Annotated in this window: 48 protein-coding genes, 1 pseudogene and 1 riboswitch (1 of these 50 running past the window's edge); of the genes and pseudogenes, 20 read left to right on the top strand and 29 right to left on the bottom strand. The window is 42.9% G+C overall.

What is annotated here, in order from left to right:
- From csy1 to cas6f, 4 genes and pseudogenes are all read left to right on the top strand, one after another.
- Nucleotides 1–37 (top strand): annotated as a pseudogene (gene csy1 / locus ACO5E4_RS06990) (type I-F CRISPR-associated protein Csy1) (it extends 1304 nt beyond the left edge of the window).
- A gap of 9 nt (nucleotides 38–46) precedes the next feature.
- Nucleotides 47–1006, top strand: a complete 960-nt coding sequence (gene csy2, locus ACO5E4_RS06985; protein WP_485862533.1) for a type I-F CRISPR-associated protein Csy2 — start codon at nucleotides 47–49, stop codon at nucleotides 1004–1006.
- Nucleotides 1006–2022: a type I-F CRISPR-associated protein Csy3 gene (gene csy3, locus ACO5E4_RS06980; protein WP_485862532.1), complete on the top strand. Its 1017-nt coding sequence runs from the start codon at nucleotides 1006–1008 to the stop codon at nucleotides 2020–2022. Before csy2 ends, csy3 begins: the two co-directional genes overlap by 1 nt.
- A 2-nt stretch (nucleotides 2023–2024) precedes the next feature.
- Nucleotides 2025–2585 carry a type I-F CRISPR-associated endoribonuclease Cas6/Csy4 gene (cas6f, locus tag ACO5E4_RS06975; protein WP_314954148.1) on the top strand — a complete coding sequence of 187 codons (561 nt, stop codon included), beginning with the start codon at nucleotides 2025–2027 and terminating at the stop codon, nucleotides 2583–2585.
- A 46-nt stretch (nucleotides 2586–2631) separates the two neighbouring features.
- Here the strand turns inward: cas6f and cas3f are convergent, their stop codons facing one another.
- Nucleotides 2632–5925, bottom strand: a complete 3294-nt coding sequence (gene cas3f, locus ACO5E4_RS06970; protein WP_485862531.1) for a type I-F CRISPR-associated helicase Cas3f — start codon at nucleotides 5923–5925, stop codon at nucleotides 2632–2634.
- A complete protein-coding gene (gene cas1f, locus ACO5E4_RS06965) occupies nucleotides 5922–6887 on the bottom strand; it encodes a type I-F CRISPR-associated endonuclease Cas1f (RefSeq protein ID WP_485862530.1) in 966 nt (321 codons plus the stop codon). The genes cas3f and cas1f overlap by 4 nt, the downstream gene beginning before the upstream one ends.
- A 372-nt stretch (nucleotides 6888–7259) precedes the next feature.
- Here cas1f and ACO5E4_RS06960 point away from each other — a divergent pair, with 372 nt between their 5' ends.
- The 3 genes from ACO5E4_RS06960 (at nucleotide 7260) to rnb (ending at nucleotide 10998) form a co-directional block, all read left to right on the top strand.
- Nucleotides 7260–8015 (top strand): Nif3-like dinuclear metal center hexameric protein, encoded by a 756-nt coding sequence (locus ACO5E4_RS06960; protein WP_485862529.1) that lies wholly within the window; start codon nucleotides 7260–7262, stop codon nucleotides 8013–8015.
- Nucleotides 8016–8105: 90 nt separating this feature from the next.
- Nucleotides 8106–8894, top strand: coding sequence for an enoyl-ACP reductase FabI (locus ACO5E4_RS06955; RefSeq protein WP_485862528.1), 789 nt, complete (start codon nucleotides 8106–8108; stop codon nucleotides 8892–8894).
- 124 nt (nucleotides 8895–9018) lie between these two features.
- Nucleotides 9019–10998, top strand: coding sequence for an exoribonuclease II (rnb, locus tag ACO5E4_RS06950; protein WP_485862527.1), 1980 nt, complete (start codon nucleotides 9019–9021; stop codon nucleotides 10996–10998).
- A gap of 120 nt (nucleotides 10999–11118) precedes the next feature.
- Here rnb and ACO5E4_RS06945 read toward each other — a convergent pair whose 3' ends face one another.
- Nucleotides 11119–11601, bottom strand: a complete 483-nt coding sequence (locus tag ACO5E4_RS06945; RefSeq protein ID WP_314401225.1) for a ferritin-like domain-containing protein — start codon at nucleotides 11599–11601, stop codon at nucleotides 11119–11121.
- A 190-nt stretch (nucleotides 11602–11791) separates the two neighbouring features.
- Here ACO5E4_RS06945 and ACO5E4_RS06940 point away from each other — a divergent pair, with 190 nt between their 5' ends.
- The 5 genes from ACO5E4_RS06940 (at nucleotide 11792) to ACO5E4_RS06920 (ending at nucleotide 17500) form a co-directional block, all read left to right on the top strand.
- Nucleotides 11792–12952 carry an EmrA/EmrK family multidrug efflux transporter periplasmic adaptor subunit gene (locus ACO5E4_RS06940; RefSeq protein WP_485862526.1) on the top strand — a complete coding sequence of 387 codons (1161 nt, stop codon included), beginning with the start codon at nucleotides 11792–11794 and terminating at the stop codon, nucleotides 12950–12952.
- A 12-nt stretch (nucleotides 12953–12964) separates the two neighbouring features.
- Complete coding sequence (locus tag ACO5E4_RS06935; RefSeq protein ID WP_485862525.1) at nucleotides 12965–14479, top strand: DHA2 family efflux MFS transporter permease subunit; 1515 nt, start codon at nucleotides 12965–12967, stop codon at nucleotides 14477–14479.
- Between the two features lie 67 nt (nucleotides 14480–14546).
- Nucleotides 14547–14649: riboswitch (TPP riboswitch) on the top strand.
- A gap of 83 nt (nucleotides 14650–14732) precedes the next feature.
- Complete coding sequence (locus tag ACO5E4_RS06930; protein WP_485862524.1) at nucleotides 14733–15788, top strand: ABC transporter substrate-binding protein; 1056 nt, start codon at nucleotides 14733–14735, stop codon at nucleotides 15786–15788.
- 153 nt (nucleotides 15789–15941) lie between these two features.
- On the top strand, nucleotides 15942–16220 hold the full coding sequence (locus tag ACO5E4_RS06925) for a helix-turn-helix domain-containing protein (RefSeq protein ID WP_485862523.1): 279 nt from the start codon (nucleotides 15942–15944) through the stop codon (nucleotides 16218–16220).
- Entirely contained in the window at nucleotides 16220–17500 is a 1281-nt protein-coding gene (locus ACO5E4_RS06920; RefSeq protein ID WP_485862522.1) for a type II toxin-antitoxin system HipA family toxin, read from the top strand. The genes ACO5E4_RS06925 and ACO5E4_RS06920 overlap by 1 nt, the downstream gene beginning before the upstream one ends.
- Before the next feature lie 84 nt (nucleotides 17501–17584).
- Here ACO5E4_RS06920 and ACO5E4_RS06915 read toward each other — a convergent pair whose 3' ends face one another.
- The 4 genes from ACO5E4_RS06915 to ACO5E4_RS06900 form a co-directional block, all read right to left on the bottom strand.
- Nucleotides 17585–20449, bottom strand: a complete 2865-nt coding sequence (locus ACO5E4_RS06915; RefSeq protein ID WP_485862521.1) for a valine--tRNA ligase — start codon at nucleotides 20447–20449, stop codon at nucleotides 17585–17587.
- 56 nt (nucleotides 20450–20505) lie between these two features.
- Nucleotides 20506–21423: a restriction endonuclease gene (locus ACO5E4_RS06910; protein WP_006718876.1), complete on the bottom strand. Its 918-nt coding sequence runs from the start codon at nucleotides 21421–21423 to the stop codon at nucleotides 20506–20508.
- Nucleotides 21407–21736, bottom strand: a complete 330-nt coding sequence (yqfB, locus tag ACO5E4_RS06905) for a N(4)-acetylcytidine aminohydrolase (RefSeq protein ID WP_485862520.1) — start codon at nucleotides 21734–21736, stop codon at nucleotides 21407–21409. Before yqfB ends, ACO5E4_RS06910 begins: the two co-directional genes overlap by 17 nt.
- 77 nt (nucleotides 21737–21813) lie before the next feature.
- Nucleotides 21814–22260 (bottom strand): DNA polymerase III subunit chi, encoded by a 447-nt coding sequence (locus ACO5E4_RS06900; protein WP_485862519.1) that lies wholly within the window; start codon nucleotides 22258–22260, stop codon nucleotides 21814–21816.
- A gap of 221 nt (nucleotides 22261–22481) precedes the next feature.
- Here ACO5E4_RS06900 and fumC point away from each other — a divergent pair, with 221 nt between their 5' ends.
- Together fumC and ACO5E4_RS06890 are read left to right on the top strand one after the other, a co-directional pair.
- Nucleotides 22482–23876, top strand: a complete 1395-nt coding sequence (gene fumC / locus ACO5E4_RS06895; protein ID WP_109128058.1) for a class II fumarate hydratase — start codon at nucleotides 22482–22484, stop codon at nucleotides 23874–23876.
- Between the two features lie 98 nt (nucleotides 23877–23974).
- A complete protein-coding gene (locus ACO5E4_RS06890) occupies nucleotides 23975–24580 on the top strand; it encodes a hypothetical protein (protein WP_485862518.1) in 606 nt (201 codons plus the stop codon).
- A 53-nt stretch (nucleotides 24581–24633) separates the two neighbouring features.
- On the opposite strand, the gene ycfP is transcribed toward ACO5E4_RS06890, so the two are convergent.
- The 3 genes from ycfP to nfsA are packed head-to-tail and all read right to left on the bottom strand — an operon-like array spanning nucleotide 24634 to nucleotide 26828.
- Entirely contained in the window at nucleotides 24634–25173 is a 540-nt protein-coding gene (gene ycfP, locus ACO5E4_RS06885; RefSeq protein ID WP_006718888.1) for an alpha/beta hydrolase YcfP, read from the bottom strand.
- Complete coding sequence (locus tag ACO5E4_RS06880; RefSeq protein WP_006718891.1) at nucleotides 25170–26087, bottom strand: ATP-grasp domain-containing protein; 918 nt, start codon at nucleotides 26085–26087, stop codon at nucleotides 25170–25172. The genes ycfP and ACO5E4_RS06880 overlap by 4 nt, the downstream gene beginning before the upstream one ends.
- A gap of 6 nt (nucleotides 26088–26093) precedes the next feature.
- Entirely contained in the window at nucleotides 26094–26828 is a 735-nt protein-coding gene (gene nfsA, locus ACO5E4_RS06875) for an oxygen-insensitive NADPH nitroreductase (RefSeq protein WP_485862517.1), read from the bottom strand.
- A gap of 135 nt (nucleotides 26829–26963) precedes the next feature.
- Here nfsA and ACO5E4_RS06870 point away from each other — a divergent pair, with 135 nt between their 5' ends.
- Complete coding sequence (locus tag ACO5E4_RS06870) at nucleotides 26964–27224, top strand: GrxA family glutaredoxin (protein WP_485862516.1); 261 nt, start codon at nucleotides 26964–26966, stop codon at nucleotides 27222–27224.
- Nucleotides 27225–27300: 76 nt separating this feature from the next.
- Here ACO5E4_RS06870 and ACO5E4_RS06865 read toward each other — a convergent pair whose 3' ends face one another.
- The 17 genes from ACO5E4_RS06865 to ACO5E4_RS06785 all read right to left on the bottom strand — a co-directional run bounded on the left by ACO5E4_RS06865 (nucleotide 27301) and on the right by ACO5E4_RS06785 (nucleotide 49766).
- The gene (locus ACO5E4_RS06865; RefSeq protein ID WP_485862515.1) at nucleotides 27301–27732 is read right to left on the bottom strand and encodes a hypothetical protein; all 432 of its coding nucleotides are present in this window, start codon (nucleotides 27730–27732) and stop codon (nucleotides 27301–27303) included.
- Nucleotides 27717–28283: a hypothetical protein gene (locus tag ACO5E4_RS06860; protein WP_485862514.1), complete on the bottom strand. Its 567-nt coding sequence runs from the start codon at nucleotides 28281–28283 to the stop codon at nucleotides 27717–27719. Before ACO5E4_RS06860 ends, ACO5E4_RS06865 begins: the two co-directional genes overlap by 16 nt.
- A 33-nt stretch (nucleotides 28284–28316) precedes the next feature.
- Entirely contained in the window at nucleotides 28317–28526 is a 210-nt protein-coding gene (locus ACO5E4_RS06855) for a hypothetical protein (RefSeq protein ID WP_485862513.1), read from the bottom strand.
- Nucleotides 28527–28576: 50 nt separating this feature from the next.
- Nucleotides 28577–30058, bottom strand: a complete 1482-nt coding sequence (locus tag ACO5E4_RS06850) for a vWA domain-containing protein (RefSeq protein ID WP_485862512.1) — start codon at nucleotides 30056–30058, stop codon at nucleotides 28577–28579.
- 50 nt (nucleotides 30059–30108) lie between these two features.
- Nucleotides 30109–31587 carry a VWA domain-containing protein gene (locus ACO5E4_RS06845; RefSeq protein ID WP_485862511.1) on the bottom strand — a complete coding sequence of 493 codons (1479 nt, stop codon included), beginning with the start codon at nucleotides 31585–31587 and terminating at the stop codon, nucleotides 30109–30111.
- 42 nt (nucleotides 31588–31629) lie between these two features.
- Nucleotides 31630–33141 carry a vWA domain-containing protein gene (locus ACO5E4_RS06840; RefSeq protein ID WP_485862510.1) on the bottom strand — a complete coding sequence of 504 codons (1512 nt, stop codon included), beginning with the start codon at nucleotides 33139–33141 and terminating at the stop codon, nucleotides 31630–31632.
- Nucleotides 33142–33183: 42 nt separating this feature from the next.
- A complete protein-coding gene (locus ACO5E4_RS06835) occupies nucleotides 33184–34467 on the bottom strand; it encodes a vWA domain-containing protein (protein WP_485862509.1) in 1284 nt (427 codons plus the stop codon).
- A gap of 99 nt (nucleotides 34468–34566) precedes the next feature.
- Complete coding sequence (locus tag ACO5E4_RS06830; protein ID WP_314954091.1) at nucleotides 34567–35055, bottom strand: hypothetical protein; 489 nt, start codon at nucleotides 35053–35055, stop codon at nucleotides 34567–34569.
- Between the two features lie 9 nt (nucleotides 35056–35064).
- The gene (locus ACO5E4_RS06825; protein ID WP_314954089.1) at nucleotides 35065–35778 is read right to left on the bottom strand and encodes a hypothetical protein; all 714 of its coding nucleotides are present in this window, start codon (nucleotides 35776–35778) and stop codon (nucleotides 35065–35067) included.
- Between the two features lie 33 nt (nucleotides 35779–35811).
- Nucleotides 35812–37422, bottom strand: coding sequence for an SUMF1/EgtB/PvdO family nonheme iron enzyme (locus tag ACO5E4_RS06820; protein ID WP_454905159.1), 1611 nt, complete (start codon nucleotides 37420–37422; stop codon nucleotides 35812–35814).
- The gene (locus tag ACO5E4_RS06815; RefSeq protein WP_485862508.1) at nucleotides 37415–38641 is read right to left on the bottom strand and encodes an ABC transporter permease; all 1227 of its coding nucleotides are present in this window, start codon (nucleotides 38639–38641) and stop codon (nucleotides 37415–37417) included. Before ACO5E4_RS06815 ends, ACO5E4_RS06820 begins: the two co-directional genes overlap by 8 nt.
- Nucleotides 38628–39353, bottom strand: coding sequence for an ABC transporter ATP-binding protein (locus ACO5E4_RS06810; protein ID WP_006718907.1), 726 nt, complete (start codon nucleotides 39351–39353; stop codon nucleotides 38628–38630). Before ACO5E4_RS06810 ends, ACO5E4_RS06815 begins: the two co-directional genes overlap by 14 nt.
- Nucleotides 39354–39383: 30 nt before the next feature.
- A complete protein-coding gene (locus ACO5E4_RS06805; RefSeq protein WP_375712769.1) occupies nucleotides 39384–41318 on the bottom strand; it encodes a vWA domain-containing protein in 1935 nt (644 codons plus the stop codon).
- A 35-nt stretch (nucleotides 41319–41353) separates the two neighbouring features.
- Nucleotides 41354–42346: a hypothetical protein gene (locus ACO5E4_RS06800; protein ID WP_006718909.1), complete on the bottom strand. Its 993-nt coding sequence runs from the start codon at nucleotides 42344–42346 to the stop codon at nucleotides 41354–41356.
- A 15-nt stretch (nucleotides 42347–42361) separates the two neighbouring features.
- The gene (locus tag ACO5E4_RS06795; protein WP_485862507.1) at nucleotides 42362–45043 is read right to left on the bottom strand and encodes a putative virulence factor; all 2682 of its coding nucleotides are present in this window, start codon (nucleotides 45041–45043) and stop codon (nucleotides 42362–42364) included.
- Complete coding sequence (locus ACO5E4_RS06790) at nucleotides 45040–48087, bottom strand: virulence factor SrfB (protein ID WP_485862506.1); 3048 nt, start codon at nucleotides 48085–48087, stop codon at nucleotides 45040–45042. The genes ACO5E4_RS06795 and ACO5E4_RS06790 overlap by 4 nt, the downstream gene beginning before the upstream one ends.
- Nucleotides 48088–48116: 29 nt before the next feature.
- Nucleotides 48117–49766, bottom strand: a complete 1650-nt coding sequence (locus tag ACO5E4_RS06785; protein WP_485862505.1) for an SrfA family protein — start codon at nucleotides 49764–49766, stop codon at nucleotides 48117–48119.
- A gap of 894 nt (nucleotides 49767–50660) precedes the next feature.
- Here ACO5E4_RS06785 and ACO5E4_RS06780 point away from each other — a divergent pair.
- Nucleotides 50661–51875 (top strand): aromatic amino acid transporter, encoded by a 1215-nt coding sequence (locus ACO5E4_RS06780; RefSeq protein WP_485862504.1) that lies wholly within the window; start codon nucleotides 50661–50663, stop codon nucleotides 51873–51875.
- 130 nt (nucleotides 51876–52005) lie between these two features.
- Here ACO5E4_RS06780 and ACO5E4_RS06775 read toward each other — a convergent pair whose 3' ends face one another.
- Nucleotides 52006–52341 (bottom strand): DUF496 family protein, encoded by a 336-nt coding sequence (locus tag ACO5E4_RS06775; protein WP_314954076.1) that lies wholly within the window; start codon nucleotides 52339–52341, stop codon nucleotides 52006–52008.
- Between the two features lie 210 nt (nucleotides 52342–52551).
- Here ACO5E4_RS06775 and serC point away from each other — a divergent pair, with 210 nt between their 5' ends.
- The 3 genes from serC (at nucleotide 52552) to aroA (ending at nucleotide 56132) form a co-directional block, all read left to right on the top strand.
- A complete protein-coding gene (gene serC, locus ACO5E4_RS06770; protein WP_485862503.1) occupies nucleotides 52552–53634 on the top strand; it encodes a 3-phosphoserine/phosphohydroxythreonine transaminase in 1083 nt (360 codons plus the stop codon).
- Nucleotides 53635–53713: 79 nt separating this feature from the next.
- Nucleotides 53714–54811 carry a histidinol-phosphate transaminase gene (gene hisC, locus ACO5E4_RS06765; protein WP_485862502.1) on the top strand — a complete coding sequence of 366 codons (1098 nt, stop codon included), beginning with the start codon at nucleotides 53714–53716 and terminating at the stop codon, nucleotides 54809–54811.
- Nucleotides 54812–54821: 10 nt separating this feature from the next.
- The gene (gene aroA, locus ACO5E4_RS06760) at nucleotides 54822–56132 is read left to right on the top strand and encodes a 3-phosphoshikimate 1-carboxyvinyltransferase (RefSeq protein ID WP_485862501.1); all 1311 of its coding nucleotides are present in this window, start codon (nucleotides 54822–54824) and stop codon (nucleotides 56130–56132) included.
- A 96-nt stretch (nucleotides 56133–56228) separates the two neighbouring features.
- Here the strand turns inward: aroA and rnhA are convergent, their stop codons facing one another.
- A complete protein-coding gene (gene rnhA, locus ACO5E4_RS06755; protein ID WP_485862500.1) occupies nucleotides 56229–56696 on the bottom strand; it encodes a ribonuclease HI in 468 nt (155 codons plus the stop codon).
- Nucleotides 56697–56763: 67 nt separating this feature from the next.
- Between rnhA and dnaQ the strand changes: the two genes are divergently transcribed.
- Nucleotides 56764–57525 (top strand): DNA polymerase III subunit epsilon, encoded by a 762-nt coding sequence (gene dnaQ, locus ACO5E4_RS06750; protein ID WP_311352379.1) that lies wholly within the window; start codon nucleotides 56764–56766, stop codon nucleotides 57523–57525.
- Nucleotides 57526–57671 lie beyond the last annotated feature (146 nt).

Raw genomic sequence — 57671 nt, 5'->3', positions numbered from 1 at the left:
AAAAGCCATTGCCGCACAAGCCCGCTTAAATAAATAAGGATCCAATATGAACGCTGATTTTTATCTGGTTTTTAAACACATTAAAATTCAAGCAGCCAATGCGATTTCCGGTCCTTTAAGTTACGGTTTTCCGGCTATTAGCGGCTTTGTCGGTGCAATACATGCTTTGAGCCGAAAACTAAATGGCCAAGCAACATTAAATGGCGTCATGATTGCCTGCCACAATTATGAACTACAGGCTTATCAATCCACGCTATTTTCCGACCGCACTTTTGTCCAAACACGCAATCCCTTAAAGAAAAATGGCAAAACGGCTCCGATTATTGAAGAAGGAAAAGTGCATTTAGAGGTTTCTTTGGTCGTTGAATTACAGATTTCCGATAGAGTACTTTCCCGTTGGATTAAAAATGATTCGGATTGTGATGAAGCCAAAGATTTCTTATCAAAGTGCAAAACACAGCTTATGCAACAACGGATTGCCGGCGGTTCCGTTTTCAGTATTGAAGACGTTCAGTTACGTCATATTGAAGAAGAATGGATAATCAAAAGTCAATTACTGCCGGGATTTGTGTTGATGGATGCGCAGGCCGAACTCATTAAAATTACAAAAGAATTGCAACAAGGCTTGAAACAAGGAGATTTTGTCATTTTAGAGAAGAAGCCCGACAGCACCGCATTGGACGCCTTAATCGAAACGGCGGCGTTACACCATATTCCCAACCACCCTAATGCCAAAGCGAATGAATGGCAAAGTTACAGCATTAAACAAGGCAGAGGATGGCTTGTGCCGATTCCGGTGGGCTATCAAGCGATTTCCCCAATGTTTGATGCAGGACAGCTACAACATTGCCGCACACAGGATTACCCGAGCCAATATGTGGAAACCTTATATAGCTTAGGCAAATGGGTTTTCCCACTTAATTTACCGCAAGATTTATCCCGCTGTTTTTGGCGCTATACCGAACCTAAAAACGGCTTATACCTCATTTCACAAGGAGACCAATAATGAGCAAATCAAAACAGAACTCAAACGCCACCCCAAGCGTACTCGCATTTGAACGCAATTTAGATATTTCCGATGCGTTTTTTACGCAATGTAACAGCCAAGATAAAAATCCGGTTGAAGAAGCCGTTAAAATTCGTGAAAAATCTGTTCGCGGCACAATGTCTCACCGATTATCAAAAATTAAAGGAAATGATCCTACTAAGCTAGATGTAAATATTGAAGATGCCAACCCACAAACTATCGATGTTGCTACATTAAATGACAAAAATGATACTTTAGTTGCTCGTTTTACCTGTAAAGTGTTGCCGTTTAATGGTAAACCTTGTGTATGTAACAATCTAAATTATCAAGATAAAGTCATCAAAACCGTAGAAAATTATGTACAGAACAAAGGTTTCTCCGAATTAGCCAAACGCTATGCCGCCAATATTGCCAATGCCCGTTGGTTGTGGCGTAATCGAATGAATGCGGAAAGCATTAAAATTAAGGTAGAATTTAATGACAAAACGCTCACTTTCGATAACGCTAAGGCCCTTTCATTAAATCACTTTGATGATGAATCCATCGAACTCAAAGCACTTGCCGATTTCATCGAGTCAGGATTAAGCGGCAAACAATTTGTAATTTTAAATGTCACGGCTTATGCCAAAATGGGTTATGGACAAGAAGTTTATCCCTCACAAGAGCTTATTCTTGACTCCAACAGTCGCAAAAGTAAAACACTCTACAAAGTTGAAAATGAAAAAGCGGCCATGCACTCGCAAAAAGTTGGCAATGCTATCCGCACTATTGATACATGGTACAAATCCGATGCCGAATTCCCAATTCCGGTGGAACCTTATGGTGCAGTCACCAATTTAGGCACGGCGTTCCGTCAACCCAAAGAAAAATTAGATTTTTATACTTTATTCGATAATTGGATCCTCAATGATAAAACGCCTGAGGTTAAACAACAGCATTATGTCATTAGCGTACTTATCCGTGGCGGTGTATTTGGTGCAAGCGGTAAGGAATAAGCATGACACAAACCCACTACATTGAAATCAAAGCGATTCCGCAAGTGGATATGTTGCAAACAGAAGTTATCAGCTTCTGTTTGCAAAAACTCCACCAAATTCTACCGCACTTTGAAGGCAGAATCGGTCTTGCGTTTCCCGCTTATGGCAACGATAAGACCCTCGGCGGCATTATTCGCATCTTCGGATCAGAGAATGATTGCGGTTTTATTTATTTTAAATTGCAAGAACTGCGCGACTATGCACTGATTAGTGAAAGCATGCAGATTCCGGAAAAAGTCAGAAGCTACCGTGTTTATCAACGTGTTCAGTCGAAAGGACAAAGTGCCCTTCGGCGGGCGGAAAAACGTTTAAAGGCACAAGGTAAATGGACTGAAGATGTGCGACAAAATATGCTGCAAAAACAAGCGACTCAACGTGTCTATCCACACGCACATTTGAAAAGTAGTAGCACAAAACAGCAATTTATTTTAGCCATAAAATCTGTCTATAAAGCAAAATCCGTCGAAGGATCTTTTAGTGCCTACGGCCTAAGCCAAACGGCCACTGTGCCACATTTCTAAAAATATATCCTGTTTAAATTCGTTTTAAACAGGCTATAAACTTACTTTAATCCTCCCGCCAGAATCCCAAGGTTTCATTAAAACACCATTGTCCCGCGCTTTCGTCTAAGGTGACTGTAGCGTATTTTAATGCAGTAAAGAGTAAACTTTCCTCTCTCAAATTCTCAGCCAACTCACTTAATGCAAGCGGCAAAGGCATATCTAACCAGGTTTTAACAAAATCATTTTTCACGTTTAATGCCTGATAACGGAATTCCGGTAAAGCATCTTGCGGGTTATCCGGCGTATCCCATGCGCGTTCTTGCTCTCGAAAATACGGAATTCCCTCTTCATCCAATAAACAGACAATATTTCGTTGTGTGCGTGATTTTCGAAAACGGGTCATCAGAGGCAAATTCGCCGTGAATCGATTACTCAAATCCTTATGCCAATAGGCATTTACACAATTAATTTCAGTATTGTTGAGTAAATCTGCCGTAGCTTGATGTTCCAAATCCGCCAAACAAAAGTGCGGTCGAAAATCTTCGCGTTTTATAAGTCGGGGAATGGAGTCAATCCGTTCAAGCTGTTCAGCAGAAATTAACTCTTCAGTGCAGTGCGTTTCCAAAAGATGTTGTTTATCTTCAAATCCTGGCTTATTAAAAATCGCACCGGTTTGTCCGGCTAACCCGCGCCAATTGGTCGGCAATAATGCAATATTCGGTTGTTCTGCAATTTTATCCGGTCTATGCCGCCATACCCTACCGGCAAGTTGAATAATAGAACGCATTGAAGACGGATCTACAATCGCCCAATCGTAGTCATGATCCCGCCCCACTTCGGTAACCGGGCTACCCAATATAATAAATAATTGATGTTTCGCTTGAGACTTCACCATTGCCGTCATCACTTCCGGCTGACAAAATGCATTTTTGCTGTCCGTACGATTTAAAATACGATCCAGTTTTTCTTCTAATTTTGAGCGCAGAAGCAATAACTGCCTAGAATGATAACAACATAAATGAATTTGATAGTCCTGCCATTCGGGTCTACTTTCCAGTTGGAAAAGCTGTTTGGCGAGAGGAATCATCGGCTTAATATTGGAAAAACGAATTAAGCCGAAGCTGATTTGTTTTTGTGTCATGGGATCGTATTCGCTATGCGCATCATGTAAGGCGATCGCCTGCTGCACTAAATACTCGGCTAAAGTTGCCACATCAAGCAATTGGTTTTCAATTTTCTTTAACAACGGCAGTAGCATAATTTGTGCTTTTCGGCGCACTGAGACTTTACGCAAGGTTTCTGCCCGCCGTTGCACAAACTGTTGATGTGCCGATTCAAACTCCTCAAATGTGGTACAAGTGACGGATTTTTGTTTAAATTCATCAAACCAAGCACAACAAATTGCCTTTTGATTAAGTCCTTGTTGACGATTATAAATTTCCCGCCCTGATTGATATGCGCGGAATAAACCGGAAATAAAATCAGGCGTCATCGTTGCTGAAGACAGCAAAATGCGTGAACCAAACAAACCGGCAAGATGTACCAAACGAGAAAGTGCCGGTAAATCATCTTGGTTAAAATCATCCGGTTCATCCAAAATTAAATCTGACGTCAGTAAACGCAACATCGGCACAATATATTTGCCGCCGCGTGCCGTTTCGCTCGCCCCCATTAAATGATCGACAGTACAAGTGACAATTGGTGCATAAAATAATTTTCGTGCTTTCTGCTCCTGCAAAATCGCGGCAAATTTTTCATCTTCAATTGCAGATTCAATAAAGTCGGCACCATAAACTTCATTTTCTTCAAACCAATATTGTACCGATTCGCTACCGTTATTTTCTTTAGTTTGCTGCAATTCATACAATTTTTTGACCGCACTTCCACCGACCAAAACAGCTAATGCCTCCTCGGTCAAACTTAATTTCTGTTGTAATGCCAGCCCTGTTTGTAACGTTAAAACCCGCAAACCTAATGCCGCGGTAAAACGTGCTCCCTTTTGCGGATCAGCCAGCGCATACATAATGCGTGCATTCCCCAAGGTTTTACCGCAACCGGTGCTGGCTAAATTCACGGAAAACAGACCGCACTTTTCCGTTTCTTTGCGAATAGATTTTGCCAAATCAAATGCCGTATTTTGCCATTGAAAACGCCGAATCGAGGTGCGTTGGACAAAAGGTTTATGCTGTTTCACGGCAGGCAGCTCCGCCTTCAATTTCGGTAATAAACGGGAAAAATAAACGGCCGTTTTACAAACGCCAAGCAGATGCTCATCCAATGCCTGTTTCGCCTGGTGATTTTTATCCGTATTCGCAATGAGTTTGTAGTTAAAATCTTTGTCACCTAACGTTATATCCGCCGGTAAAGAAGAGTAATGATGGTCCCCCACCATCAAACATAAACGAGTCACCAGTAAGAAAAAAGGATCTGAAAAATCCGAGGTCAATAATGCAGGATGATTTAACGCTTTTCTCGCCCAGCGCCCCATCATTCTTTGCCAAGACCGACTATCCGTCGCCAAAAAGTCGAATTGCCAAAATTGCTTTTTATTGGGATGGGTACTTTTCTCGTTTTTTACCCATTGATCGGTGGGATAGAGTTGACGTTGATAAAAATTTTCCCATTTAGCGTCATCCAGATAAACGCTTTTTTGGTTTCTTACGTTTAATTCCCTATTTACATCACTAAAAAATGGCAAACGATGGTGCGAGGTGATTAACCAAATCAATGTTCTTGCCAAAGGCGGTAAATGACTAAAATCCGCCTTATTCACGATTTTAGGTTCATCAATATTGAGTACATTCAACCAATTTTCTTTATATTCCGACCAGTTTGCCAAACGCCCCAGCCATTCTTGATCTGTTTGACAACCGGAAATCATCGCTTCAAATAAACGGGCTGAAATCCATTCATGACGAAAAGCATCCGCATGAAAAGGCACGTTGGGTTTAAGTTTTAATTGAAAGGCTTTACTTGCTTTACCTAAATCATGCAATAACGCAGCAAGTGCGGTCACAATTTGGATTGAATACGCATGTAACCAACCACCTTCATCCTCCGTTCGTAAAATATTGCGTTTGGTTCGGTTTGTCGGTACACGACCTTCCGCATTAAATTGTGATTTATCGCCAACAATCCAAAGTAATTCCGTTAAATTTTTACCATGAGTCCAATAACACGCAACCGCCGTATTCTTACGAGCTGTTTGTCGTAGCATTTTATGCAATGTATCTAACCCTGCTTGTGTAATAGGCGTTTGCCATACACGATCACCGCAACGTTCGGCAAATTGATCTAAAATGCGACGGGTTTCCGTCAATGCATTTTTCTGACATTGGCTAACCAGCAAAATGTTCATTTCGCGACTCCCTGAGCAGCCAGTTGTTTCAACCCATCAATGATCAAATCTAACGCTTCAAAACGGGCAAAATTTTCAATGCAGATTTGGCGAAATTCTTTTTCTGTATCGCCATTTTGTGAAGAAATAAAGGCTTGTGGCAAAATCATAGCGTCCTTAATCATATCTGCCGCGTCAAATACCAAACCGCCACGGCGTGTTTTTCCGTGCAACACAGCCAAACCGTGTGGTAAACCGAGCACCCAACAGGCTGTTGCGCCCAGTCCATATGCTAAATAATTACCGTGATCTAACAATTGATTGGTTAAATCAATGCTGTTGCCTCGCTCACTACGCACAAAATTCGGATCGCAAAGCGTAAAATAATTGGCTAACTTATATACTTCTTTGGTAAAACGTCCTTCTGCGGCAAGCAACGCCTGGCTATTCACTGCCTGTTGAAATTCAACTTGAAATTTCTGAATTACAGCATCCAGTATGTCCAAATCAAACTCCCAATCTAACTTTTCCCAACTTCTTCGCAAAATTTGCAATCTGATATGTTGCAATGATTTGGCAATTAACAAACGTTTTGTGTCATCAAACCAAAAAGCGCACCATTGCTGCAAATACTCCACTGGTCGATACTCACTTTGTGGGCTAAAGAAATCACAACCGATTTCAGCCTCAGTCCCATTAAATAATGGGGTGCCACCGCCACTACAAAAACCTACCATCACTCCTGCTTTAGCAAGCTCGCGCATCGCTGCTTGTGTAATAGAAGTTCCACTTCCTAGCAATAAGCACGTGGTATTGGCAATAGGAATGTTCCAATACAAGGATTCATGACCTTGATCAGTCACATATTCCACTCGTCCACCATTGAGTAAAACCCGGCAATGTTCTAAATAATACAAGTTAGCGCGTTTAGAATGCAGAATTGTTTTAAGATCGGAAGAAGGAATATAAGGCATTCTAGGCATGAAATTGGTCCTTACATAAGATGAAATTTGTCAAAAATGCTACTGCTGATATATCACTATGATCAAGGTATTTCTTCTTTAAGAAAGAAATTTTCTTTTATTTTCATTATGTTCTCACTATATACATCAAGCTAGACAACATGAGATAAAGTTTTTTTACCTAAATCTTTAAATTTTTCTTGATCGCTATATAATAATTTGTATAATGAACTCGTTTTTATTTAAGATAGTCGTCATTCTTAAACACATTGGCCGGTGCAAAAACTCCCCCACGTCTTTACCAAAGATATTCGCACCGGCCATTTTTTTCTTCTTATTCCCCGCTAAAGTCATTATTATTACGCCATTCTTTTCTTTATTCAGAGAATGTTTATGCACAATTTAGCCCTAGAAAATCTACTTAATCAAAAGCTCAATAGCGATGTCATAAGTGATTACGCACCAAATGGCTTACAAGTGGAAGGCAAAGCCGAGGTCAAAAAAATTATCACCGGTGTCACCGCCAGCCAAGCCCTAATTGATTATGCCGTTAAACAAAAAGCCGATGCATTGCTCGTTCATCACGGTTATTTTTGGAAGAGCGAAAACCCTTGTATCCGCGGCATGAAAGGCAAGCGAATTAAAACATTATTGGTTAATGACATCAATTTATACGGTTATCATTTGCCTTTGGATGTTCACCCCGAAATCGGCAACAACGCTCAACTTGCTCAATTACTTGGTGTCAAAAACCTTCAACCGTTAGAAAAAAACACAGTCAGCATTCCGGTGTGGGGTACATTAAAAGAACCGTTAACTGCAGAACAATTTGCAGAACGCATCGAACGCGTGTTAAATCGAACACCATTAATTTGCACAGAAAACGGACCGCACTTTATCCGCAAAATCGGTATCTGCACCGGTGGTGGTCAAGGTTATATTGATCTTGCCGCAGCCCAAGGTTGTGACGCCTTTATCACCGGAGAAGTATCTGAACAAACGATCCATTCTGCGAGGGAGCAAGGAATTCATTTCTTTGCTGCAGGTCACCACGCCACTGAACGTTATGGCGTAAAAGCGTTAGGTGAATGGCTGGCAAACGAACACGGTTTTGACGTAGAATTTAAAGATATCGATAATCCGGCATAACTGGTTAAACCAAAGATCGCTACATTGCTCAAAACAAGCAAAACAAGTATAATCTCGCCAATTTTTTCACTAAAACAAACAGGAATAATTATGGGTTTCTTAACAGGTAAACGTATTTTAGTTACAGGTCTCGCCAGCAATCGTTCTATCGCCTACGGCATTGCAAAAGCGATGAAAGAGCAAGGCGCAGAATTAGCGTTCACTTATTTAAATGAAAAATTACAACCGCGTGTTGAAGAATTTGCCAAAGAATTTGGCGCAGACATCGTTCTTCCGTTAGATGTTGCTACTGATGAAAGCATTCAAAACTGCTTCGCAGAATTAAGCAAACACTGGGATAAATTCGATGGTTTCGTACACGCCATCGCATTCGCACCGGGCGATCAATTAGACGGCGACTATGTGAATGCGGCAACCCGTGAAGGTTATCGCATTGCCCACGACATCAGCGCATACAGTTTTGTAGCAATGGCGCAAGCAGCACGTCCATATTTGAATCCGAATGCGGCATTATTAACCCTTTCTTACTTAGGTGCAGAACGTGCGATTCCAAACTACAATGTGATGTGTTTAGCCAAAGCCTCTCTTGAAGCGGCAACCCGTGTGATGGCAGCAGATTTAGGCAAAGACGGCATTCGCGTGAACGCCATTTCTGCAGGCCCGATTCGTACCTTAGCGGCTTCCGGTATTAAAAACTTCAAGAAAATGTTGGCAACCTTCGAGAAAACCGCTGCATTACGCCGCACCGTGACTATCGAAGATGTAGGCAACTCCGCGGCGTTCTTATGCTCTGATTTAGCCTCCGGGATCACCGGTGAAATCGTCCATGTTGATGCAGGCTTCAGCATCACCGCCATGGGCGAACTAGGCGAAGAATAATTTTTTCTTCCTTTATTTATTGGCAGGTTTTTTAACCTGCCTTTTCTATTTGTAAAGCGGAGTTCACTCCGCCATTTTATGATAATTTCGGCTGCCTCCACGCTGCCCTACGATAAAAATAATTATGTTCCAAGACAACCCATTACTCGCACAACTCAAACAACAAATTCATGACAGCAAAGAACGTGTAGAAGGCACGGTAAAAGGCTCCGATAAAGCCTATGGCTTTTTAGAATGTGATAAAAAAAGTTACTTTATTGCGCCACCTGCCATGAAAAAAGTGATGCACGGCGACAAAATCAGCGCCACTATCGAAAAACAAGGGGATAAAGAACAAGCGGAACCGGAAGCCTTAATCGAGCCGATGCTTACCCGTTTTATCGCGAAAGTGCGGTTCAATAAAGACAAGAAATTGCAGGTGCTTGTTGATCACCCTAACATCAATCAGCCCATTGGCGCCGCACAAAGCAAAGCCGTCAAAGAAGAATTACAGGAAGGCGATTGGGTTGTGGCAACCTTAAAAACCCACCCTTTGCGCGACGATCGTTTTTTCTATGCGCAAATCACTCAATTTATTTGCCACGCCAATGATGAACTAGCACCTTGGTGGGTGACTCTTGCGCGTCACGAACAACCGCGTGAACCGGTGCAAGGACAAGATCACTATGAAATGCAGGATCAAGAAACGCGCGAAAATCTGACCGCACTTCACTTCGTCACCATCGATGCTGAAACCACGCAGGACATGGACGATGCCTTGTATATTGAGCCTATCACCTCAAGCGGTGAACAAACCGGCTGGCAATTAGTGGTGGCTATTGCCGATCCAACGGCTTATATCGCCCCACATTCACAAATCGAAAAAGACGCTAAACAACGTTGTTTCACCAATTATTTGCCCGGTTTCAATATTCCAATGTTGCCACGGGAACTGTCTGACGAGCTATGCTCCCTCAAACCGAACGAAATCCGCCCGGCATTAGTGTGTTATATTCAAACAGATTTAGCCGGCAACATCACCGCGCCTTCACGATTTGTATTGGCAGAAGTGCAATCTAAAGCCAAATTAGCCTATAACAATGTTTCCGATTACTTAGAAGGCAAAGACAATGCTTGGCAACCGGAAAATCCGGAAACAGCACAGCAAATTCACTGGCTGCACCAATTTACCCTAACCAGAACGCAATGGCGTAAAACCCATGCTCTGCTCTTTAAAGAAAAACCGGATTATTCTTTCGTGCTGGCAGAAAACGGCAAAGTGCAAGAAATTAAAGCGGAATACCGTCGTATTGCCAACCAAATCGTGGAAGAAGCCATGATTATTGCCAATATCTGCGCTGCCCAATTTTTACATGAAAACTTGCAATGTGGCATTTTCAACACGCACAGCGGATTCGATAAAAAATTCTTGGAAAATGCCCACCATTTCTTGTTAGCCAATTTAGCCAATGAGGAAAACAAAGCAGAATTACAAATCCGTTATGCACTCGAAAATCTGGCAACCTTAAACGGCTATTGCCAAATGCGCCATGATATTGAACCGATTGAAGGGGATTATTTGGAATTCCGTTTGCGCCGTTTTCTCACTTTCGCAGAATTTAAAGCGGAATTGGCACCGCACTTTGGTCTAGGCTTAAACGGCTATGCCACGTGGACTTCACCAATCCGCAAATATTCGGATATGGTGAACCATCGCTTAATCAAAGCCCATTTAGCGGGCCGAGATTTTGCGAAACCGGAAGAAAGCGTACTCGCCCGTTTACAAGAAGCACGCCGCCAAAATCGCTTGGTGGAACGTGATATTGCCGATTGGTTATATTGTCGCTATTTGGCGGATAAAGTCGCTGAAAAACCCGAATTTGACGCAGAAGTACAAGATGTGACCCGTGGCGGTTTACGTGTGATGTTGCTAGAAAATGGTGCTTCCATGTTTATTCCTGCCTCAACCTTACACGACAATAAAGAAGAGATCGTGATTAATCCTGATGAAATCGCTTTTTATGTGAAAGATCAGCGGTTATACAAAATCGGTGATATCTTGCGTGTACAGTTAACCGAAGTCCGTGAAGACACACGCAGCATTGTCGGCGTAGTGATTAAATAAAAAAGTGCGGTAGGTTTTAGCAATGTTTTATAAAACACCATAAAAAACCACCGCACTTGCTATAAAAAACCTGCTTAAACATTAAGCTTAAGCAGGTTTTTCTTTCATGCAGGCTATATTTTAGTTTGCACAAGTTTGGCAAGCAGCTTGGAACATCCAAACTAATTTTTCTTGTGCTTTAATGTAATCACTCATTTGTGAAACGGTGCCTTCATCACCGGCATCTGCCGCCAAAGCAAGAATTTCACGTTGTTGAGCCAGTAACACTTTAAAGCCTTCTAGTGTGCCTCTTAAGCAAGCAACTGCAGTGCTCACAGCAATATCTTCTTTAATACGAGAATGGCTTAAATATTGGCTAAACGCATTGTTTGGGGTGTAGCCCAAGGTTAAAATACGTTCTGCCACTTCGTCCACTTTTTCCACTAAATCAGTGTAAATTTCTTCAAATTTTGCGTGTAATTCAAAGAAGTTCACGTCTTTAATGTTCCAGTGATAACCACGCACGTTGGTGTAGAAAACTTGATAAGTGGCTAATAATTCATTTAATTTTGCAGCTAATTCTTTAGATTTTGCGGTATCTAAACCAATAAATGTTTTTGACATAATATGTTCTCCTCTACTTTGTTAATTTATAAAAGATGAACGATGTAATGCTTAACCTCGTTCGTTTTTGTTGGCGTAAGTATAGAAAAAAGCACATAATGGCGCTAATTGTTACATTGAATAGAATTGATAGATAATAAAGATGGAATTATTAATAATCATTTCTAAAAACTATCAAAAAGGAACATAAATGACAGACGCAAGCAAATCAATCGCTTCTCCCCAAAAAAATACACGCAAAAAAGCCTTAGGCATTTTCTTTTTTTTGCTTATTCTCATGGCGATCCTCGCCGGATTATATTGGTTCTATTTTATTAAGGATTATCAAACCACTGAAGACGCTTATGTGAGTGGCAACCAAGTGATGATTTCTTCGCAAATTGCCGGAAACGTGCGACAAATTAACGTAGAAAACATGGATTTTGTGCATGCGGGAGATGTGTTACTTGAATTGGATGACACGGATTATCAACTGAGTTTCAGCCAAGCACAAAATACCTTGGCAAGTGCAGTACGCCAAATGTCGCAGCTTGGCTACACCGTGAAACAACTGGAAGCAACGGTTCAAGCCAACCAAACGGCGTTGACGAAAGCACAAGGCGATTTAGTGCGCCGTGAACAGTTAGGAAAAAGCGGAGCGATTGATAAAGAATCGCTACAACACGCCAGAGAAGCGGTAATGACAGCGGAAGCCAACTTAAACGCCGTGAAAAACCAACTTGCTGCCAATAAATCCTTATTAATGAATGTGCCTCTGAAAGAGCAGCCGGAAATTCAAAAAGCCATCAGTTCGGTCAAACAGGCGTGGCTCAATTTGCAACGCACGAAAATCACCAGCCCGGTCGATGGCTATGTGGCACGCCGAAGCACACAAGTGGGACAAAAAGTTGCCGTGGGTAGTGCGCTAATGGCAATTATTTCCAACGAACAAATGTGGGTGGATGCCAATTTCAAAGAAACACAATTAAAAGATATGCGAATCGGGCAACCGGTGAAATTATCCTTTGATTTATACGGTCATGATGTGAAATTTGATGGCAAAGTAGAAGGTATCGAAATGGGAACCGGCAGCGCATTTTCTTTGCTCCCTGCCCAGAATGCCACCGGTAACTGGATCAAAGTGGTGCAACGTGTGCCTGTACGTATCAGCTTAGATGCACAACAAATCGCTAACTACCCGTTGCGTATGGGCTTATCTACCTTGGTTGAAGTGAATATTTCAGATACCCGTGGTGAAATGTTATCGCAACAAAAACGTACTGCGCCGCTCTATTCCACCAATACGTTGAATTATGATCAAAGTGCGGTGGAAAATCTCATCGAAAAAATTATTCGCGACAATACAAACTAAGGTTTGCCCATCATGCAAAAACCTATTGAAGGTGCTGCCCTTGGCATCATTACGTTAGCGCTGTCTCTTGCCACGTTCATGCAAGTATTGGATTCCACCATTGCAAACGTGGCGATCCCCACGATTTCGGGCGATCTCGGCGCATCGTTCAGCCAAGGCACTTGGGTGATTACCTCTTTCGGCGTCGCCAATGCGATTTCTATTCCGATTACCGGCTGGCTTGCCAAACGTTTTGGGGAAGTAAAATTATTCCTCATTTCCACCGCACTTTTTGTTTTAGCCTCTTGGTTATGCGGCATTTCCCATAGCTTGGAAATGTTGATTCTATGCCGTATTTTCCAAGGATTAGCGGCAGGCCCGATTATTCCGCTGTCTCAGAGTTTGCTACTCAATAACTATCCTTCGGAAAAACGGGGCATGGCATTGGCATTTTGGGCAATGACCATTGTAGTTGCACCGATTTTCGGTCCCATTCTCGGTGGTTGGATCAGTGATAATTTACATTGGGGGTGGATCTTCTTTATTAATGTGCCCGTTGGACTGTTCATTATCAGTACCAGTTGGAAAATATTAATGCCACGAGAAAGTAAAATTCAGCACCAACCTATTGATACGGTGGGACTAGTCTTATTGGTGTTAGGCGTAGGCTGCTTGCAATTAATGCTGGATCAAGGACGTGAGCAGGATTGGTTTAACTCCACTGAAATCATTATCCTTGCCGTCATTTCCGCCGTAACCTTAACCGCGCTTGTCATTTGGGAACTGACGGACGACAACCCTGTGGTGGATATTTCCTTATTCAAGCAACGCAATTTCACTGTGGGCTGTTTATCCACCAGCTTGGCATTTTTAATTTACCTCGGCTCCGTCGTATTAATTCCCTTGTTGTTGCAACAGGTTTTTGGCTACACCGCCACTTGGGCCGGCTTAGCATCAGCGCCCGTAGGACTGTTCCCGATTTTGTTATCCCCTCTTATCGGTAAGTTTGGACATAAAATCGATATGCGTATTTTGGTGACCATCAGCTTTGTAGTCTATGCCGTTACCTTTTATTGGCGTGCCGTTACCTTTGAACCGGGCATGAGCTTTGCCGATGTGGCACTGCCGCAAATGGTACAAGGGTTAGCTGTTGCCTGTTTCTTCATGCCGCTCACCACCATTACGCTGTCTGATTTACCGGCGCACAAAATGGCCTCAGCTTCCAGTTTGTTTAACTTTTTGCGAACCCTCGCCGGTTCTATCGGCACTTCCCTTACTACATTCTTGTGGTATAACCGTGAAGCCGTTCACCACTCACAACTGACTGAAGCCATTACCCCGTATAACCCGAACGCACAACAGTATTACCAGATGATGGAGCGTTTTGGCATGGGCGAAGAACAAACCTCTTCTCTGCTTGCCCGTAACATTACATCGCAAGGGTTTATCATCGGCGCCAACGAGATTTTTTGGTTATCTGCCGTGCTGTTTTTGGTGTTATTTATATTGGTCTGGTTTGCCAAACCGCCTTTTGGAAACCGACATTAAAGTGCGGTCCCCAAAAGAAATATTTTTCACTTTTATTTACAAATCAATAACAAACGCCTATAGTAATGCGCGTTAGTCGGGGTGCTCCGTTAGCTTAAATAATGGAGCTGAGAAATACCCGTGAACCTGATACAGTTAGCACTGACGTAGGAAACTAATGCACTTCACTCTGCTTCCATGGCTTATTTCGGCCGATTTTCCCCGTTGAGTTGTTAGCTGGTTTTGTTTTTCAATCTCACCAAGGATTAACTCAATGACCAAGCTTTCTAAAAATTATTCTCCCCTAAAAACATCCTTAAAAACGACCGCACTTTGCTTACTCCCAATGCTGTTTTATACACACAACGCCCAAGCAGAAGGCAAACTGACCATTTATTGCAGCGTGCAAAATGTGACCTGCGAAAAAGTCACGAAACGCTTTGCCGAAAAATACAACGTGGATGCTCAATTTGTACGAAACAGCACCGGCACCGTGCTCGGTAAAATCAAAGCAGAAAAAGAAAATCCACAAGCCGATGTATGGTTTGGCGGCACATTTGAACCGCACTTACAAGCCGCCGACCAAGGTTTACTCGCGACATACCGCTCACCATTACAAAAAAACATCATGCCACAATTTAAGAAATTAATGGATGAACGAGGCGATTACACGTCGATCATCTACTTAATGGAAGTCGCCATCGGCGTGAATACGGAAAAATTAAAACAGCTCAATATTCCGGAGCCAAAATGCTTTGCCGATTTACTCAAACCGGAATTCAAAAATCAAATTCAATATGCCGATCCCCGCGTGTCCGGCACAGGCTATTCTTTTCTGACGACATTAGTGCAGCTTTGGGGCGAAGAAAAAGCGTTTGATTACTTGAAAAAACTCAATGCTAATGTGGCACAATATTCCAAAAGCGGCTTAGCTACCGGCAATTTAGCTACCGGTGAAGTAGGCGTTGATATTGCCTTTATGCATGGCTATGTACGTGAAAAAGACAAAGGCGCACCGGTAAAAGGCATTTTACCTTGTGAAGGCGTGGGCTACACATTAGGATCGGTAAGCATCATCAAAGGCGCACGTAATCTAGAAAATGCCAAACACTTCGTAGATTTCGTCCTTGATACCGAAGCTCAAGAAATCCCATGGCGGGAGTCCGACTCTTACCAGATCCCTGCCAACATCTATGCGAAAGCGTCCCCCAAAGCCAGCGATCCAAGCAAATTAAAATTATTGGATATTGACTTCATCCGCTTTGGCGCTGACGCGGAAAGCAAACGCTTAATTGAGCGTTGGGTTGAAACAGTCAAAGGAGAAAAATAGTTGAGAGAAAAGTGCGGTGGAAATTTTAATTATTTATAGTTTATATCGCTCAAGATATAAAACATAAATTATACTTTACAAGATATAAAACAAACTTTATACTTCATAGCGTATAAAATAATTTCTATACGCTATAGCGTATGAGGAGTCACCATGGTTATCACCACCGCAAAAATGCTTTCTCATGTAATTCGTGAATTTCGCTATCAAGGCGATCTGTCACAAACTGATGTTGCTAAACTCGCCGGAACGACCCAAGCTAGAATTTCAGCGTTTGAGAATGAGCCGGAGCGTACTAAATTAGAAACGCTATTTAAAATTCTGGCAGGATTAGAACTAGAGCTCATTGTGCAACCACGCAAAAAGTCATCTGATACTGTCCTATCAATCAAAGAGCCAACAGCAACATACGATGACGATGAGGCATGGTGATGAGTAACTCGATTCTAAACGTTGCCATGAATGACTTGTTAGTCGGTGAATGGCGAAAACTCAGCAGTGGCGCCACCGAATTTCAGTATGCAGAACAATGGCTTGAATCTGTTCGCTCGCGCCCAATTTCATTGTCACTGCCCTTGTCGCACAAAATTTATCGAGGAGATTCCGTTTACAATTTCTTCGATAATCTCCTCCCAGACAACGAGCAAATTCGTTCACGCATTCAACAACGTTTCCAAACCTCTACGAAATCCCCATTTGATTTACTTTCGGCGATTGGACAGGATTGTATCGGCGCAATTCAGCTTTATCAGGGAGAAAGCCGCTCAGTACGCCAAATTTATGCAGAACCGTTAAATGACAAAGAGGTGGAAAACGTGCTGAAAAACTACCGCACTTTTCCTCTCGGCATGGAAGAAAGCGAGGATTTCCGAATTTCTTTAGCCGGCGCTCAGGAAAAAACAGCACTGCTTTATTACCAGAATCAATGGCAACGCCCTTTGCATTCCACTGCGACCAGCCATATTTTTAAACTTCCGATTGGTATGGTGGCACAAGGGCAGCTTGATCTTTCCGGCAGCTGTGAAAATGAATGGCTTTGCTTGAATCTTATGAAAGCCTTAGGTTTGCCGGTTCCTCGAAGCCAAATTCAGCATTTCGGTGAAATGAAAGTACTGATTGTGGAACGCTTTGATCGCCGTTGGTCTGAAAATAGAAGTTGGCTAATTCGTTTACCACAGGAAGATATGTGCCAAGCACTCAACATCGCCCCTGCGCGAAAATATGAAAATGACGGCGGGCCGAGCATTCTTCAAATTATGTCGCTTCTCAACGGTTCATCCAACGCCCAAGCAGATCGCAAGCAGTTTTTTAAAGCGCAAATTATTTTTTGGTTACTTTGTGCCATTGACGGCCATGGCAAAAATTTCAGTTTATTTTTGGAACAAGAGAATCGCTATCGCCTAACGCCTTTTTATGACGTGATGTCCGCCTATCCGCTCATCAAACACAACGGACTACAAAGGCAAAAAGTCAAAATGGCAATGGCGTGGCACGGCGAAAATAAACATTATTTATGGGATAAAATACAACTCCGCCACATTTTCAACACCGCTAAACTCGCCGGCCTAGCAAAGGAAACAGTAGAAGACATTTTGCATGAAATCAGTGCGCTATATCGAAGAGTCAGTGAAATAAATACCCATGGATTGCCTGATGAAATTGTGGAGCCAATTTTAATGGGATTGGAAATGCAGATGAAAAAGATAAGTTAAAAAAGTGCGGTGGAAATTCACCGCACTTTTAGTTTCTGAAAATAAAAAACGTCAGCATAACCGACGTTTTTTTGATAGCTAGTGTTAAAGTGCCTCTATCGCATTATACTGCTCACGAATTTTTTCTAATCCGGATTGGTATTCGGCTTGTTTTTCGCGTTCTTTGGCGATAACCGCTTCCGGGGCTTTGGCGACGAAGGCTTCGTTGCTGAGTTTGCTTTCGATGCGTTTAACTTCGTTTTGATATTTTTCAATCTCTTTGGTTAAACGGGCAAGCTCGGCTTCTTTATTGATGAAACCTGCCATCGGCACGAGGATTTCGGTGTTGCCGACTAACTTCGCTACGGCTAACGGCGCTTGTTCGCCCTCTTTAAGCACACTGACATTGTCTAACTTCGCCATGGCTTGTAAGAGTGCGGTCTGTTTTTCCAGTATTTTTTGCTCATCGACTGGAATATTACGGAATAACAGATCGAGACCTTTGCTTGGTGCAATGTTGCACTCGGCGCGAATGTTACGCACAGCAACAATCACGTCTTTAAGCCAATTGATCTCTGTTTCAGCTTCTTCATCAAACGCATTTTCTTCTACGCGCGGGAAAGGTTGCAACATGATGCTATCAGCAGTAATCCTCATAAAACCTTTCACTTTTTGCCAAATTTCTTCGGTAATAAATGGCATGAGCGGGTGTGCTAAACGCAACAATTTTTCCAACACGTGAACCAAAGTTTGGCTTGCTGCACGAATTTGCGCTGCGTTGCCGTTGGCAAATACCGGTTTGGTGAGTTCCAAATACCAGTCGCAGAATTGGTTCCAAGTGAATTCATAAATCGCATTGGCACAAAGGTCGAAACGGTATTGGCTTAGTGCGCTGCGGAACGTTTCTACTGTGCGATTGAATTCGGATTGAATCCAACGGTCTGCCACGGAAAATTCGATTTCGCCTTGGCTTAAATCTAATTTGTCATTGGTGAGCACGAAGCGGCTTGCATTCCATAATTTGTTACAGAAGTTGCGGTAGCCTTCTAGACGTTTCATATCCCAGTTGATATCGCGACCGTTTGAAGCTAATGCAGCTAGTGTAAAGCGCAATGCGTCTGTGCCGTGTGCAGCAATGCCGTCTGCGAATTCTTTGCGGGTCGCTTTAGCAATTTTCTCTGCCAACTGCGGTTGCATCATGTTGCCGGTGCGTTTTTCAAGTAAATCTTCAAGGCTGATGCCGTCAATCATATCGATTGGATCAAGCACATTACCTTTCGATTTCGACATTTTTTGGCCTTGCTCATCACGGATTAAACCCGTTACGTACACCGTTTTGAACGGCACTTGCGGTTTACCGTTTTCATCTTTCACGAAGTGCATCGTAAACATAATCATACGCGCAACCCAGAAGAAGATGATGTCAAAGCCTGTGATTAACACATCCGTTGGGTGGAACATTTTGAGCTCTTTGGTTTGCTCTGGCCAACCTAAGGTAGAGAACGTCCATAAGCCTGATGAGAACCACGTGTCTAGCACATCTTCATCTTGTTTGAGTTCAACCGCAGAATCTAAGTTGTATTTTGACCGCACTTCTTCTTCGTTACGCGCAACATAAACGTTACCTTCCGCGTCATACCACGCCGGAATACGGTGTCCCCACCAAAGTTGGCGAGAGATACACCAATCTTGGATATCACGCATCCAAGAGAAGTAAAGGTTTTCGTATTGTTTCGGCACGAATTGGATTTCGCCGTCTTCCACCGCTTTAATTGCGACATCAGCAAGCGGTTTCACGCTCACATACCATTGGTCGGTTAGCATCGGCTCAATCGGCACACCGCCACGGTCGCCATAAGGCACTTTCAAATCATGCGGTTTGATTTCGTCTAATAAACCCAACGCTTCAAAATCTGCCACGATTTTCTTACGGGCAGCGAAACGCTCTAAACCACGGAAATCTTTAGGAATAGTCGCTTCATAACCGGCAAGTGCTTTGCCGTCAGTACCAATAATCTCCGCTTCATCACGAATATCCGCATTTAAGGTTAACACGTTGACCATCGGCAAGCTGTGACGTTTGCCCACTTCATAGTCATTAAAGTCGTGCGCAGGGGTGATTTTCACTACACCGGTACCGAACTCACGATCCACATATTCATCGGCAATAATCGGAATTTCACGATTAGCCAACGGCAGAACCACCGTTTTACCAATTAAAGATTGATAACGTTCATCTTCCGGATGAACCGCCACCGCCGTATCGCCCAACATGGTTTCTGGACGCGTGGTTGCGACGACTAAATAATCTTTACCATCTGCCGTTTTCGCACCGTTGGCTAACGGATAGCGGAAATGCCAAAGGGAACCTTTGCTCTCTTTGTTTTCTACTTCTAAATCGGAAATCGCGGTGTGAAGTTTTGGATCCCAGTTTACCAAGCGTTTGCCACGGTAAATCAAACCTTCTTCGTGCAAGCGAACAAACACTTCTTTTACCGCATTGGATAAGCCCTCGTCCATGGTGAAACGCTCACGTTCCCAGTCGATTGAGTTACCTAGACGGCGCATTTGTTGGCTAATTGTGCCGCCAGAATAAGCTTTCCAATCCCAAATTTTGTTGATGAACGCTTCACGACCATAATCGTGGCGGATTTTGCCTTCTTCTGCGGCAATTTTACGTTCCACCACCATTTGGGTTGCAATACCCGCGTGGTCTGTGCCCGCTTGCCATAAGGTATTATGCCCTTCCATACGGTTAAAACGGATTAAAGTATCCATTAAGGTTTGTTGGAAAGCATGCCCCATGTGTAAAGAACCTGTTACATTCGGTGGCGGAATCGCAATGCAATAGCTCGGTGCATTTTCATTTTCAGACGGTTTAAAATAACCGCTCTCTTCCCAATGTTGATAAAGGGCTTGTTCTACCGCAGACGGATTAAAACGGTCTGCCATTTCGAATTTTTGTGTCATTTATTTATTCTCTTTTAGTAAGATTCAACTTATTTATTGGACCATTTATAAAAATACTATGAAAAGCTTTCCCAAAAATCACTATCTAATTTCTTAATGCTAAAAATTTTTTGTGGCTGAACACCTAATTCATATTCATAAATATATTTAGCCAATAAATCTCCATTAATCAAAACAATTTTTGCTTTTGAAAAATTTTGAACATATTTTACAGCCTCATTTGAGAATTTTGCAGTAGTCACAAAAATACCTTTTGTTGCATTTCCTTGTAAACCAAGCAATGTTCCTATAAATCGTTGAATATCAGGTTGCCCTATTGATACATCTTTTTGATAACGTTTTGCTTGTACATAAATTTGTTCAAATCCTAGAACATCACTTTTTATAATCCCATCAATTCCACCATCTCGACTTAATTGTGTAATCTCACCATCCCCATATCCCATTTTTTGAAACAGTTCGATAACAATTTTTTCAAAAGCTACTGGAGATTTGCTTAAAAGCACTTCAAGAATCTCATTATAAATCTCTTTTCTAATAGCTAAATAAGACTTTTCTAACTGTTCAAGTGGATTCACCTCAAGCTCAACAATTTGTTGCGTAATTTCTTCTTTTTCTTGCTCCGATGAAGTATCAAACTTTCTTAAGTAGTTTTCTCTAATATATTTTAAAATATCATCACTAGAGGCATATAAAAGCTGAATACCTAAATCAGAGACAAAATATAATCTTTTATCTTTTACCTTCTCAAAAGATATCAAACCTGACTTATCTAAATCATTTAATTTCCACAAAACAGTATTTTCAAAAATCTTAGCATTACTTACTTCATATCTACGATTCAGGAAATCATTATCTAAATTAAAATATTCAGCTAATTTACTAATAATAGAAGATTTATCTAAATTTGGATTTGTTTTAAGTATATTTAAGATGGGATTTAATAAATCTTTTGTTTTATTGTAAGTTCTCATATTTCCCCTCTATCAAACCAAACGTAACTACATAAAGCAGCCCTTCACTCGGATAAATACTCCGAATCACTTCTTTCAACTCATCCAATCCCATATTCTCCTGCTTCGCATGTTGTTCTGTCAGTTCATCAAGGGTAATTGGCGACACACTTAACACTTCAACAGTGCAGAAATATTGATTATCTTCAAACCGCCCCACTCGCAGAATATCGCCCGCTTTAAAATGGTTTTCGGATTTATCACGAATGGTGATGGTTTTGCGCCCGGCGAGAATATCGGCTTCAAAGCGTTGGTAGAAAGTGATGTCGTTCATAAAAGTGCGGTCAATTTTTTAAGTGTTTTTTGTAACCATCCCCCCTTTTTACCAAAGAGGGAAGTTTTTTTATATCGTTATGCCTGCTCCGTACTCAACGTCCAGCCTAACTGTCTTAGTTGTTTATAACGCTCACGCGCTAAGGCTTTTGGTTGTTCTTCCACAGGAACGAAGTCGATAATTTGGTTAAAACTATTAATGTATTCCGGCAGTTGTGGTTGCAGATTAATCAGCAAATCACGGCTTTGCGCATTGCGTTTGCCCGTCCAACTAATTTCAATGGGCGTGGCATACGTGGTGGCTTCGCCGGAAAGGTTGTGCGGAACGAACTCGTCGGGTTCTCTTTGCCACAACGCCTCATCAATATTGAGCGCCTGTGCTTCACTTTCGCACACCAATAAAACACGTTTTCCCAAACGCCAAGCAGATGCCGCTAAATCGCAAGCAAGGCTCTCCACAGCAGACAAATTTGACTGCGCAGGAGAGGTGTCAGAAAGCAGGTAAAATTGCGCGTTTTTCGGCATGAATAACAAGTCCAAACGGGGAAAAATGAATTGCCAGATTTTAGCGGAAATCGGCTGAAATATAAAATGTTAATTTCCGAAACCTTTCGCCGCCAACGGAGCGCACTTTATGATCTAAGTCACAAAACCGATTTTCTGTTTTTGATTTCAGTTCATAGATGAGTCGGGCGGTGTTAAAATCTCACTGACTTTTCATTAATAATCATTAAGAGGTAATTACCATGGCATTTCGTATTGAAAAAGACACAATGGGTGAAGTTCAAGTTCCGGCAGACAAATACTGGGCTGCGCAAACCGAACGTTCCCGCAACAATTTCAAAATCGGTCCTGCGGCATCTATGCCACATGAAGTCATCGAAGCCTTTGGTTATTTGAAAAAAGCGGCTGCATTTGCCAACCATGATTTAGGCGTGTTGCCTGCGGAAAAACGTGATTTAATCGCACAAGCTTGCGATGAAATTTTAGCAAATAAATTAGACGATCAATTCCCATTAGTGATTTGGCAAACCGGTTCCGGTACGCAATCCAACATGAACGTGAACGAAGTGGTGGCAAACCGTGCTCACGTTCTACACGGTGGCAAATTGGGCGAAAAATCCATTATTCACCCGAATGATGATGTGAACAAATCCCAATCTTCCAACGATACCTTCCCAACCGCAATGCACATTGCCGCATACAAAAAAGTTGTCGAAACCACTATTCCTGCCGTAGAACGTTTACAAAAAACTTTTGCAGCAAAATCTGAAGCGTTCAAAGATGTAGTTAAAATCGGTCGTACGCACTTAATGGATGCCACACCGCTCACACTCGGTCAAGAATTCTCTGCCTATGCCGCGCAATTACACTTCGGTTTACTTGCATTGAAAAATACCCTACCGCACTTACGCCAATTAGCCCTTGGCGGCACAGCTGTAGGTACCGGTTTGAACACACCGAAAGGCTATGATGTGAAAGTGGCAGAATACATTGCTAAATTCACCGGTCTTCCGTTCATTACCGCAGAAAACAAATTTGAAGCGTTGGCAGCGCATGATGCTATCGTGGAAACACACGGTGCATTACGCCAACTTGCTATGAGCTTGTTCAAAATTGCTAACGACATCCGTTTATTGGCATCCGGTCCACGTTCCGGTATTGGTGAAATCTTAATTCCGGAAAATGAACCGGGTTCTTCCATCATGCCGGGGAAAGTCAACCCAACCCAATGTGAAGCCATGACCATGGTATGCGCACAAGTGTTTGGTAACGACACCACTATCGCGTTCGTCGGTTCTCAAGGCCACTTCCAATTGAACGTGTTCAATCCGGTGATGATTGCGAACTTCTTACAATCTGCCCAATTGTTGGCAGATGCCTGTGTTTCTTTCGATGAACACTGCGCGACAGGTATCGAACCGAACTACCCTCGCATTAAACAACAACTTGAAAATTCATTGATGTTGGTCACCGCACTTAATACCCATATCGGTTATGAAAATGCGGCGAAAATTGCGAAAACCGCACACAAAAACGGTACCACCTTACGCGAAGAAGCCATTAATCTTGGCTTAGTTTCTGCAGAAGACTTCGACAAATGGGTGCGTCCGGAAGATATGGTGGGCAGCTTAAAATAACGTGATGCGTTAAATTAAGTTATGCGTAAAGAAGACGGGATCAATTTCCCGTCTTTTTTGCTATAATCGCCCACATAAATTTTTATGACGGATTGTTTATGAAATTAAAATCGCTGCTGTTTATTTTGAGCTTATTTCCTATCGCACTTTCTGCCCATTGGGTCAATGTGGGCACCGCTGACTATAATTGGGGGCCATTCTTAGTTTATTCCATTGATTTGGCGACCGAAGACGGTGCATATCAGGAAAATCAATTACCTATCATGCTTTCTTTCAAATATGAAAAGCCCGTTGAAGGCAAGAATTTTGCGATTAGCTTAATTAAAGAAATGGAATTTCTAAAAGCGGATAAAGCGAAAAGTGATGCATGGCTAAAAGACATGCAGGCTATTTTCCCGGATTTCTCACCAAACGATGTATTACGTTACATTGCGTTGCCCGATAGAGGTTATTTCATGTTAAACGACTCAATTTTGGATCATGAATTTGACCCGGAATTTAGCCGCTTATTTGCCGGCATTTGGTTATCGCCAAACAGTAATTTTATAAAATTACAGCCGCAATTATTAGGCAAAGAAAAAAATGCCACTCCCGCAGAAGAATTTAAAACACAGCCGGAAATAGCCCCGTTGAGTGAAGAAGATGCCAGTCCGCAACTACCGCCAAATTTCCCGTTAAATAACAAGAACCCAGAATTCGGCTAGAATACAAAAAACAAAGGGTAGCGAAATGCTACCCTTCTTTTTTCCTAAAAACCTTACGCGTCTTTAAATGCTTTGATTTGCTGTAAATGATGAGAAATTTGCTTGAATTTATGGCTTTCGTTTTCATCCCATACAATATCGTAATACGGAGACAAAACATCTGCGCTACGTTTGGAATCCAACACGCCGTCCTCAATCGATAAAAAAACCAGACAGCGACCTTTATTCTTCATACGGAAATTTTCCACGCATTTGGTGGCGATGTCTTCGTATTCTTCCGGGCGGTCAATCTTACCTGTCATATTTTCTTGTGGAAATAAATTCGGGTTGAAAATCGCCTGTTTAATGCCGCACAAGAAGCCGATACGCTCCGCCCAGTAGCCACCCAACCCAACGCCGCAAATCAACGGGTTCTCATCTTTCGATTCAGACACCAGTTTATGCACCTCATTCAGCAAGAAAGTCATGTCATGACGCGGGTGCAACGTGCTGTAATTAATAAAACGTACGTCACCATCAATAAATTTTAACTGCATGACTTTTTCATAATTACCGGGGCTGCTGGAATCAAAACCATGTAAATAAATAATCATTTTATTACTCCAACTTGATTACGGGTTTTCTGTTCTAAATATAAAATCATTTGCAAGGCGATATTAATGCCGCTGGTCTTCTCAATCATTTCAAGCCCCGGGCTAGCATTCACTTCCAGCACCAACGGACCATTCACAGAACGAATTAAATCCACGCCGGCAACATCCAAGCCCAACGCTTTCGTGGCATTTAAAGCAATTTGCTTTTCCTGTTCGGTCAGTATCACTTTTTCCGCAGTGGCGCCACGGTGACAATTTGCGCGAAATTCTCCGTTCTGCCCGACACGTTGCATAGCGGCAACCACGCGTCCACCAATCACAAAACAGCGTAAATCGGTGCCGTTGGACTCCGCCACAAATTCTTGTAACAACACGGGCACATCCGATTGCTTTAATGTGTCCAAAATACTGACCGCACTTTGTGCCCGCTCTGCCAAAATCACGCCAATGCCTTGCGATCCGGTTAGGGTTTTCAAAATTGTTGGTGCGCCGATGTGTTGCACTGCATGATTAGCATCCACTTCCATGCCCGCCAATAAAGAATCCGGCACAGCGATGCCATGTTGTAACAACATCTGCAGGCTCAACCATTTATCTCGAGCATTACGAAATGCATCCACATGATTCAAGCAAGGAATACCCAACGCCTGAAAATAGTGCAACACGCGACAGCCCATGAGCATACTGGTTGTGCCAAAACGAGGCAATACCGCATCATATTGCGGCAATAATTGTGCTTCACTTTCAGGCTCTGCCTGATAATACAATGCAAAGTGCGGTGGATTTTTACGGAGTTTTATCAAGCAACGATTCGGATCCAAAATATCCATTTGATGCCCGTTGTCTTCCGCCGCACGTTTTAGCCGCTGACAACTATACAAGCGCGGCTCACGACACAACATTAACAATTTCATACAAAATTACTTTTTAATGAAACCTTGTTGTTGCAAATAAGCCAACACTTTCGGGCGAATCGGTTTATCCAAACTCTTAATCACATTACGTGACCAATCCATGTCAATGTTGCTACGCTGACGATAATATTCAGCAACGGTAGCGTTATATTCGTCAAGTTTAGTGGTATCCAACGGCTGATAGGCGTTTTCAAAGAACAAGGTTTCTTTCGGCAGGCGTGGTTTGGTCGGCGGATCCTGATCGGGATACCCCAAACACATCCCCACCATCGGTAAACAATGTTCCGGTAGATTTAACAATTTGCCAACCGCTTCCATTTCATTACGCAAAGAACCAATATACACACCGCCAAGCCCTAGGCTTTCCGCCGCCAACAATACATTTTGCGACATGATACCGGTATCCACTGCGCCGATGAGCAAGACTTCTGCATAATCTAACTGCGCTGTTGGACAAATTTGTTTATGTTTATAGAAATCAACACAGAACACCCAAAACTCCGGTGCGGATTTCACATACTCCTGATTGGAGCTATATGCCATCATTTGCTCACGAATAGCCGGATCAGTGATACGCACAATAGAAACACATTGCAAATGGTTAGATGTAGAGGCAAAACGCGCCGCATTTACAAGCTGTTCAATCACCTTGTCAGATACGGGTTCATCCGTAAAACGACGAATTGAACGATGGGCTAAAATACAATCTAAAGTCGAAGAAGTGAGTTTTTTCTCAGACATAAACCTTCCTTACTGTAACGAACATCAAATTTGCACCTATCTTACACTAATTACACGCCCTCCCCAAAACCCCTTTATTCTTTTTTAGAGAGGTCGTAGAATCACACTACTGATTCATCACAACAAGGAAAAATTATGTTTGTTACTATTTATGGACGTTTAAGTTGCCCGTATTGCATACGTGCCAAAAACTTAGCCGAAAAATTGAAAAATACCGTGGAAAATTTTGATTATCGTTACATCGATATCATTGAACAGGGCATGACAAAAGAAGACATTGCGAAAATCATCGGCAAACCGGTACAAACTGTACCGCAAATTTTAATTGATGAAAAACACATTGGCGGGTGTACCGACTTCCAAGCTTTCGTGCATGAACAATTTGGTATTGACTAATTTCTCCCTGTGATAAAACAAAAAGTGCGGTGAAAAAACAAATAAATTTTTAACCGCACTTTTTTATTTCCCCTATTTATCCGTTAGGCACGATCACATCAGCAATCAATTTCAAATCCGGATTCACATAAACTACACGGAAATCATCACCTTTTTTTATCACTTCCAGCATTTTGATTTTGCGTTGGCAATCCCGGATCGGCTTACGATAAGCATAGGTTCGCATTCGGTCATTGAGCTTAATTTGTAGCTCAAATCCATAGCCGCTATCAAGCATTTTACACATATAACCGCCCGGAACTTGGTGCGCACCAAATTGTTCTACGGTAAAAACATAACTACCGTTTGGCATTTGGTTACGATGCTTTGCCACAATATTTTCCACCGGTGAGGTAAAATTCCGCTTGTTGCTACCGCAACCCACGCCATTCATATCCACGTCAAGCACAGCATAGCCGTTAGAACATTTATTGGCGTGAGCGTTTAACGTATTTAATTGTAAATCCAAGTCTTCTGCCATACCAAAGAAGCACGGAAATCACCGTTTGGATTACCGCCGGAGGCTCTAACTTTTTCCGCTATACTATTATCAATTCTTGGTTTAGGCGTTTTTTTCTCTTCTTCTATTTTTTCCTTTACAGGTTCGGTCTGTGGCTCTTCTTTTACCGGCTCGTTTTTTGGTTCTTCTTTCGGCGATTCCGGTTTTTGCTCCGGTTTGGCAATTTCAATTTTTACCGGCGCCACCGCTTCGGCCTTAATAGGCGCCGGATAGAAATAGAACCACCATGCTAATCCACCTAACAGCAATAATAGTAACAACCACAGCCACCAACGAGACTTTTTCACCTTTGGCGTAGATGATACCGCCGGCATTGGCTTTTTACCTAAGCCCCAACCGGTAATCACCGGTTGCTTGTTCACAACATAAATTTGGACAGAACCATGTTGCACGGCCTTGACCAAGCTTTCCAATAAAGCCGATTGTTCGAAAGTAATCGTGCCTTTTTGTAGCAAATCCACACGTAATTTATCTACCGCCTCCAAACGTTGAGAAATCAATGTTTCCGCATTTTTGCGAGCTACTTGTTCCCATTATTCAGTATGGCCTAACAAATAGGGTTGTCCTTGCAAATCGGAATACCATTCCACCACATTGCCATTAACTTCAGAACGTGCAAATATAAACGCAGTACTAGGCGGTAAATACCGATTTAACAGACTGACAATTTCATCATAATGGCTAAATAACTCTACAGCAGCCAGATTTTGCTGTTCCAAATTGACTCGCGCAAGACGTTGCATAATCTCTCCGACGTCAAAAATGCGGTAAAAAACGACCGCACTTTATCACATTATTTACACTCTTCTTTTTCCACCATCGGCTTAATAGCTTGGTTGATCATGCTGGTAACTTGCGCCTTGCTGTTAGCAGTAAACACTTTACCTTTAGTCGCTGTGGCCAAACAATTTGCAGCTTTTGTCCCCCCAATATCCACTACATTGATTTTCAGCTTTGGTTTATTTTTCGCGATTTGATGGGCAAGACCGCATACGTCGTGTTTTACTCCATTACAGAAATCATCACCATCACTTAACACTAAAATAAACGCCTCACGCTTAACGCCATCAACCATTGATGCCGCTTGTTGTAAACCACTATAGAGTGCCGTGCCGGTGCCCTGATCACTGTCTTTCGGTTGCAATGCATTGATTTGGGCTTTTAACGCTTTCCGTTTACCGGGACCGAACATGCCATGGTTTCTGGCGCCGGGACACACTTTTAAACTCACCAATCCAATATCAATATTCGGATCAATCTTATCAATGATTGCGGCAGCAGATTTCTTCGCCGTACTAATACGATTTGGCTCACGACGCATATAATCAAACTCTGCGTCTGTGGGAAACGGCGAATCAATAAAACGTTGAATAGAGGCCGGACTTTCCAACAATGAAAACAACATCGACAAGGAATCATCAAATACAATCACCATTTGCGGACGTTGATCCGGGGTGATGGTTTTGGTGCAATATTTCGGTTTTTCCGGTTTAGGTGGCTCCTTCACTTTCAAAGGCTCCTCAACCTTCGGTGGCTCTTCCACTTTTGGCGGTTCTTCCACTTTTGGCGGATCCTCTACTTTTGGCTCTTCCGGCTCCAGAATAAACTCAAGCCGCTGTGGCTCGGGCTTCGGTTCCTCTTTTGGCGGTTCCGGTTTCGGTTCTTCTTTTGGTGGCTCCGGTTTGGAAATTTCAACTTTCACAGGCTCCATTGGTTGAGATTGAACCGGCTCAGGGCGGAAGAACAACCACCACGCCAAACCACCTAGTAATAGCAATAATAATGGTAACAACCACAACCACCAACGGGATTTACTTGGTACAGGCACAACTGGTGGTGGGACTGGAATCGGCTTTTTACCCAAGCCCCAACCGGTAATCACGGGTTGTTTGTTGACGATATAAATTTGGATGGAATCATGCTGTGCCGCATCAACCATGCGCTCCAATAAAGTCGCTTGTTCTGCACTGATACTGCCCTTTTGCAACAACTCCGCACGCAGTTTATCTACCGTAGCCAAGCGCTGTGAAATCAAGCCCTCAGCCTGTTTTCTAGCCTGCTGTTCCCGTTCGGAGTTACCTAACAAATATGGCTGCCCTTGTAACTCGGAATACCACTCTACTACATCGCCATGCACTTCAGGTCGCGCCAACATAGTGGCGGTGCTTGGTGGAAGATGACGAAGTAAAATTGTCGTGACCTCATCATAATGGCCAAACAAGTCCACGGCTGCGCTATTTTGTTGATCTAAATTTACTCTTGCTAAGCGTTGCATAATCTCTCCAACCTCAAAAATACGATGAAATATGACCGCACTTTATCACATTATTTACACTCTTCTTTTTCCACCATTGGTTTAATGGCTTGGTTAATCATATTAGTAACTTGTGCTTTACTGTTAGCGGTAAACACTTTGCCTTTGGTCTCCGTTGCCAAACAGTTTGCGGCTTTCGCACCACCAATATCGACGACATTAATTTTCAGTTTTGGTTTTTGTTTGGCTAATTCTTGTGCTATAGCACACACATTAGTATTACCTTTATCACAACTTTCCTCACCATCGCTCAACACTAAAATAAAAGCATCACGTTTAACGCCATCTACCATGGCTGCGGCTTGTCGCAAACCGCTATGAAGCGCCGTACCTATATTCTCCTCGCCCTCTTTCGGAAACAATCCTCTAATTTGAGCTTTTAGTGCTTTACGCTTACTCGGACCGAACATACCATGATTTCTGGCTCCAGGGCATCTTCTTAAACTTACCAATCCAATATCAATATTAGGATCAATCTTATCAATAATATCTGTAGCCGCTTTTTTTGCTGTAGTAAGACGACGTGGTTCACGGAACATATGTGCTTTTTCCTCTTCCGAGATTATCTCATTATTATTCCAACGATCCCAAAATGCGTTAATTACTGCACTGCTTTCATTTAAACTAGCCAACATAGATAAGGAATCATCAAATACAATTACCATTTGCGGACGTTGAGCCGGCGTAATAGTTTTAGTGCAATATTTTGGTTTTTCCTGTTTAGGAGGTTCTTCCACTTTCGGAAGATCCTCAACCTTTGGAGGTTCCTCCACTTTCGGTAGTTCTTCTACTTTCGATGGTTCTTCCGACTCAGGAATAAACTCAAGCTGTTGAGGTTCCGGCTTCGGTTCCTCTTTTGGTAGTTCCGGTTTCGGTTCTTCTTTCGGTGGCTCCGGTTTAGAAATTTCAATTTTCACCGGTTCTATCGGTTCAGGCTGAATAGGCTCAGCGCGGAAGAACAACCACCATGCCAAACCACCTAGTAATAGCAATAATAATGGTAACAACCACAACCACCAACGGGATTTACTTGGTACAGGCACAACTGGTGGTGGGACTGGAATCGGCTTTTTACCCAAGCCCCAACCGGTAATCACGGGTTGTTTGTTGACGATATAAATTTGGATGGAATCATGCTGTGCCGCATCAACCATGCGCTCCAATAAAGTCGCTTGTTCTGCACTGATACTGCCCTTTTGCAACAACTCCGCACGCAGTTTATCTACCGTAGCCAAGCGCTGTGAAATCAAGCCCTCAGCCTGTTTTCTAGCCTGCTGTTCCCGTTCGGAGTTACCTAACAAATATGGCTGCCCTTGTAACTCGGAATACCACTCTACTACATCGCCATGCACCTCAGGTCGCGCCAACATAGTGGCGGTGCTTGGTGGAAGATGACGAAGTAAAATCGTCGTAATCTCGTCGTAATGGCCAAACAACTCCACGGCTGAGGCATTTTGTTGATCCAGATTAACTCTTGCTAAGCGTTGCATAATTTCTCCAACTTCAAAAACGCGGTGAAAAACAACCGCACTTTATTCGCAAATTTCTTGTTCCACCGATTTCATGGATTTTCTAATGGCATTGGTGAGTTTCGCTTGGGACGTCATATCACCACTAATAATTTGTCCCCCTGTTTCTTTGGCGAGGCAGTCAGAGTCATGCCACGGAGAATTTATACTCACGATGTTCACTTTTAATTTTGGTCTTACCCGTTTTTCTTGCCTAATAAGTTGGCAAATATCTCTATTCGTACAGTCATTATTACCTTCGGTAATGTACACAATGAGCGCCTCACGTTCTTTACCATCTATCAAGGTTAACGCCTTTTGTAACCCCTCATAAATCGGCGTTCCCGGCACTTGATTCTCTCGCACATTCATGCCTTTTAATTTCGCTTTTAAGTGACCGCGCTGACCACCGGTAAAAATACCATGATTCGTCGCAAACGGCGTGCCTGTTGAAGTAGATAAACAGCTTTTTAATTCAACAAGTCCAATATCGACGGCAAAAGGAATACGATCAATTAACTGAGCTACGGATTTTTTCGAGGCCGTCGAACGATTTGGTTGACGGTACATATAATTAACCTCATCCTGACTAACACCGTATATTCTCCAGTGTTCATCAAAAGCGGCTACTGTTTTTGCATTTTCCAATAAGGTATAACGCATTCCTGAGGCATTATTAAAAATAATCGCCAGTTGCGGCACATCTGTTGGTTTTTTCACGACACGACAGTTTTTCTGCGGTTTCTTTTCCTTCTCTACAACGGGTTCCGGCTTCGGTTTCGCATCCTCTTTCATCGGCTCCGGTTTTGGCTCTTCCTTGACAGGCTCCGGCTCAGGAATCGGTTCTTCTTTCACGGGTTCGGGTTCCAGCTCGGGAATAAATTCCAGTTTCTGCGGTTCCGGCTTCAGTTCTTCTTTCGGCTGTTCTGGTTTCAGTTCCGGTTTGGAAATTTCAACTTTCACAGGCTCCATTGGTTGAGATTGAACCGGCTCAGGGCGGAAGAACAACCACCACGCCAAACCACCTAGTAATAGCAATAATAATGGTAACAACCACAACCACCAACGGGATTTACTTGGTACAGGCACAACTGGTGGTGGGACTGGAATCGGCTTTTTACCCAAGCCCCAACCGGTAATCACGGGTTGTTTGTTGACGATATAAATTTGGATGGAATCATGCTGTGCCGCATCAACCATGCGCTCCAATAAAGTCGCTTGTTCTGCACTGATACTGCCCTTTTGCAACAACTCCGCACGCAGTTTATCTACCGTAGCCAAGCGCTGTGAAATCAAGCCCTCAGCCTGTTTTCTAGCCTGCTGTTCCCGTTCGGAGTTACCTAACAAATATGGCTGCCCTTGTAACTCGGAATACCACTCTACTACATCGCCATGCACTTCAGGTCGCGCCAACATAGTGGCGGTGCTTGGTGGAAGATGACGAAGTAAAATTGTCGTGACCTCATCATAATGGCCAAACAAGTCCACGGCTGCGCTATTTTGTTGATCTAAATTTACTCTTGCTAAGCGTTGCATAATCTCTCCAACTTCAAAAACGCGGCGAAAAACGACCGCACTTTATTCGCAAATTTCTTGTTGTACCGGCTTCATGGCTTGTTTAATCGCATCGGTTAATTTTTCTTGGCTGGTCATGTCATGGTCAAAAATCTGCCCGCCTGTAGCCTTTGCCAAGCAGTCTGTGGCATTCCAAGGGGAATTGATACTCACAATATTCACTTTCAATTTTGGCCGCTCTTTTGCCACATTTTCCATTAATGCGCAGATTTTTCGCTCAGTGCAATCACCATTACCTTCAGTAATCAACACAATCAAGGCTTCGCGTTTTTTACCATCAAGCAATGTTAAGGCTTTTTCAATACCCTCATAAATAGGTGTGCCCGGTACACGGTGGTCACGTACCGCCATATTTTGTACTTTATTTTTTAATTCCGTACGTTGTGTACCAGTAAAAATGCCATGATTAATCGCCGCGGATACATCAGGTGATTTGCTGACACAGCTTTGTAGTTCAACCAAACCAATATCTACAGCATGAGGAATATCATTAATTAAGTGCGTCACCGCCTCCTTGGCGGCTACAGAACGATTTGGTTGACGATCCATATAATCAATTTCGGATTGTGGCAGGATTTGTTGTTGTAATTTTTCATCAAATGCATTGATTGCTTCTTTACTTTCCAACAGAGTATATTTCATGCCAGTGGCGTTATTAAAAATAATCACTAACTGTGGAATATCCGCTGGTTTCTCCACTTTTCGGCAATTTTTCGGCACAATTGACTCAATTTTTACAGCTTTAGGAACAGGCGACATTAAAAACAACCACCCCAAGAGTCCTAAAATAGCAAAGGTGAAAAGTAACAGTGGCAATAACCAACGACGGGATGTTTTTGCTTTTGTGACAGACGATGTCTGCTCAACAGTGATATCTTTTTTCTGCCCCCAGCCGATAATCACAGGTTGTTGGTTGACGCTGTAAATTTGAATATCGTGCGGTTTTACGATATGTGTGAATTGTTTTAAATACGCGGCAATAGCAGGTTCAATCGCCTCTTTTTGCAATAACTCGAACACTAAGGCATCAATGGAAGCTAAGCGTTGCATAACAAGGGTACTAGCTTCTACATAGTGGCTTGAATGAGCGTCTAATAATTGTGGCTGTCCTTGTAATTCGGAATACCATTCCACCATATTGTCCTTCACTTCAGGGCGCGCCAATATGTTTGTCGTGCTAGGTGGCAAATAGCGATTTAATACCGCTACGATGTCATCATAATGGTGAAATAACTCGATCGCTTCCTGGTTGTATTGATCCAAACCAATCCGTGCCAGACGTTGCATAGTATTCCTTAAAAAACATCCCCAAAAGTCACCGCACTTTTAGGATCTAGAAAGCAAAAAGAAGGCCACCAACATTGTTGGTAGCCCTCAGTATTAGCATTATAAGCCTAATGCTTTTTGTAGATTAGATAACTTGCGTTGTAATTGTTCTAATTCCGCTTGTTTTTCCATTTCAGAACCGCCGCTGTTATTGACGGCTTTCATTTGTTTCTCTACTTCGGCAATTTCCGCCTGCAAATCTTGTCTGCCTTTGGCTTTTTGTTTTAACTCAGCTGTGAGTTTACCCACAGACTGGTCGAGTTTAGCCTGTTGCGCTTTTTTCTGTGCAATAGATTGGTTAACAGATTTTTGTTGCGCTTTAATATCGGCATAAATTTTATTAAATTTGGCATTTTCTGTCTTCGCGTCTAACACCAATTTTTCTTTTTGTTCAATACGCTTGTCATAACTTCCGGAAAACTGGCAGGCCGCTTTGCTGAACATATTGAGTTCAACACTCGGATCGCACTCTTCCGGCGTGTTGGTACAGGCAGAAAGCAACACGGCAGCACCTAAAAGTGCGGCAGTTTTTAGCAATGTTTTTTTCATAGCATCTCCTTAACCGACATTTAACGCATTACGTTGTTGTGATACAACGGCAACTTGTTTTTCCAAGGCGGCAATCTGTTTTTGATATTGAGCGATTTGCGAGTCTAATTTCGCCACATTCATACCGCTACCACGCTCTTTCTTCGCCACTTCTTTCCAATCTCTCTCGCTTTCTTTCATTTTTTTCAACTTTTCATTTAAGTAAGCGATGTTGCTGTCAATTTCTTTCAACTGACGTTTAGCTTCGTCTTTTTGAATGCTGTTATCTTTTAACTTACGATTCAAATTCGTCAACGTTTGCTGATTTTGGGTCAACACGGTTTTCGCAGAATTTGCCAGAGTTCTGGCTTCTTGAGTGTTTTTATTTAAATCTTTTAAATAAGCATTTAAACGCTCTTCTTTATTAGCATAATTGGTACGCTGTTGTTCCAAATAATAGTTACCGCCCATGAGGATACCACAACCAGCTACCGCAGCTACCGCAGAACATAGTGCTGCATTATTGGTTCCGCTTAATAAACAAGCCCCAACACCTGCCGCCGCACCGGCTGCACAGGCAGTTAATCCCGATTTACTAAAAAACTCAGCTTGATTGCCTGAGGTTAAACGGCTGTCTACATTAGAAGAACCGGAGTTGGACATACTTTCACAACCGGCTAAAGCCAATGTTGTGGATAAAGTCAAAACACCAACAATAGATTTTTTAGATTGAAAATTAAACATAGAGGCTTCCTTTTTTTACTTTAGTAAGGTGGGTCATTTTACTTGACGGCAGCGTTTTAACCAAGTATCACGGTCAACTTTTCCGTCTTTATTATATTGGGATAATTGTTCCCAATAAGATTGAATAAACTGTGCAGCATTATTTTTTTCACGATTTTGTAAACGTTGTTTGGTCACCTCTACTTGTTTCTCGATCATTGCCACATTATATAAAGTTGCATTATCAACTAAGGTATCGGCGTAATATTTTAAGGTAAACTTCAACGCATTCTCTGCTTTTAATTTTTTCTCACTGAGATTATTGATTTGCTCTTCGGTACACAAGCCTTCTTTCGGCGCACCATCACAGGTTTGTTTAATATTTTCTACCAAATTCAACGCATTTTGGTAGGTATTATCCAAATCAACCATATTACTACACAAGAAACCGCCCAAACGCAATGAAGCTTGAATAGCTGAATCTCGCTGTTCGTCACGAGCTTGGTTGGCTTGACGCAAAGTATCATTCAATTTTTTCAGTTCTTTTTCCAACTGTTCCTTGGCAATAGTTTGATTTTGCACATCTTGTGCCAATTTTTCCAATTGCCCAACCACATTAGAACCTGCGCCGTGTTTATCATCTTTGTTATCATCACGGCCTAGCTTAGCCCATTCTTCTTTCAAGTCTTTAATTCGTTGTGCGGAGGTCAGTACCGGCGCCACCATCGCCACACGAAAACCGATATCTTTGGCTTTATCCACATTACTATTATTATATAAAGAACGCTCAATGCGATAAGCATTGGTTAAACTTTCTGCTGAATTTAAATAACTGCCACCACGTACGGTGACACCACCACTTTGCCCATGGTAATGATCTAAACGATTGAGTTTGAAAGCATCAAACATCATTTCTGCTGCATTACCCAAAGTGTCAAACAGGCCTAACGGATTGCCTTCCAACTGTCCAGTAAGCTGAATCTTACCATTCGCATTTTTGTTGCTCCACACATATTTCTCCGCACCATCTTTCATTGGAAAAAGCGGTTCACGAAATTCGGAGGAAGACACCGCAGCACCACCGCGCGCCGCATACTCCCATTCGGCATTAGTCGGCAAACGAACAAACCCTTTTGTGCCGTCCTCAGTTGGTAATTTATCTGCCGCATTTTTTAGCAACCATTCATTATATTTGCGGGTAAATTCCAGAGCATCAAACCAACTTACTTCTGTTATTGGTAAACGTCCTTTCATGTTGACTGATGGGCATTGTTCGTTCATTACCGATTGATATTGCAACTGTGACACTTCATATTTAGCCATTAAAAAATATCGCCCCTGAGACTTGTCGTCAAAACTGCCGGCAATAGCATTTGGGGTTGAATGTTCAGCAATTTGGTCGGCAGAATTGTCACTGCCCAGAAGGATGCTTTTTTCTTCCAAAGGTGAATGAGTTTCCGTTTTTACCATTCGAAAAACCATATTACCATCACAAGGCATGGGTAAAATTACATCCCCTTCCAAAGGTTTCGGATTATAGAATTTCTCTTCCCATGGAGTGCCATAAGCAGACTGCGCCACTAATTCCGTCAAAAGTGCGGTAACAAAAATAGCTATTTTTGTCTTACGCCGTGATTGTTGCATTTTGGGGGTTGTTCTAGACATCTCGTAAACTCTCTGCCGGTTGAATTTTCACCGCTTGTCGCGCGCCGATTCCGGCCACAATAGCAGCAAGGCATAACGCGATCGCAAAAGCGATGAATAAATGAATAAAATTCAAGCTACTGATAAAAATATCGTTGGATAAATTCTGACCTAATACGAAATTAAATACCTGACTGCCCGATAAGAACAAGAAATATGACAATACAAAAGCGAAACAGCTCAAACACAGAGCCTGCATAATTAAATATAACATCACCGCTCCACTTTGAAAGCCGAATAGACGCAGCAGTGCAATTTCTTTCCGCTTACGATCGATATTGGTTAAGAACGCACCAATCAGCGACAATACACACCCCAACACCGCTGTCGCTGCAATGACCATAAAAATCACATTGAGTACACCGTCAATGGCTTTGACGTTTTCAATGGCTTTGGCTTCTGTAGAGGTTTCAATATTTTTCTGCCGTAATTTTAACGCCAAAGGCGCTACGTCATCTAAGCTATTGGCATAAATGCGGGCGCGGGCGAAGTGTTCCCGCTGTTGCGGACGGACAGGATCCTGTTGATTGGCAAAAATAGCGGTTTGGTAGCCATCTCTAAAATCTTCCATTGCCAATAAGGTGTCCAACTGCACAAAGGCACCCGAACGGGCAAAACGGGTTTCAGGCACAATACCTTCCACCACCAATTCACTAATGGCTTTTTCCACCTGATTATTTTGCGAACGTGTGACCACCAAATTGATTTTATCACCTTGTTTTACATTTAATTTCTCTGCGGTTAAGGTACTTAATAGCACACCATTGGGTTTACTTAGTGCTTGTTCCGTTAAAGGATCGTTAACGGCTGTCGGAATCACTTCCACATCCTGTACAAATTTCTTACCACCATTTTGATTGGCAGACAAATCGGCAATAGTATTTAAAGAACGGGTCAACGGCGCCACAAAACGGGTTTCCGGCTGTTGTTGTAACCAATCAAACCAGTTCTTATCTAAATTGAGATTGCCGATAATTTTAATTTCAAGATTGCGCGGGTCATTAATTAACTGATGGCGTAACTGGGAAACTACGCCGAATTTCAAGCTGAAAAGCAACAATAACGGCGCAATTACCGCAATAAGAGACGCAATGATGCAAAAAGACACTTTGCGATCGTAATACAAATCCCGCAACGCTAATTTGCCTAGGAACATATAAGACAGATTAACTTGCTGCATGATGCGTTTCCTTCGGTAAAAACACCGCTTGCGCCGGTGTGGATAAATCTGCATACAGACTTGGCAAATGATTATTTTCCACCAAATCCCAATCATGGGTAACTAAAAGCGCCGTAATTTTTTGCTCTTCCGCCAATTTAATCATTAATGAAAATAAGGTTTGTGCATTATTCGGATCAAGCGCGGCGGTAGGCTCATCAGCCAATAACAGGCTTGGTTTGTGAATCACCGAACGAATAAAAGAAACCCGCTGCCGCTCTCCAATAGAAAGCAGACGCGGGTATTTAGTAAGCAACGATTGAATATTTAAGGCATCCGTTAAATACAAAAACCAGTCTTTATCCATGGCGCTATTTAACATTGAACAAGGCAATTCAATATTCTGTTGTACCGACAGAAAAGGCAACAAGCCCCCCGTTTGCAACATGAAACCTAACTTTCCTGCCCGTAGCTTAGAAAGTGCGGTCTGATTTTTTTGTAAAATTAACGGTTGCAAATCCATTACATCACCGGCATCACCTAATTGATAGCGAACCAAACGATCGGGCTGCAAAATTAACCCGATCATTTCCAATAAGGTACTTTTGCCACAACCACTGGCACCTTGAATGGCTAAAATCTCGCCATCTTGCAATTCAAGTTTAGGCAGCAACACATTGAATTGTTGGCTACCTTGGCCACGCCGAATCGCCATTTCTTCAATAAATAACACCGCACTTTTCCTGTTATGTAAATGAATAAATTATGGTAACGCCTCAAGCGGTACAGGATAAACGTAATCGCGCGGATCGCTGCCTTCCGATAAAGAAATCCAGCGGGATTGGTCCTCGTTAAACACGCGGTAATGACGTAACTTGCTGTTTAAGTCACGAATAAATTTTTCTTGCTCTAAGGCACTCATGCCTTTCCAAATTTGTTCGTCCAATCCGGTGACTTGGCTTTTATACGGAATGCCATCCAAATACTCCCCTAACAAGCCTAACTCGCCCAGTTTGGTGGAGTTTTCTTGTTTTAATTTATTCGGGTCTTGTCCCATTGCCGCGGCAACAGAACGTAATTGGGCAAACATCGAATCCGGTGAAATTAACCCTTCATTCGCGGCATCGGCAATTTTTTTCACCACATCACTTAAATCGCTTAATTGCGCTTTAGTCATCAATACGCGGGCTTCTGCCGTCGGAATGGTTGGTTTAAGGAAATCTTTATCGCTAATCCAGGCTTTAAATACCGGCGGGGCTTTGGCACCATTTTTATCACCTAAATAAGCCAACTGCATTGCTTTGCCCAATAATTCCGCATCCTGTTCAATTTCAGTTTTGGCTTTTTCTTGCTTAGGCTCATCAACAATCGTACCTGCAGCATTTTCCCCTTGGTATGCCAATTTCACTTGCGATGTCAAGGCACGAGCCAAAGCACCGACTTTTTCACCAAACTCATTCACATCACCAGCATTCACCGCATAATACAAGGGCTTGTTCAAGTAGTTATTGAAAGATAAATCGCTGTATTGGGTTTTCGCCTGTTCGTGATTTTTTACCCCAGCCGGAGTTTTTAAGTGCAAGGTATAAATCGCCACGCCACGATGTTGTGCTTCTAAGCGCAATTGTTTTGCATCCATTCCGGTGGAGGATAATGGATTATTACCGTCTAATGCCCCCGCATCGGTCACCAACACAATGTAGCGACCACCAAAATTGTTCCAGTTAATTTCATTTAATGCTTGTGAAATACCGGCAAATGAATCTTCGCTAAACTCTTTACTGGATACTTTCGCCTGTTTTAATTCAACCGCTTTTTGCAAGAAATCTTGCGTATCTTTCACCGTACTTGGGTCAACAAACATTTTAGAGACGTATTCCAATCCCGGTACTGCCTTGGTACTGGAACGGAACCCGACCAAACCAAATTTAACCTGTTTGCCTAAATTCTCTTTTTCAATTTGTTCGGAAACTTGTTTAATTACATCACGGGTACGATTGATATAAGGGTCCATGGAAATACTGGCATCCACCACAAACACCACAGCAGCACTAAATCCGGTCAACACTTGTGGATCAGATTTATTGGCGTTTGGATCTATTTTTGATTGTGTTTTCTGTTGAATCACCGGAGCCGTTTTACTCACAGACGCCACTTCCAAAATACGTTCATAGAAACCTTGTGAGTTCATGACTTCTTCACCTTGTAGAATTGGAAGAAGATAGAAATTCTTTTGAAAATCAATAAACTCTTTTGGCTCTTGCGCAACAATTTGTGGTGGTGTTTTATTATTGGCTAAGTCTGCACGAATTGGCTCCAAAATTTTCTTCGCATCATCGGCATTCACCACGGTTTCAATGTCCTCCTTGCTCTTAAAGAACAATAAAGGCTGGCGTTCAATCGGGTTGGTAAAAGCCAAAGTCATCTGCATATTCCATGCAACTGTACAATCCGCATCTAACCAACCGATGGTTTTACCAAAGCTGTCCGGCCCTACTTTTAACCATTCTTTACCATTCGCAGTTTGGCGCTGATACACATAAAAACGGGAAAAAGCAGGCTGTTTTTTACCTGCCGTTGCACCCGCGTTATCGACCAATTGGCAACTTGGCGTACTTAACACCCGTTGATAAAGTGTTTTCTTACCTTCCTGTTTTAACGGTTCATCCGCCAATGCGGCATTTGCCATAAATCCCATTAATAAAGCAATTGAGGTGACTTTAAAAGACTTCATCATTTTTTCAATTCCGCTAAACGTTGTTTGGCCTCGGCTAAATTCGGGTTAGCCTCCAATGCGGTTTCATACCAATAAATGGCCGTGCCTTTGTCGGCTTTGAAACAACTGCTGTTGGCATTTTCTTCATATTCTTTCGCGTATGCCAAAGCAATGTCGGCATTTCCGCTCTGAGCCTGATTCGCATATAAACGCTGTGCGATAGCACATTTGTTTTCTGCTTTGGCCTGATTAATCACGGCCAAAATGCGCTGGCTGTCAGGTTTGGTTTTTAGACAATTTTGAATAAAGGCTAATTCATCATTTTTATTTTGACTTAAACTACATTCATCGGCGGACTGCGCTTTTTCTTCCGTTTTATTTTTATTCAAGAAGTAATAAGCTGCTACACCGGCAATGCCCAATAAAAGAAGCAATAAAATAATCAAACCAAGTTTGCTTTTCTTTTTCGGAGCCGGTTGAGGCGGAGGCACAACCTTCAGTTCTTCCACCACCGGTTCAATAATAATTTCTTCCTCCGGCGGCAATCTGATCTCGTCAATAATCGGTTCAGGCTCAGGATCGGGAATATTCACCAAAACTTGGTCATCTACATGATTCACGGTGTTATCAATAGAGCGCACATCATCTGCACGTGCTGTATTGCCGCTGGCAGAAGACGCTAACACGTCATTGGAAAGTTTTAACACACCCATATCTTTTGTATTGGCATCGCGTACCATCATACGATATTGCATGGTGCTGCTTTGTTGTACCAAGGCATCAATTAACCAAGGGCCAAGTATGCCGCTTAGCACGTTATCTTGTAAGGTTAATTGCTCACTGACTTTCAACCAAACGGGTTCAATATTCCAATGCTGTCCTTCGGCAAAATAGTAGGAGTCCTGACTCCTTTGCACACTGATTTCAATATTTTCAACGCCACCTTTCCAGTTACCTGCGATGAATTCCGCATATCCGGGACGTACAGCTTTCAATTCAATTCTTAACATAACTTATCCTTCGGTTTATTCCGCCACCGCTGAGTTTCTAAAGACATTTAAAATTTCACCTAAACGCGCATTTTGTACTGCGTCAATTTCACGTCCGGCACTGTGCCCTGCATTACTTTGAGCGAATTCCATAAAGGCAATAAACCAGTCAGCGAGATAATTTTTGGTGTAATCTCCGGTGTAATTACTCAATTTTGGTAAATTATTGATTTTTTCCACTTCAGCGATTTCAAAAATCTGCCCATCACGCACATGACTTGCCGGGCGCTCCGCCACAGGCATTTGATCAAATCCAAGCCAAGCAAGGAAATCGGCAATTTCAGTGGTCACAGAGAATACTTGACGTTCCACGATTTGATCACGCTTACTGGCGCCCACTTCGTTACGATTAATCACTTTGGTTAAGCGATTTAATAAATTAAGACGGTTTGCACCGGTAATCAATTCGCCCACAATGCCTTCAATACATTGTGCCGAGAACGGATAAAATCGTGTATTGCGCGGATCCATAGAAATACCCCGTAAATGTTCAATCCACGCTTTAAACACCGCTTGGGCAAAACGGGATTCCGGCAATTTCTCTTCCGAAACGTTGGGATTTTTGACCGCACTTTGTGGCTCATCAAACAAATCAAAGCCGTCATCGAAGCCAAAACCGGAAGCGAATGCATTGGATTTATTTGCCTCATCGGAATCTTTGGCAGAAGGCGATAACAAATCATCGTCATTGTCGGCAAAATATAAAGAATGAATGGTTTCTTCCGGTAATTGAAGGCTACGTAAAAACTCACCCACAATTAATGCGCTTTTTTGTAATTCGCCAATGACCAATTTAGCCAACTGTTGTTTACGCTGCACTTCTTCCGCACCATCGCTTTGATACCAACTGGCAAAACGGTTTTCGATGATATGTTGAATCGCATGATTTAACTGTTCTGCAATACGCTTTTGCTTCACTTGCGGCATCGCCACTGTTTTTAAATAATCGCTGATCCGTTGCATCCCACCATCATTTAACAACATCATGCCATCCCAAGCCTCTTGAGGATTGGCAATGTGTTTTTGAATATCCGGATCGTCGGCAAATGTGCGACGTAACAAATCCAATTGCGCACTTTCATTTGGACGCACACGTAATTCCTGCCCGTCTTCTACATCTAGGAAAGACACTTTAAAGCCCGGTTTACGCACTAAGAAAGTATTGTTAAACGGTTTGCCGTTTGACCAATCATTTAACCATGGATAATTACCAAAACGCTCCAAAATGGTTTGTTTCAACAACCCGCCGGAACCCCAGCTGATTTTCAACATATTTTCATCTTTGGTCAGATCAGCACTAATTCGTTTATCAAACATAGTAATCGCCCATAACAAACCCGGTTTCCGTTGTGAGCGGGCCTCCGGCGTATCACCTTGGGTTTTATTAATCCAGCGTTCAAGCACAGGGCCTACGCTGTTAACATCGGATTGTTTATCGGATGGCGTACACACGATCAATAAATTCATTTCCTGGCTGTCAGTGTAACGCTCAAACAAATACGCCACTTTGCCGCGCAAAATTAACTGGGAAACCGGATTGCCTTCCTGAATTTCTTTAAGGCTTGAAATCGCCAAACGGCCGCGATAGCCCGGGAAGTCTAATAAATCCACACTTTCCACTGCCGGCACGCGGGTTGGGTTCATCAACGGAAACACAAGTTCAGCTGTAAGTGCGGTCAATTGTGCGAGAGAAATTTTTACCGGTTCGCCAATATTGTCTTCCGAAAAATAAGGGCGCACCTCAAGCAATTCGTCTTTATCCGTATTCAATCGCTCCAACATATCCACGTTCATAATACTATCCGCTTGGGATAGCTCGCCGTTAACTTCTTTTACCACAGCACTTAGCGGCGCATAAACACGATCTGCATTGCCTAAAGCAGCCAAAGTTTGTGCAAATTGAACATAAATCGCACTTAAATCCGCTTCTTCTCCCCATAAAATAGAGAACAACTGGGCGCGATCATTAATGCTCAAATAAGGGGCAATTAAAGTAGCCTTCGCCCAATACCCCCCTTGCAACATGGCTAAGGATTTTCCAAAGCTTTCCGTGGCGTAATCTTGCAAATCCACCACATCATCTTCCGTTACACCGGCCACACGCTGCGCTGACATTTTTGCCGTCATACGTCTTAATAGCGCATTGACGTTTTGTTGATCCAGTTTGTAATCAACTTTTTCCTTATCAAAATCATTGAAATAAGAATTCACCAATAATTTGGCAATTTCAATTTCATGGAACAATCGAAGTTCGAGCGGATAGCCTTGAATACCTCCTTTTGCCGTACGACTAAAACGGGTCACCAAACCAGTGGCTTCTTTACCGCCACCCGGTGGGTTAACGTGCTTAATAAAGTCTAATTTACGACCATCAAAAAGCGTTTCTAAATTGCCGTTAGCATCAGCGGCCAACGCTGAAATTAAAAAGGATTTACCTGCTTGGGATAACCCAAAAAAACCTGTTGTCATCGGACGTTCAGACACCGCACCAAGACGTTTTGCGGTATTACGCAAGCGGCGTAATTCCAAAATGAGTCCATCGGCTTCATTATTTAAACGGGCGACATTCGGGCGAACTTGACTAACCCAATCAATCGCCTGTTGGGAACCATCAAAAATATTTTGCCATGCTTGCGCTAATTGATTTTCTACACTCATCTTTTCACACATCCACTATCTAACCAATATTGAGTTTCGCCTAAACCCGCATCAACCATTGTATTTAAGGTCAATTTAATATCTTCATTACGGCGGCAGGAACGTCCATCAGAGGCGGAAACAGATTTAATGTAAAAATTCTCCGCACTTTCTTGGCTATTGCTTAAACTGCTCTTGTTTTTCACGCCAAGCACCACTTTTAAAACCGTACCATCAATGGCTAAACGTCGCTTAATTTCATCGTTTTCAATGGTCAACAAATAAATCGGTGACGCTACCCAACGTTCTACGTTTAGCTGACGGAAACCGATACGCATTGCACCACGTACTTCAAATTCCGTATCCGGGAAATCATAATCTTCATTATCTAAATCAATTTCAGAATAATATAAGTTACTGTCTTTAATCACGTTGTTGTTATCCAACAAACCGATATAGCGAATAGTAGAATAAGAATGCATGGATGCCGCACGGAAATAGAAATTCGGCAAACGCATATTATTACTTAAGAAACACAGCATAGCACCTACTGCCGCTGTAGTTTTGGGATCATCAATGCGTCCTTGTTTATGGAACGGGTACCAGTTACCGGTGCGATAATGATGCAACGGCATAATTCGTCCCACAGGCAATGGCAAGCGGCTACGGAAGAAACTTTGCACCCCAGGAAGACGGGAAGGACGGCCGGTTAACAATAACACGTCACATTGGTATAAATTGATAATTTCACATAAGGCATTAAAGGTTTTACAAATATCAAAATACCCACGAATGAATAACTTATGAATAGCGCCTAAATCCACATGAATCGGCAGGTCTAAGATATTGAAGTCTGGATTACCTAATTCACGGGCAATTGGTGTATTAATATAATTCAACACACTTTCTGTCGGCTCATCTACTTGAGCCAGTAGACTACGGAAAGTTGCACCAGCTAAGCTATTTTCTGTGCTAAACGGATCAAATTCTTCATATTCTTTTAAAATACGCAAACCGATCGGACTAAACACTTGCAAGGTCAGTTGTTGACGTAATAATGCATCTTGCACTTTTAAGGTTTGGGAGCCGATATATTGTGCCAAAATAGGTTCAGGATCGCGTAAACCCTCTTGTTTTAGGCCATTACTGAGCGCAGGAACAACAATATTGCGAATAATGTCCAACAAAATGTCATCCCCGGCCACCTTGAAACCATCTCGGAACAGTTGTTCCGGCTCGATATAAGCATTACTGCTATTGGTATTGCTGTTTTCGCCGTAATCCATTTTATATTTATTGATCACCAAATCCGTGGTGCCGCCGCCAATATCGACACTGGCAATAGTGATGGCGTTTTCTTTACCGTTTTTGTCGGGGCGCGCCAAGGCGGCGAAAAATTCTTCCGGGCGTCCGCCGTAATTGTTTTGCGTTTCGTTAAATAAATACACGATTTGCCCGCAAGTGGCTTCGTCCCATTGGATATGCACTTCCGGCAACATCGGCCAGTATTTTTCACGCCCTTCTTCGGTAGAGAAATCAACGTTATCGTCCGATTTATCCCATCCCAAGCTCTTCCAAACCAAGCCAATAGCTTGATACATAGCATTTTTGAAAATTTCCCGTTCAGGTTTCGGCATTGCAGGTGGAATGGTCAGAATAATAGAACGTAAGAAGCGCGGCGTACGGGAATGCTCTAATTTAGCACGTTGTGCCGGACTGTTAATTTGCATTAATGCGTGCATTAGCACCTCTGACAACATAAATGTCATCAAAGAACTACGGGAATATTTCGGTTGGAACACCGGCATTTTACGCTCGAATTCTTCTTCAACATCATCACGCAAAATATGTAAGGCTTCGCCATATTCGTTGATTAATCCGGAAAGTGGCTCGGCAGTGGCGTAAGGCTCGTGATCAGTTTTTACATAAGCAGAATTGAAACGCCACATTTGTTCGTATTTGTCCAAATCCCACAAATAGCGTTTCGGGCTTGATAACCCGGTAGAACCTTCATTACCGTTACGACGACTTGCCAAACGCCCTGCTTCTTTACCTACACGTGCAATGGTTGGCCATTGGAAAGCATCACGACGTCCACTTTGTAGCGACCAATGATCTTTGCCAAAAAAGGCCTGCGCAAATTCAACACGACTTTCAAACGGCTCAGTGTAAACACGTTCCGGATTGGTTAAATCGCGCAACTCCAATTCATAACGTTTTTTCAGGCCGTCTTTTTCCTGCACGTGATCTTCGATCAAAATACCGCACGTGCGTGAATTGCCCACATCTAACACCATGTCCACCGGAATCGCTTTCACGATGTCATCGGTTTTATTGGAAACCACCTTAATTCTCGGCAACGCCACTTCGCTACCTAAAATTGCCAAAATATTCAGATAATGCCCTTGGTGTGCTTTGCGTTCAACTTCTTGCACCAAGTCTTCCGGATGAATCTTCAAACGATTCGCTTCCGGCGCTAATTCTTTAAATAATTCCAATAACCAGTTATTAACCCAGTTAAAATCCAAGAACCACGACATTTGATCGGATTGATGTGCCAAGCCAAATAACACGCCGGAACGCACGTCTTCACTGGTTGGCGCCAAATACGCGGTGTCTTGGCTGTTAGGGAAAATTTTGGTATCAAAGGCAAACGTCACGCGGTGGGTGTGCCCTTCCGGATCGGCGCCTTCCGCCAATTCGACGATTCGCACCCGCGCCCAGTTATACGGGCCTTCGTCAAAACGATCCGGCGGCACGGTTCTTAACACAGGAATCGGCAACCACACGCCGTCAAACAGTTTAAAGGATTGTTCGACGCTGATTTCCTGCTCGGTACGCACTAAAATGCCGGGACGGCTCGGATCGCAAAACCCCTCGCCGTTTTTATCGGCGATTAAACGGCGTAACGGCCCGTTCACCGCAGAAGAAACAAAATTGCCGTTGCCTTTCTCGCGCCATTCTTTGTCTTTCCAATTAATCGTCAAGGCAAAATCAATGAATTGCACGCCGCTATTCATGACTAACGAAAGTTCTTTACCAAAATTATGTAACTCGGGAAACATGTGCTATCTCTCTTTCATCTCGTTAAAACTTATTTCTTAATGGTAATCGGGAAGCGGTTATCGCCGTAAGAACCGTTACAATCCGCCGACGCGCTATTCGGTTTACAGCTGATTTCCGGCAGTTGATAAGTGGTGCCGTCGCTACAGCTCGCCACGTTTTTGTTGGAGATGGTTAACCCGCCGCCGCTTACGTTAGCGTTCACATCGCCCACACATTTCACGCCGTCGCCACGTTGCAACGTGACTTGGCCTTTACCTTTGTCGTCAAAGTTATAGCTCAAGCGCATCGGTTTACCGGTGGTTTTATCTTGAATACCGCCGCCCGCATTCCACGCGCCGTTTAAGAAATCCACTTTGCCTTCTTGTAGGCTTTTTTCCGGAATTTGCAGTTTTTTCTGCGTGGTATTGGCCGTCGGGTCATTGGCTTTCGGATCGCTCGCTTTTGGATCATTGGCTTTCGGGTCGTTAGCCTTTGGATCATTGGCTTTCGGATCATTCGGATTGACTTTGTTATCTTTATCGGCCGGCTGATTCAGCTCAACGCCGTTTTTGTCTTTGCCGTTCAAATTCGGATCGACCGGTGGCAATACCTGCTCATTCGGATTCATCTCGTTTTTCGCTGCCTCGTCTTTGCCTAAGGCATTCGGATCCTGCGGGTTGGTTAACGCCGTTTTATTATCCACGTTAGCGTCGGTTTGCAAAGCGGTGTTGTCGGTTGCCGTGATGTTGTCGGTCGCATTTACTTCGACGGCTTGCTCTAATTTGCTCACCAAACCGTTATCGGAAACCACCGTGCCGTTGGCGTCAAACCATTGGCCGTTTACGTAACGATAGGCCGTGCCGTTGAGGTTTACGGTTTTTTCTTTTTTGTCTTTGTCATCTGCGACAAGGGTTTTATTATCGTCTTTTTTGTCGCCCAAAAGTGCGGTCGTTTTTTCGTCCGTTTTTTGCACCTCACGTTTGGTCAACGGATCCAATTCGATTTTCTTGCCGGTGGAATCGAAACAGCCGAACAAATAACACAACAGCAACGCCAACAGCAATAACAACGGCAGCAACCACCACAACCACGATAATTTTTTCTTCGGTGCAGCAGGCGCGGCTTCAGGAATCGGTGCGGCGGCCACCAACGGCGCGGCAGGTTTTAAACTTAAGAAAGGATCGCCGTGTAAATTAGTGTTCTTTTCAATAAAGCCCCAAAAGGTAATGACCGGGCGATTATTCACCAAATAGACGTGTTCGGGATTCGGAAAGCGCAAGGCTTTGAGGTTTTCGGCAGAATCGGGATTGTTCGGTTCCGCCCATAATAAGCGGGAAAATAGCAGTTGGTCGCCTTTTAAGTTGGCTTGTTTACTCATTTCCAAGCCTAAATCCGCCATGTTGCGTTCAAACACTTTTAATTCGCTCAAGGCTTGTTGGCGTTCTTGTTCCGTGGCGGACGACCAAGGAATGATCATATATTTACCGTCGGCGCGTTCCGATTCGAAAGGCACATACCAATCGATTTTGCTGCCTTGGTCATTGCGCTGCGGAATCGCCAAATAATCGGAAAACACGCGTCCGCGCTTTAACCGAATCGTATCGCGCAGTTGCGACGCCACGGAATAGACGGCCTGCCCGTCTTGCCCTAGCGCGGTGTAATCTTTAATATCGCCGGTTCTTAAAAGAGTGCTTAACATACACTTATCCTCAAGTTGAAAATCGCTAAATTATCAAAGTGTTAACTATGCTGAATTTTACCCCCAAAATATATAAAAGCCTATTAACCAAGTAAAAATATCGGATATTAACTAGAAAACACCTAACGATCCGGATGGATTATAAGCAAAAAATACAACAAAAAATACTATTTCATAAATCTCAGCCCCAAAGGGCGAAAGCCTATGTTGCTCATTTTGCAATCAATGTACAATATTATTGCTACCTCTTTCTATCAAGCCAAATTAATATTTCTTGGTATCTAATTCTTCTTACGTATCAAACAATGAATTGAGGTTGACCAGTGCATCGCTTTGCACCAAAAAACAGGTAAATACCTCACTATTATGAACATCCTGACTTCGAAATAACTGCTACTTTCTTGCAGTTCAACTGTAAACAATTTATTACAAAATTCCTAATCTGCAAGAGTTTTCTTATAACACATAAAATAAAACAAACCAAAAGAAAAAGGACATATTGTGGTGTTGTTCGCATATCTGTTATATGGCACATTGCCGGCAATCAACCGGCAATCAACCGGCAAATAACAAATCGGGAAATATTGAAACAACCGGCCATTCAATCTAAGCCAATAAAAAATTCGCGTGTTTTTACCGCACCTTAAAGAGCGATATAAATAGTAAAACGCCATGATGTTGTAGCGTGATGTTAACGTATGAGTATAAAGAGTTTGAAAATAAACATAAAACACCTTAAAGCAACAAATCATCAGAAGGTAAATATACTCAATCCTCCCCATAAATTTCAGAGAAAATTAATATTTTGTGAGTTATATCACGTTATTTATTTTACAAAATGTAAAACTTAAAATACAATCAATGTAAACTTTTAAATACATACAAGGGATATCTATGAACAAAACTGTGGGAAGTACACTGCTCGTAGCAGGTACAATGATTGGCGCAGGCATGCTGGCGATGCCGCTCACTTCTGCAGGTATTGGCTTTGGTGCCACGTTATTTCTTTTGATCGGACTTTGGATGCTGTTAACCTTCAGTGCATTGCTGTTCGTTGAGCTTTACCAAACCGCACCAAGTGACGCCGGTATCGGCACGTTGGCAGAACAATATTTCGGTCGTCCGGGACGAATTGTTTCCACCGCCGTGTTAATTGTCTTTTTGTACGCACTCATTGCGGCCTACATCAGTGGCGGCGGTTCTTTGTTGACCGATACGCTACCAACCATCGTTGATCGTGACACCACCGGCAAAGTCGCCGTATTGATTTTCACGCTTTTCTTTGGCGCGTTTATCATTATCGGTACGCACAGTGTCGATAAAATTAACCGCCTGCTGTTCTTTGTGATGATTGCCACATTCGTGATGGTGTTAAGTTTGATGTTGCCGGAAATTAAGCTCGATAACTTAATGGCAATGCCTATTGATAATGCGCTGATCATTTCCGCAAGCCCGGTATTTTTCACCGCGTTTGGTTTTCACGGTTCTATTCCAAGCTTAAACAAATACCTCGGCGGCAATGTCAAAGCCTTGCGCATTTCCATTTTAGTGGGTTCCGGTATCACCTTATTCGCCTACATTTTATGGCAACTTTCCACCCATGGTTTGCTTACACAAAATGAGTTTCTGCAAATCTTGCAACAAGATGCCACGCTGAACGGCTTAGTCACCGCCACGTTAACCATTACCCAAAGCAGCATGATGGCAAACGCCGTGAAAATTTTCTCCACCTTGGCATTAATTACGTCATTCTTGGGTGTGGGACTTGGCTTACTAGAATGTATTGAGGACTTATTAAAACGTTCTTTTAATATTCATACAGGACGTTTCTCTCTAGGGTTAATGACATTCATTCCGCCAATCGTCTTCCCCTTATTCTACCCACAAGGTTTCATTTTAGCGTTAGGCTACGCCGGTCAAATGTTCGCTTTCTATGCCGTAGTGCTTCCGGTTGCCCTTGTGTGGAAAGCACGCCGTATTCACCCGAACTTGCCGTATAAAGTCTGGGGCGGCAAAGTCACATTGATGCTCGTTTTGGTCCTTGGTGTCATCATCACTTCTATCCCATTCGCCATCCGCGCAGGTTATCTGCCGTTTGTAGTGGGTTAAAAATACCTAAAAAAACGACCGCACTTTGATTTTTAAGATCAAAGTGCGGTTTGTTATATCTTGTTTTCTTAATAAACCCCATAAAAAACGGTGAACTCAGTCACCGTTTCTTTGAATTAAACATTAAGGTTTACGATTTTTTAGCAAATTCACAGGGAGGGGTAATTTGATTTTTCATTTTACTACTGATTTCGCGACGTTGTTTGGATAATTCGGCGTTACGAATAATATAGTCGTCAACACGGTTTTCATAATCATCACGCATGCTTTCAATAATGGTTCTTACATCTCGAATCGACATATCATCACGGATATATTGATTTAAATTATCTAATAGCAATACACGTTTTTGGTTATCGCGAATCTTACGATTGTTATCGTCCATATCGCGCAATAGTTTGTTTTTCAAGCGATACATCCGCACATACTCCAAAACATCTTGAAAAGACTTGTTGACGTTTTCCATTGGTTTGCTCCCTGACAATAAAATGAATGGCGATAATGTAGCCTTTTTTATGGATTTCGTCAAAAAATTCCCCATTTAAAAAGAGGATTATTTTCCCACCCAATAAATTCAAAAAATTTCCGTAAAAATCATTGATTAGAACACGGTGAGGTGATAAAACTGAAAGCCACTTTTACTCAATTACTCAATGACTCAATCAAAGGAAATCCTATGGCAAACGTATTTAATTTCAGTGCCGGTCCGGCAATGATGCCCAAAGCGGTGTTAGAACAAGCACAACAAGAATTATTAAATTGGCAGGGACAAGGCACCTCCGTCATGGAAGTGAGCCACCGTGGCAAATTGTTCATGGAATTAATTACCCAATCCCAAGCGGATTTCCGCAAACTCTACAACGTTCCTGAAAACTACCATGTGTTATTTCTACAAGGTGGCGCACGCGGTCAATTCGCTGCCATTCCAATGAATTTATTACGTGAAAACGGCAAAGCGTTATATTTAAACAGCGGCCACTGGTCTGCTACTGCAGCAAAAGAAGCCCGTGCTTTCGGCGAAATTGACGAAATCAACATCTTAGAACCGGGCGATGAACTCAAAGTCAAATCCCTTGATTTCAGCGACATTGCCGAACAATACGATTATGTTCACTACTGTCCGAACGAAACCATCAGTGGCGTAGAAATTTTTGATGTGCCAAACGTCGGCAATGGCGTGTTAGTAGGTGACTTCTCCTCTACCATTCTTTCCCGCAAAGTAGATATCAGCAAATTCGGCTTAATTTATGCTGGGGCGCAAAAAAACCTTGGCCCGGCGGGAATCACCCTCGTTATCGTACGTGATGATTTAATTGGCAAAGCGCGCAAAGCCACGCCATCCATTTGGAATTATGAAACGCAGAAAAACAGCGATTCTATGATCAATACGCCACCAACATTCGCTTGGTATTTATGTGCCTTAGTGTTCAAACATTTATTGTCTATCGGCGGCTTACCGGAAATCGAGCAACGTAACCTTGCCAAAGCCAACTTGCTTTACGATTATTTAGACGGTTGTGATTTCTACCAAAATAATGTGGCAAAAGCCAACCGCTCTTTAATGAACGTGACCTTCACTACGGGCAATGACGAATTGAATGCAAAATTCGTTGCCGAAGCCACGGCAGCGGGATTGCAAGCGTTAAAAGGGCACAAAGTGTTAGGCGGTATGCGCGCCTCCATTTATAACGCCATGCCGATTGAAGGCGTACAAGCATTGATTCAATTCATGCAAAAATTTGCCCAAGAAAACGCCTAGCCCTCTTAAAAGTGCGGTCGAAATTCATCGTAAAAATCCACCGCACTTTCTTTTTCTTTATGACTACTCGGAGCATCTTATGCAATATCTTGATCGTGCCAATGCCGGCGTAAAAGCGCTTTCACCTTACCAAGCCGGCAAGCCCATTGAAGAATTAGAACGCGAATTAGGCATTAAAAATATCATCAAACTCGCCTCAAACGAAAATCCGTTCGGCTTATCGCCCAGCGCCAAAAACGCTATTCAAGCGCAATTAGACAACCTTCATCTTTACCCCGATTCCAACGGGTTTTATTTCAAACAAGCAGTCGCGGAAAAATTCGGTTTACAACCGGAACAAATCACCCTTGGCAACGGCTCCAACGATTTAATTGAACTCATCGCCCACACCTTTGCCTCCGAGCAAGACGAAGTCATTTATTCCCAATACGGCTTCATTGTTTATCCGTTGATTAGCCAAGCCTTGAATGCTAAACGGGTAGAAATTCCGGCAAAAAATTACGGCAACGATTTGGCGGCTTTTCTAAACGCGATCACGCTAAAAACAAAATTAATTTACCTCGCTAACCCAAATAACCCGACAGGTACTTTCTCAAGTGCGGTAGAAATTGCGGACTTTTTGGCCCAAGTGCCGCCACAAGTGATCGTGGCGTTGGACGAAGCTTATGTGGAATTTACTGAACCGAGCGAGCGCGTGGATTCTTTCGGTTTGTTAGCAAAATACCCGAACCTGATTGTGTGCCGAACCCTCTCCAAAGCCTATGGGTTAGCCGGTTTGCGCATTGGTTATGCGGTTTCCTCGACAGAAATTGCGGGCTTACTCAATCGTGTACGCCAACCCTTTAACTGCAACAGTCTTGCCCTGGCCGCCGCCACCGCTGCCATTCAAGACGATGAATTTGTCGCCAAAGTGGCGGAAAATAATCGAATTGGCTTGCAATTATTGCAAAACTTCTTTGATGAAAAGGGCTTGCGTTATGTGCCGTCCAAAGGCAATTTTGTGATGTTGGACTTGCAACAACCTGCTGCGCCGATTTATCAAGCGCTGTTACGCAAAGGCGTAATCGTGCGTCCACTTGCCGGTTATGGTTTGCCAAACCATTTGCGCATCAGCGTTGGCTTGCCGGAAGAAAATCAGCGTTTTTTAACCGCACTTAGCGACATTTTAGGCTTATAACGGACAACTTATGCAACACGCCACTTCCATTACCCTTAACCCGATCCACCATGTGGAAGGCACGATCAATCTGCCCGGTTCGAAAAGCCTGTCCAACCGTGCCTTATTGTTGGCTGCGTTGGCGCGAGGCTCGACCAACGTCACGAATTTATTAGACAGTGATGATATCCGCCATATGCTCAACGCCTTAAAACACCTTGGTGTGCAATATTCGCTGTCTGACGATAAATCCGTCTGCGAGGTACAGGGCTTAGGTGGCGCCTTTCAATGGCATGACGGCTTAGCGTTATTTTTAGGCAATGCCGGCACTGCCATGCGTCCGTTGGCAGCAGCACTCTGTTTGACGCGTGAAGAGGCTTCTGCACAAAATGAAGTGATTTTAACCGGCGAACCGCGCATGAAAGAGCGCCCAATTCAGCACTTAGTGGATGCATTGTTGCAGGCAGGCGCAGACATTCGTTATTTAGAAAACGAGGGCTATCCGCCAATTGCCATTCGTAACACAGGCTTGCGTGGTGGCACGATTAAAATTGATGGCTCTATTTCATCACAATTTTTGACCGCACTTTTAATGGCCGCCCCCCTTGCGGAAGGCGACAGTGAAATTGAAATTATTGGCGATTTGGTTTCCAAACCCTACATCGACATCACCCTTAACATGATGAAAATCTTTGGTGTGGAAGTGGAAAACCAAAACTATCAACGCTTTATCGTGAAAGGTAAACAATCTTACCAATCCCCCGGCACCTTTTTAGTGGAAGGCGATGCCTCCTCAGCCTCCTATTTTTTAGCGGCAGGTGCGATTAAAGGCAAAGTGAAAGTCACCGGCATCGGCAAAAACAGTATTCAAGGCGACCGTTTATTTGCCGATGTGTTAGAAAAAATGGGAGCAAAAATCACCTGGGGCGAGGATTTCATTGAAGCGGAACGAGCCCCGTTACACGGCGTGGATATGGACATGAACCATATTCCCGATGCGGCCATGACCATTGCCACGACTGCGTTGTTTGCCGAAGGAGAAACCGTGATTCGTAACATTTATAACTGGCGGGTGAAAGAAACGGATCGCTTAACCGCCATGGCAACCGAACTGCGCAAAGTGGGTGCTGACGTGGAAGAAGGCGAAGATTTTATTCGCATTCAACCGTTAAAATTAGCAGATTTCAAGGCTGCAGAAATCGAAACCTATAACGATCACCGCATGGCCATGTGTTTCGCCTTGGTGGCCTTATCCGACACGCCAATCACCATTTTGGATCCGGGCTGTACGGCAAAAACGTTCCCAACGTTTTTTGAGGAATTTTTAGCCATCGCACACTAACCTCGTGGTAATAACAACAAAAAAATGAAAAACGCAGAAAAAACAAACCGCACTTTATGTTGCATCATATAAAGTGCGGTTCGTTTTTAAGAAGATTTACGCTTCCGGCTGATAGCCCTCATCATTCAATGTCGGATGTTCTGCGCCCTGCTTTGCCAGTTGATCGCAAATTTCATTTTCACGATGCCCTGCATGCCCTTTCACCCAACGCCAATCCACATGATGGCGGGCAATAGCCTGATCTAACGCGATCCATAAATCTTGATTTTTGACCGGTTTGCCACTACTCGCCTTCCAATTGTTTTTCTTCCAATTGAAAATCCATTGTGTAATGCCATTTTTCATGTATTGACTATCGCTGTATAAATGGATGTCGCAAGGTTCTTTTAAGCTATTTAACGCTCCCACCACAGCCAACAATTCCATTCGATTATTGGTCGTTAAAAAAAAGCCTTTGGACAACTGTTTTTCATGTTGTTTATAACGTAACAGGATGCCAATGCCGCCCGGGCCGGGATTACCAAGGCAAGATCCATCGGTAAAAATTTCGATTTGTTTGCGCATATTGACTACTAATTTATTTTAAATGGGGCGATAATACCCGAAATTTTTACGGATAAAAAGTCAAGTTATGAGTATTCAAATTAACCCGAATCGCCAGATTGTACTGGATACGGAAACCACCGGTATGAACCAGCTGGGCGCCCATTATGAAGGTCATTGCATTATTGAAATCGGTGCGGTGGAAATGATCAATCGTCGCTACACCGGCAATAATTTTCACATTTACATCAAACCCAATCGCCCTGTCGATCCTGAAGCAATTAAAGTACACGGCATCACCGATGAAATGCTTGCGGATAAACCGGATTTCAGTCAAATTGCCAATGAATTTATTGAGTATATTAAAGGTGCCGAGTTGTTGATTCACAACGCACCCTTCGACGTGGGGTTCATGGATTATGAATTTGCAAAACTCAACTTACCAATAAAAACCAACGATATTTGCCAAGTGACCGATACGCTCACGATGGCGCGTCAAATGTATCCGGGCAAGAAAAATAACTTGGATGCACTATGTAGCCGTTTAGGTATTGATAACAGTAAACGAACCTTGCACGGTGCGTTACTGGATGCGGAAATTCTAGCAGACGTTTACCTTGCCATGACCGGTGGGCAAACCAGTCTTTTTGATGAAAACGAATCAGAAATTATTCAACATGTGAATGAGCAACAGGTGCAAAGTGCGGTTGTGTTTTCACATAATTTACGCTTGCTTACCCCCACTGAAGCCGAATTGCAGGCACATTTGGAATACCTCAAGTTAATCAATAAAAAAAGCAAAGATAATTGCTTATGGACGCGCCAATCTCAAGAAGAAACCTTACACTAAACAAATCGTTCACCGATTAAACAAGTAAGTTCAAAAGAGAAAAAAAAAGTTGACGGAATGGCCTGTCATCATTATTATGCACCTCACCTGTGCGGAGTGGTAGTTCAGCTGGTTAGAATACCTGCCTGTCACGCAGGGGGTCGCGG

It is taken from the genome of Aggregatibacter sp. (genome assembly GCF_057314075.1).
This window is presented reverse-complemented; position numbering and strand designations above follow the sequence as displayed.

What these genes read in the sequence shown, in the direction of transcription:
- csy2 (WP_485862533.1), top strand. Translation starts at nt 47, where the DNA reads ATGAACGCTGATTTTTATCTGGTTTTTAAACACATTAAAATTCAAGCA.
- csy3 (WP_485862532.1), top strand. Translation starts at nt 1,006, where the DNA reads ATGAGCAAATCAAAACAGAACTCAAACGCCACCCCAAGCGTACTCGCA.
- cas6f (WP_314954148.1), top strand. Translation starts at nt 2,025, where the DNA reads ATGACACAAACCCACTACATTGAAATCAAAGCGATTCCGCAAGTGGAT.
- cas3f (WP_485862531.1), bottom strand. Translation starts at nt 5,925, where the DNA reads ATGAACATTTTGCTGGTTAGCCAATGTCAGAAAAATGCATTGACGGAA.
- cas1f (WP_485862530.1), bottom strand. Translation starts at nt 6,887, where the DNA reads ATGCCTAGAATGCCTTATATTCCTTCTTCCGATCTTAAAACAATTCTG.
- ACO5E4_RS06960 (WP_485862529.1), top strand. Translation starts at nt 7,260, where the DNA reads ATGCACAATTTAGCCCTAGAAAATCTACTTAATCAAAAGCTCAATAGC.
- ACO5E4_RS06955 (WP_485862528.1), top strand. Translation starts at nt 8,106, where the DNA reads ATGGGTTTCTTAACAGGTAAACGTATTTTAGTTACAGGTCTCGCCAGC.
- rnb (WP_485862527.1), top strand. Translation starts at nt 9,019, where the DNA reads ATGTTCCAAGACAACCCATTACTCGCACAACTCAAACAACAAATTCAT.
- ACO5E4_RS06945 (WP_314401225.1), bottom strand. Translation starts at nt 11,601, where the DNA reads ATGTCAAAAACATTTATTGGTTTAGATACCGCAAAATCTAAAGAATTA.
- ACO5E4_RS06940 (WP_485862526.1), top strand. Translation starts at nt 11,792, where the DNA reads ATGACAGACGCAAGCAAATCAATCGCTTCTCCCCAAAAAAATACACGC.
- ACO5E4_RS06935 (WP_485862525.1), top strand. Translation starts at nt 12,965, where the DNA reads ATGCAAAAACCTATTGAAGGTGCTGCCCTTGGCATCATTACGTTAGCG.
- ACO5E4_RS06930 (WP_485862524.1), top strand. Translation starts at nt 14,733, where the DNA reads ATGACCAAGCTTTCTAAAAATTATTCTCCCCTAAAAACATCCTTAAAA.
- ACO5E4_RS06925 (WP_485862523.1), top strand. Translation starts at nt 15,942, where the DNA reads ATGGTTATCACCACCGCAAAAATGCTTTCTCATGTAATTCGTGAATTT.
- ACO5E4_RS06920 (WP_485862522.1), top strand. Translation starts at nt 16,220, where the DNA reads ATGAGTAACTCGATTCTAAACGTTGCCATGAATGACTTGTTAGTCGGT.
- ACO5E4_RS06915 (WP_485862521.1), bottom strand. Translation starts at nt 20,449, where the DNA reads ATGACACAAAAATTCGAAATGGCAGACCGTTTTAATCCGTCTGCGGTA.
- ACO5E4_RS06910 (WP_006718876.1), bottom strand. Translation starts at nt 21,423, where the DNA reads ATGAGAACTTACAATAAAACAAAAGATTTATTAAATCCCATCTTAAAT.
- yqfB (WP_485862520.1), bottom strand. Translation starts at nt 21,736, where the DNA reads ATGAACGACATCACTTTCTACCAACGCTTTGAAGCCGATATTCTCGCC.
- ACO5E4_RS06900 (WP_485862519.1), bottom strand. Translation starts at nt 22,260, where the DNA reads ATGCCGAAAAACGCGCAATTTTACCTGCTTTCTGACACCTCTCCTGCG.
- fumC (WP_109128058.1), top strand. Translation starts at nt 22,482, where the DNA reads ATGGCATTTCGTATTGAAAAAGACACAATGGGTGAAGTTCAAGTTCCG.
- ACO5E4_RS06890 (WP_485862518.1), top strand. Translation starts at nt 23,975, where the DNA reads ATGAAATTAAAATCGCTGCTGTTTATTTTGAGCTTATTTCCTATCGCA.
- ycfP (WP_006718888.1), bottom strand. Translation starts at nt 25,173, where the DNA reads ATGATTATTTATTTACATGGTTTTGATTCCAGCAGCCCCGGTAATTAT.
- ACO5E4_RS06880 (WP_006718891.1), bottom strand. Translation starts at nt 26,087, where the DNA reads ATGAAATTGTTAATGTTGTGTCGTGAGCCGCGCTTGTATAGTTGTCAG.
- nfsA (WP_485862517.1), bottom strand. Translation starts at nt 26,828, where the DNA reads ATGTCTGAGAAAAAACTCACTTCTTCGACTTTAGATTGTATTTTAGCC.
- ACO5E4_RS06870 (WP_485862516.1), top strand. Translation starts at nt 26,964, where the DNA reads ATGTTTGTTACTATTTATGGACGTTTAAGTTGCCCGTATTGCATACGT.
- ACO5E4_RS06855 (WP_485862513.1), bottom strand. Translation starts at nt 28,526, where the DNA reads ATGCAACGTCTTGCGCGAGTCAATTTGGAACAGCAAAATCTGGCTGCT.
- ACO5E4_RS06850 (WP_485862512.1), bottom strand. Translation starts at nt 30,058, where the DNA reads ATGCAACGCTTAGCAAGAGTAAATTTAGATCAACAAAATAGCGCAGCC.
- ACO5E4_RS06845 (WP_485862511.1), bottom strand. Translation starts at nt 31,587, where the DNA reads ATGCAACGCTTAGCAAGAGTTAATCTGGATCAACAAAATGCCTCAGCC.
- ACO5E4_RS06840 (WP_485862510.1), bottom strand. Translation starts at nt 33,141, where the DNA reads ATGCAACGCTTAGCAAGAGTAAATTTAGATCAACAAAATAGCGCAGCC.
- ACO5E4_RS06835 (WP_485862509.1), bottom strand. Translation starts at nt 34,467, where the DNA reads ATGCAACGTCTGGCACGGATTGGTTTGGATCAATACAACCAGGAAGCG.
- ACO5E4_RS06830 (WP_314954091.1), bottom strand. Translation starts at nt 35,055, where the DNA reads ATGAAAAAAACATTGCTAAAAACTGCCGCACTTTTAGGTGCTGCCGTG.
- ACO5E4_RS06825 (WP_314954089.1), bottom strand. Translation starts at nt 35,778, where the DNA reads ATGTTTAATTTTCAATCTAAAAAATCTATTGTTGGTGTTTTGACTTTA.
- ACO5E4_RS06820 (WP_454905159.1), bottom strand. Translation starts at nt 37,422, where the DNA reads ATGTCTAGAACAACCCCCAAAATGCAACAATCACGGCGTAAGACAAAA.
- ACO5E4_RS06815 (WP_485862508.1), bottom strand. Translation starts at nt 38,641, where the DNA reads ATGCAGCAAGTTAATCTGTCTTATATGTTCCTAGGCAAATTAGCGTTG.
- ACO5E4_RS06805 (WP_375712769.1), bottom strand. Translation starts at nt 41,318, where the DNA reads ATGGGATTTATGGCAAATGCCGCATTGGCGGATGAACCGTTAAAACAG.
- ACO5E4_RS06800 (WP_006718909.1), bottom strand. Translation starts at nt 42,346, where the DNA reads ATGTTAAGAATTGAATTGAAAGCTGTACGTCCCGGATATGCGGAATTC.
- ACO5E4_RS06795 (WP_485862507.1), bottom strand. Translation starts at nt 45,043, where the DNA reads ATGAGTGTAGAAAATCAATTAGCGCAAGCATGGCAAAATATTTTTGAT.
- ACO5E4_RS06790 (WP_485862506.1), bottom strand. Translation starts at nt 48,087, where the DNA reads ATGTTTCCCGAGTTACATAATTTTGGTAAAGAACTTTCGTTAGTCATG.
- ACO5E4_RS06785 (WP_485862505.1), bottom strand. Translation starts at nt 49,766, where the DNA reads ATGTTAAGCACTCTTTTAAGAACCGGCGATATTAAAGATTACACCGCG.
- ACO5E4_RS06780 (WP_485862504.1), top strand. Translation starts at nt 50,661, where the DNA reads ATGAACAAAACTGTGGGAAGTACACTGCTCGTAGCAGGTACAATGATT.
- ACO5E4_RS06775 (WP_314954076.1), bottom strand. Translation starts at nt 52,341, where the DNA reads ATGGAAAACGTCAACAAGTCTTTTCAAGATGTTTTGGAGTATGTGCGG.
- serC (WP_485862503.1), top strand. Translation starts at nt 52,552, where the DNA reads ATGGCAAACGTATTTAATTTCAGTGCCGGTCCGGCAATGATGCCCAAA.
- hisC (WP_485862502.1), top strand. Translation starts at nt 53,714, where the DNA reads ATGCAATATCTTGATCGTGCCAATGCCGGCGTAAAAGCGCTTTCACCT.
- aroA (WP_485862501.1), top strand. Translation starts at nt 54,822, where the DNA reads ATGCAACACGCCACTTCCATTACCCTTAACCCGATCCACCATGTGGAA.
- rnhA (WP_485862500.1), bottom strand. Translation starts at nt 56,696, where the DNA reads ATGCGCAAACAAATCGAAATTTTTACCGATGGATCTTGCCTTGGTAAT.
- dnaQ (WP_311352379.1), top strand. Translation starts at nt 56,764, where the DNA reads ATGAGTATTCAAATTAACCCGAATCGCCAGATTGTACTGGATACGGAA.